Below are 55,541 nucleotides of genomic sequence, written 5' to 3' on the forward strand. Positions count from 1 at the left end.
CGCGCTCCAGATCCTGTCCGCCCGCCTCCCGGCAGATCGTCACCGACCGCAGACGGATTTTTTCATGCTCCGCGTTGCGGTCGAGATCGATCGTGAGGCCGTGCTGCTCGACGCTATCCATTTGAATGAGAGCGTTGCGAAAGACCGAAACGCGCTGCAACGTCGCCTTCCAGCTGGCGATCGGGCCGAAATTATCGATATACCAGCGCAGCGCCGTGTTGACCTGGTTGAACGCTCCAACGGCCATCATCAGCCCGCCGAAGGTGAGGTTGCCGGAAAAATAGACCGGTGCCGCAATCAAAATTGGCGCGACCACCGCCAGCCAGCCATAACCTGCGGAGACCCATGTCAGATGCGTCAAGGCCATGGCAAGCCCGCGAATGACGCCGAGCACGGCGTCGATATCGATGCCGATGCGGCGTCTCTCGTTTTTCTCACCTCCAGCGAGCGCGATCGCCGCGAGATTTTCGCTTGCCCTCATCAACGAAAAGCGCAGCTCCGCCTCCTTTGAGTAACGCTCGGCATTCAACCCCACCAGCCGATACCCGACGAGATTGCTGAGAAGCGAGGCCGACCCTGCATAAAGGATCGCCGCCCAGACCATATAGCCCGGTACCGCGTAGGTATCGCCACTGATCGTGATTGCAAAGCCCGCCGAAAGTGACCAGAGGACACCGATGAAGCTGACGAGCAGTATCGTTGCATTGACGAGGCCGATGGAAAGGGCTGTGCTGCTTTCCGCAAGATTGCGGACGTCGTCATGCAGGCGCTGATCCGGGTTGATGGAAATCGTGCCAAAGCTGGCGAGCCGGGCCGCGCGACCCGGCTTCAGCCACTGGTCCACCATATCCTTGGCGAGACCCTCGCGCATGTTGAGAGCCGTCATCTGGTTGAGCCAGGTCTGGATGACATTGAGCAGCAATAGTAGCCCGGCAATGATGGCGAAAACTTCGAGCTGATGAAGGAAGGCATCGAGATCGCGCCGCTCAAGTGCGTTATAAAAGGGCGCGTTCCATTCATTGAGCCTGATCTGCCCGTAGGCAGTGAGCAATATCACCGTCAGCAGAGCCACCGATAGCAGGATTAGCCGCGTGCGCACCGGCGACGTCCAGAAGGCACGGCCCATCATGCGCAGCTGTGCTGGAAAATCGAGATCGAAACCCGAAAGATTAGCCGCGCCTTTGCGCTGATCGTCGGTTACCGATGTTGCCATTCATTCCATTCCGAAACGTCAATCGGCAAAGAAAGCGGGTCGCGATTCTGCGCCTTGCGATGCCAAGCAATAACATGCCGTTCACCCTTGTCCACAATCGCGGCAAAATCTGAACGGCAGTGACTAAAAAGCCGGGGCAATTCTTTGTGCGGGGAAGTACCGCCATCCAAAGCGAACAATGCGATTGCCCCCGGAAATGATCCTTGCTTTCTCTTCCTGCATTGCACAAAATCCCGTTAATTTCAGAGGGGCGGACAACCGCATAAACCGGAAAACCGGGCAAGGCAGATTAATGGCGATCAAAGCGAGCATCTATCATCTGACGCATTATAAATACGATAACCCGGTCCGCCTTGGACCACAGATTATAAGACTGAAGCCCGCCTCGCATTCCCGAACCCGCGTCATCAGCCATTCGCTCAAGGTTTCGCCTACAAACCACTTCGTGAACCTTCAGCAAGACCCCTACGGCAATTACCTCGCCCGCTTCGTTTTTCCCGAGCCGGCGACGGAGTTCAAGATCGAGGTCGATCTTGTCGCCGATATGACGGTTTATAATCCGTTCGACTTTTTTGTAGAGGAAGAGGCGACCAAGTGGCCCTTCGATTATCCGCAGGAACTGCGGGACGATCTTTCCATTTACATGAAGCCGGAGCCAGCGGGCCCTTTGCTCTCCGCCTTCATGGCCACCGTCGACCGCACACCTGGGCAACCGACCGTAGATATGGTTGTCGGCCTCAATGCCCGGCTGCAGCAGGAAATTGGGTACGTGATCCGCATGGAACCCGGCGTCCAGACGCCCGAGGAGACGCTCGCCTCCGGCAAGGGTTCGTGTCGCGACACAAGCTGGCTGCTGGTGCAGGTTCTGCGGCACCTTGGGCTCGCGGCACGCTTCGTGTCGGGATATCTCATTCAGCTGACGCCTGATCTCAAGGCCCTCGATGGCCCCTCCGGGACCGAAGTCGATTTTACCGATCTGCACGCCTGGGCCGAAGTCTATATGCCCGGTGCCGGCTGGATCGGCCTCGACCCGACCTCCGGGCTGCTGACGGGAGAGAGCCATATTCCACTCGCGGCAACGCCACATTACCGCAATGCGGCACCGATCTCGGGTGGATATTTCGGCCACGCCAATACCGAATTCGCCTTCGACATGCAGGTTCGGCGGGTTGCGGAAACGCCGCGCATCACGAAACCGTTCTCCGATGAGAGCTGGGACGATCTTAATGCTCTCGGCCATAGGGTGGATGAGGTTCTCAACAGCCATGATGTCCGGTTGACAATGGGCGGCGAGCCGACGTTCGTATCCATCGATGATTTCGAGTCCGACGAATGGAATACCGGCGCGGTGGGGCCGACAAAACGTGAGAAAGCAGACATCCTGATCCGCCGTCTGCGGGAACGCTTCGCACCGGGCGGCTTTTTGCATTACGGACAGGGAAAATGGTATCCCGGCGAAAGCCTGCCGCGCTGGACTTTCTCGCTTTACTGGCGAAAAGACGGTCTCCCCATCTGGCAAAATCCTGATCTGATCGCCAATGAGGGCGCAGACACGGGCGTTGGTGCCGACGATGCGCAGAAACTACTAGGCGGCATCGCAACACAGCTCGGCATCGAAGGCGATCTGGTGTTGCCCGCCTATGAGGATCCAGCCGAATGGATCATCAAGGAAGGAAGCCTTCCCGACAATGTCGATCCGTCCAATTCCAAGTTGAAAGACCCGGAAGAACGAAACCGCCTCGCCCGCGTCTTCGAGCGCGGACTGACGACGCCAACGGGCTATATCCTTCCTGTTCAGGCGTGGAACGCGCGGGCTGGCGGCAAGCGCTGGATCAGCGAGAAGTGGAAGACCCGTCGCGGCAAGATATTCCTTGTTCCCGGCGACAGCCCCGTGGGTTATCGCCTCCCGCTCGGCACCCTGCCCTACGTGCCGCCATCTGCTTATCCCTACATCCATGAGGCCGATCCTTCTATTCCCCGCGGTCCGCTTCCCGATGCCTTCAAGCCATCCGGCCGCCCCATGCCGGAAGCGTCTTTCCAGGCAAACGAGGTTTCGGGGCAAGAGCGGATCGAACAGACGCTCGGCGAGATTGGCGGTGCGGTGCGGACGGCCCTTTCCGTCGAGCCGCGCGATGGCCGGCTCTGCGTCTTCATGCCGCCGGTCGAGCGCATCGAGGATTATCTGGAGCTGATAGCCGCCGCAGAAGCAGCCGCTGCCGAGCAAGGATTGCCCGTGCACATCGAAGGATATGCGCCGCCCCATGACGAGCGCATCAACGTCATCCGGGTCGCGCCCGATCCCGGTGTCATCGAGGTCAACATCCATCCCGCTTCGAGCTGGAAGGATTGCGTCGACATCACCACCGCAGTCTATGAGGAGGCGCGCCAGTCGCGTCTCGGTGCCGACAAGTTCATGATCGACGGTCGTCACACCGGCACAGGCGGCGGCAACCACGTGGTGGTTGGGGGCGCGAGCCCCAATGACAGCCCGTTCCTGCGCCGTCCCGATCTTCTCAAAAGCCTCGTGCTCCACTGGCAGCGGCATCCGTCACTCTCCTATCTTTTCTCAGGCCTGTTCATCGGCCCGACGAGTCAGGCGCCGCGCATCGACGAGGCCCGGCACGACAGCCTTTATGAGCTGGAAATAGCGTTGGCGCAGGTGCCCCCACCCGGTGAAGGGGTGCCACCGCTGCCATGGCTGGTCGATCGCCTGTTCCGCAACCTGCTGACGGATGTGACAGGCAATACCCACCGCGCTGAAATCTGCATCGACAAGCTGTTCTCGCCAGATGGGCCGACCGGTCGTCTCGGGCTGGTGGAATTTCGCGGCTTTGAAATGCCGCCCAATGCCCGCATGTCGCTTGCCCAGCAATTGCTGGTGCGTGCCCTTATTGCCCGTTTCTGGAAAAATCCGGCCGCCGGCAAATTCGTGCGCTGGGGCACGGCGCTCGCTGATCGCTTCATGCTGCCGCATTATATCTGGGCCGACTTTCTCGATGTGCTGGCTGACCTCCGTGAAAACGGATTCGACGTGAAACCTGAATGGTTCACGGCCCAGCAGGAATTCCGTTTCCCGTTCTTTGGTGAAGTGGAATACGAGGGCGCGAAACTCGAATTGCGCCAGGCGCTGGAGCCGTGGCATGTCATGGGCGAACAGGGCGCCATTGGCGGCACCGTGCGTTTCGTCGACAGCTCCGTCGAGCGGCTGCAGGTGCGGCTGGAAACCTCCAATCCCGCCCGTTACACCGTGGCCTGCAACGGCCGCGCCGTCCCGCTGACGCCCACGGAAAATCGTAGCGTTTCGGTGGCCGGCGTCCGCTTCAAGGCCTGGCAGCCCGCCTCCGGTCTGCACCCGGTTTTGCCGGTCAATTCACCCTTGACCTTTGACATTTATGATACATGGTCGGGCCGATCGATCGGCGGATGCATCTACCATGTTGCTCATCCGGGCGGGCGCAATTACGAGACCTTTCCCGTCAACGGCAACGAGGCGGAGGCACGCCGCCTCGCCCGTTTCGAACCATGGGGACATACGGCAGGGCAATATCCGTTGCAGGCGGAAACCGTGTCGCCAGAATTTCCGCTGACGCTTGATCTGCGCCGGCCTTACGGAGTGTAAATTGTCCAAAGCCCCGGCAACGGATCGCAAGTTGAAGACGGGCCCGCAACCGAGCGGGCTTGACTATTTCCCGCTGCCGGGTGTGGCCGATGAAATGCTCGATACCAACGGCAGGGTTAGGCCGGTATGGAGGACCCTGCTCGAGGCACTGTCGCGCATGTCGGAGCGGGAACTGCATGAGCGTTTTGCCCGCACCGACCGCTATCTGCGCGACGCCGGCGTATTCTATCGCGATTACGGCAAGGGCAGCGGTGAGAGAAACTGGCCGATTTCCCACATTCCGGTCCTGATTGACGACCGGGAGTGGGCTGTGCTTTCGGAAGGCTTAAAGCAGCGCGCCGATCTCCTGGAGGCGATGGTCGCTGACTTCTATGGCGAGAACCGGCTGGTCAAGGAAGGCTATGTGCCGCCGGCGCTGATTGCCTCCAATCCGGAATATCTGCGCCCCATGGTTGGCGTGAAACCAGCAAGCGGCCACTACCTGCATTTCTGCTCTTTCGAAATCGGCCGGGGGCCGGACGGAAATTGGTGGGTGCTGGCCGACCGGACGCAGGCGCCCTCAGGGGCCGGCTTCGCGCTGGAAAACCGAGTGGCGACAACCCGTGCCCTGTCCGATATCTACGCGGAAAGCCATGTGCATCGCCTCGCCTCGTTTTTTGGGGCCTTCCGTGATGCCCTGCAGTCGCACCGGAAACACCCTGACGACCGCATCGCGGTGTTGACCCCCGGCCCCGCCAACGAGACCTATTTCGAACATGCCTATATAGCCCGTTATCTCGGCTTCATGTTGCTGGAGGGCGAGGACCTGACGGTCGTCAACGGTCGCGTCATGGTCAGAACTGTGGCCGGACTGAAGCCCATTGGCGTGCTGTGGCGACGTCTCGATGCCTCCTATTCCGATCCTCTCGAGCTCAACCAGCACTCCCATATCGGCACGCCGGGCATGGTCCAAGCGCTGCGCAATGAAGCGCTGACGATCGTCAATGCGCTCGGCAGCGGCATCCTGGAAACGCGGGCGCTGCTTGCCTTCATGCCGCGCATCTGCCGCCACCTTCTCGGGGAGGAGCTAAAACTTCCATCCATCGCCACCTGGTGGTGCGGACAGGAAGCCGAGCGTCGCCATGTTGCCTCCAATATTGAAGGCATGGTCATTGGCCCCGCTTATTCGCGGCTGCCTTTTTTTGATGATAACGGCCAATCCGTACTCGGCTCCTCATTGCGTGAAACAGCCAAGGAATCGATCAGCGACTGGCTTGCTTCCGATGGCCACAGGCTGGTGGGCCAGGAAGTGGTGAAGCTTTCGACCACACCTGCCTATGTCGACAATAAGCTTGTCCCGCGTCCGATGAGCCTTCGCGTCTTCGCCGCCCGTACGCAGGAGGGCTGGCAGATCATGCCCGGTGGCTTTGCCCGCATCGGCAGCGGCGACGATGTCTCCGCCATCGCCATGCAGTCGGGTGGAAGTGCGGCTGACGTCTGGATCGTCAGCGACCAGCCGGTTGAGCGCACATCGCTGCTGCCAGCGGAAGAGAGTTTCACCCGCAATATGCCGGGAAGCCTGCCAAGCCGCGCCGCCGACAACCTCTTCTGGCTTGGCCGCTATATCGAACGCTCGGAAGGCGTGCTGCGTATCCTGCGCGCATGGCACGGGCGCTTCGCGGAATCCGCCGATCCGCGCCAGCCGCTGCTTGCCCATGTGACGCGTTATCTCGAAGCGCTCGACGTCGAGATGAATGATGCGGTGCCGGAAAGTCTGCTCAACAACATCAACAGCGCTCTTTACTCGGCCAGCAATATTCGCGACCGCTTTTCACCGGATGGCTGGCTGGCGCTGAACGATCTTGCCAAGACCGCGAGGCGTTTCCACGCCAAGGTGGCGCCCGGCGACGACGCCACCCATGCGATGACGATCCTGCTGCGCAAGCTCGCCGGTTTTGCGGGCCTTGTTCACGAAAACATGTATCGCTTCACGGGCTGGCGTTTCCTCTCGATTGGCCGTTATCTCGAGCGCGGGCTGCATATGACGCGGCTTCTCGGCCACATGGCCGGTCCCGACGCTCCGGATGGTTCTTACGACATGCTGCTTGAGATCGGCGACAGCGTGATGACCCATCGTCGTCGCTACAATGTCAACACGGCCGGTCTGACCGTCACCGATCTTCTGGCGCTTGATCCGCTCAATCCGCGCTCGATCCTGTTCCAGCTGAATGAAATCCGCACCGAGGTGGAGCAGCTTCCGAACGCTTTCGTCAATGGTCAGATGTCTCCCTTCTATCGGGAGGCAATGCGTTTGCATTCCGGACTGGCGGTCATGACACCTGAGACCATGAACGGCGCGATCTATCGTCAGCTTGAGACCGATATGGAACATCTCTCCGATGTTCTGGCCCGGACCTACCTGGGATAACCGATGCTTTACGACCTTTCCCTGCATATGGGTTATACCTACGACACGCCAGCCCACGGCGCACGCCACATCATTCGTATCCTGCCGCTCTCGATACCTGGTCGGCAAAGGCTGGTCGCCGGATCCATCGATGTTTTGCCGACGCCGGAAGAGCGTGTCGTCTTCGAGGACTTCTTTCATCAGTCTGCAACATCAGTGCATCTGCGTTCGCCGCATGAGAAGCTCGACATTCGAATGCAGGCCCGCGTGATGGTGGAGCCAATCGCACTAACCGCGGATTTTTCGCCGGAGCTTTCGCGCCTGCCACAGGAACTGGCGGATGTCTGGTCGCTGGATTTCCAGTCACCCCACCATCTCGTCGGTCCAAGCCCTAGAATTGGAACGGATGCGGCGATCTCCGCCTATGCGCGGGACATGGTGGAACCCGGAATGACCATTCGCGAAATCGCTCTTTCGCTCTGCAAGCATATCCACAAGGACTTCACGTATGATGGCGAGGCAACGACGGTGGACACAACACCATCGGAAGCCTTCAAGCTCAAGCGCGGCGTGTGCCAGGATTTTTCGCACATCATGATCTTGGCGCTGCGCAGCCTTGGTATTCCTGCCGGTTACGTCAGCGGTTTCCTGCGCACCATTCCGCCGCCTGGCAAAGAGCGGCTGGAAGGCGCGGATGCCATGCATGCCTGGGTGCGCATCTGGTGCGGTGAAGCAACCGGCTATCTGGAACTGGACCCAACGAATGATATTGCCGCGGGAAGCGACCATATCGTCGTCGGGTACGGCCGGGACTATTCCGATGTCGCTCCCGTCATCGGCGTCTTGAAGAGCTACGGTAACCAGCAGATAAAACAGGCGGTCGATGTCGTCCCCGTCCAATAATGATACGATCTGTATTATTGCGGACAACGCCTCAAGCAATTCTTGAAAATACTTCAAAATCTGCACCAATTTGAACGCTGCGTAAAATTGAAGCGGTCATGTTAGCGTATTTTACATCGTTTGCGGCTTTCCTGCGCTCAGTCGAATATTCTAATAGTGAGCACCCGATGACCGTCCTGCCGTCCAGAAGCCTCAAGCGCCGTTTCTTTGCAGATACGAGCGGAAATTTTGGCATGTTGACGGCTATATTGCTTCCGGTCCTGCTGGGCGTTGCAGGCGCCGGCTTGGAACTCGCAAATGTTATGCAGGCGAAAGCGAACCTGCAGAATACGGCAGATTCCGCCGCACTTGCCGCCGCAACGGAAGCGCGTCTGCGGGAGGGCAAACTGACCGATGAACAGATAAAGGAAATCGCCAAAGCCTTCATCGCGGGCCAGATGGACCAGAGCCTGACCGAGGAGCAGAAAAAGGAACTGGACGAGAATTCTCTCACCAATGTCGGGGCAACCGAAAACGCCCGCGGCAAGACCTTCATCATTGAAACCAAGATAAACCAGAAAATCCAGCTTAACCCGCTGCTCGGTTTGATCGGGGCGCACACGATCGACGTTTCCGTAACGGGCACGGCAAAGAGTACCGTCAACAAGGGCGCGCCGATCTCCATGTATCTGGCGCTCGATCGTTCCGGTTCCATGTCGTTCAAGACGGACACAGTCGACACCAAAAAAACGTCCTGCCAGAACTACACTGCTGACAACTGGATCAAATATCCCAATCTTACCAAGTCATCGCCGTGTTACGTCAACAAGGCCACCTCGCTGAAAACCGCAGTCGGGTTCCTTGTCGCAACGTTGAACAAGGCCGATCCGACCTACACGGCGAACGGCGGCTCGGAACTCGTCCGCACGGGCGCGTCTGTCTATACGCACGAGACCTATCCTGCCCAGCCCCTCAGCTGGGGGACGAACAGCGTCGTCACCTACGTCGACAAGCAGATCCCGGAATTCCCCACCGGCGGCACGGATGCCCGCAGCAGCCTGACCGCCGCCTACAACGCGCTTAAAACATCCAACCCCGCCGAAGCGAAGGCACACAAAGACAAGGGCAGTGAATCCTTCGAGCGCTATATCGTTCTCATGACCGATGGCGAGATGACGGGAAACAGTGCGTCGTGGAATTCCAGCATTGACCAGTCCGTGCGCACCACCTGCGAAACCGCGAAGAAGGACGGCATCAAAATTTTTACCGTCGCCTTCATGGCTCCCGATAAGGGCAAGGCGCTGCTGCAATATTGCGCCTCAAGTGCGGACAATTATTATGCGCCTGAAAACATGGAGCAGATCGTGACCGCGTTTGGCGAAATCGCCCGCAAGGCCGCCGGCAGCATCGCCACGCTGACAAATTGACGGGTCTCGCGATCTCCCCGGATGAGGTTTATGCCATGCATGGCTGTCAGAACCTGCACGGCAGGTGACAGCGGCAGCGGCCCATGGCATAGGAGGGCCGCTCCCATTCACAGGCCCTGTCATGATCCGCATCGAAAATATCAGCAAGTCGAACAGCCATCGCATTCTCTATATCGAAGCCTCCGCCGCGCTCAATCGCGGTGAGAAGATTGGCCTCGTCGGCCCGAACGGCGCCGGCAAGACCACGCTGTTCCGGATGATAACGGGGGAAGAGCAGCCCGACGAAGGCCAGGTCGTTGTCGAGAAGGGCATGACGGTTGGCTATTTCGATCAGGACGTCGGCGAAATGTCCGGCAGGTCTGCCGTTGCCGAGGTCATGGAGGGGGCAGGTCCCGTCAGCGCCGTGGCTGCCGAACTGCGGGAGCTGGAGGCCGCGATGTCCGATCCTGACAGGATGGACGAGATGGACGCGATCATCGAGCGCTATGGCGAGGTGCAGGCGCGGTACGAGGAACTTGACGGCTATGCGCTGGAAGGCCGCGCTCGGGAAGTTCTTGCCGGGCTGAGCTTCACCCAGGACATGATGGACGGTGATGTCTCCAAGCTATCAGGCGGATGGAAGATGCGCGTGGCGCTTGCTCGCATTCTGCTCATGCGCCCCGACGTGATGTTGCTCGACGAACCGTCGAACCATCTGGACCTTGAGAGCCTCATCTGGCTTGAGGACTTCCTGAAAAATTACGATGGCGCTTTGCTCATGACCTCGCATGACCGCGAATTCATGAACCGCATCGTTACCAAGATCATCGAAATCGATGCGGGTAACCTCACCACCTATTCCGGGGACTACGGTTTTTACGAGCAGCAGCGCGCCCAGAACGAAAAGCAGCAACAGGCGCAGTTCGAGCGCCAGCAGGCGATGCTTGCGAAGGAAATCAAGTTCATCGAGCGTTTCAAGGCCCGCGCCTCGCACGCCTCGCAGGTGCAAAGCCGCGTGAAGAAGCTTGAGAAGATCGACCGTGTAGAGCCGCCGAAACGGCGACAGACGGTGGCATTCGAATTCGCGCCCGCCCCGCGCTCAGGGGAGGATGTCGTCGCGCTGAAGAAAGTCAACAAGACCTATGGCAGCCGCACGATCTATGACGACCTCGACTTCATGGTTCGCCGCAAGGAGCGCTGGTGCATCATGGGTGTGAATGGCGCCGGGAAATCGACATTGCTGAAACTGGTGACGGGAACGGCAGAACCGGATTCCGGCAATGTTACCCTCGGCGCCAGCGTCAAGCTGGGTTATTTCGCGCAGCACGCCATGGATGTCCTTGACGGTGACAGCACCATCCTCGAATGGCTTGAGGAACGGTTTCCCAAAGCCGGTCAAGCACCGCTGCGCGCCCTTGCCGGCTGCTTCGGCTTTTCTGGCGATGATGTCGAGAAGCGCTGCCGCGTTCTGTCCGGCGGCGAAAAAGCGCGCCTTGTCATGGCCGCCATGCTGTTCGACCCACCGAATTTCCTCGTGCTGGACGAGCCAACCAACCATCTTGATCTCGACACCAAGGAAATGCTGATCAAGGCACTGTCCGACTATGAAGGCACAATGCTTTTCGTTTCGCACGATCGTCATTTCCTGGCCGCGCTTTCAAACCGCGTGCTGGAACTGACACCTGACGGCATCCATCAGTACGGCGGCGGCTACACCGAATATGTCGAGAGCACGGGACAGGAAGCACCAGGTCTGCGCAGCTGAGCTCAGGAACGTCAATCACGATTAGACGGAGTAGTCTCTAGGAGCGTAGACAAAAAGAACGTAGGCGCCCGGCGGCATGGCTTTTTGATGTCCGCCGCCAAGGGCCATGATTTCATCGCTGAGTGACTGGTGCTGAATCCCCATCCGGCGCCGCGTAGCTCGAGATCAGACCAAACTGCCGTTTAAATCGGGCAAATGGTCCGCAAGTTCCCTAACCCGCGCATATAAAGGCTTGGAACCACGACTGGCCACCGCGGTTCGCACTATTGCTGTGCTCGAGCCGTCGTCCTGCGAAGGTGCTGATGGTTAGAAACGATTCTTTGTGAACGGCGCAGGAAAGGAACAGTGATGGATGCTGGTTTGATCGTTGGTTATCTCGCCTCGTTTTGCTCGGTTTCCAGTTTCATACCGCAGGTCTGGAAGGTGGTGAGAACAGGCGACACGGCAGCTATTTCGGCGCGCATGTATTTCCTGACCGTGACGGGATTTGCGCTTTGGGCGACATTCGGTTTTCTGCGGAGCGAATGGCCGATCATTCTGACGAATTCCATCTGTTTCTGTCTCTCCGGCATCGTCCTGTTTAAAAAGCGACAGGCACAACGTCAGCACCGCTAAGATTTTTGCATTTGGCGATCTGGCGCGCGCTCGTGTGCCATGGCGGAACTTTCCTTTCGGGCTGAGGTTGGACAGGACGACATTTTCTCGAACCTTCAAGGGAGAACGACATGGGTACGGATCGCGAGGAATGGATTTCGAAACGCGCTTATGAACTATGGGAACAGGCGGGCCGCCCTGATGGGCAGGATGAAGAGCAGTGGCACGCCGCGAGCGCGGAATGGGAGGAGGAGTTCGGACCCACCGAAACCCCGCCACAGGATGACACGTCGTTGGAAAGCATTGATGCGGAGCGCACTGAAACGTCGCTCGCGCCTTGAGCGCGAATAATCTTCACGACAGGGAGGAACCGTTCGGCTGCGCGGAGGTTGTTTGCGTGGCGGAAAACGAGTTCGTCTTTCCTCCAGATGCCACGACCTCCTTTCCCCGTCGAACTTTTCAGAGGCAATAATGATCAGCAGAAATTCCCGTATCGTCGCCGGTGACTATCGTCAACTCGGCGCGACAGCGGACGATAAGGGTGTGAATTTCGCGCTGTTCAGCGCGCATGCGGAGCGGGTGGAACTCTGCTTATATTCGGAAGACGGATCTCAGGAGGTCGATCGCTTCGATCTTCCCGAATATACGAATGAGATCTGGCACGGCTATGTGCCGGGCCTGAAGGCAGGCGCACTTTATGGCTACCGTGTTCATGGTCCTTTCGACCCCGAAAAAGGTCACCGCTTCAATCCGAACAAATTACTTTTGGATCCCTATGCCAGAGAGCTCGTGGGCGATATTGCGTGGCAACAGGCCCAGTTCGCTTACGTTATCGGCAGCGAGGACAAGGATCTTTCGTTCGACGAGACCGATAGCGCGCAATTCGTCCCAAAAGCCCGAATCGTCGGATCTACAGACAAATCTCCTCGTGCAACCCGCCCCGAAATTCCTTGGTCCAAGACAATATTTTACGAAACCCATGTCAAAGGCTTCACGCAGTTGCACTCGTCCGTTCCGCAAGAGCTTCGCGGGACTTTCGAGGGCCTCGGTCATAAAAATATCGTCGATTATGTCAAAAGCCTTGGCATCACCTCCATCGAGCTGTTGCCCGTCCACTGGTTCCCCGACGACGCCCACCTATTGGACAAGGGGCTGAAGAACTTCTGGGGATATAACACTCTGGCTTTCTTCGCGCCGGCCAACCGATATTTTGGACCCCGCGGCATAGATGGTTTCCGCGACATGGTCCGTGCATTTCACGATGCCGGTATCGAAGTCATTCTCGATGTCGTCTACAACCATACGGCCGAAGGCAATGAGATGGGGCCGACGCTCTCCTTTCGGGGCATCGACAACTTTTCCTATTATCGCACGATGCCGGATCAGGCCCGGTATTACATCAATGATACCGGCACCGGAAACACCGTGAATACATCCCACCCCAGGGTTTTGCAGATGATCACGGACTCTCTGCGCTATTGGGCGCAGGAGATGGAAATAGATGGCTTTCGGTTTGATCTTGGAACAATTCTCGGGCGCGAGCCTGAAGGTTTTGACCAGCGCAGCGGTTTCTTCGATGCGGTTGGCCAGGATCCTGTTCTGTCGCGTCTGAAGCTGGTCGGTGAGCCCTGGGACATTGGCCCCGGCGGATACCAGGTAGGCGGGTTTCCTCCCGGCTGGGCTGAATGGAATGACAAATACCGCGACACCGTGCGCGACTACTGGCGGGATAAAGACGGGACCACGCCAGATTTTGCCGCGCGAATTCTTGGTTCCGGTGACGTATACGACAAGCGCGGCCGCCGCCCCTGGTCGGGCGTCAACTTCCTGACGGCCCACGATGGCTTCACCCTCAACGATCTTGTCTCGTACAACGACAAACACAATGAGGCCAACGGGGAAGACAACAAGGACGGTCATGGCGACAACCGCAGTTTCAATTTTGGCGTCGAGGGCCCTACGGACGATGAGACAATCATCGCTCTTCGCGATCGCCAGAAGCGCAACTTCCTGGCGACGTTGTTCCTGTCCCACGGAACGCCCATGCTGCTGGCAGGCGACGAATTCGGCCGTAGCCAGATGGGCAACAATAACGGTTATTGTCAGGATAGCGAACTCAGTTGGGTCCACTGGGACAATCTGCCTGAAAGCGCCGACCAACTCCGTAATTTCGTCCGCAAACTGATCGCATTGCGCCATTCCCATTCAATCCTGAGGCGCGACGACTGGCGTGATGGCATGGTCATGACCTGGTACAATCCCGCCGCGACCGAACAGACGGAGGAACAGTGGGCTGATCCCGGCGCGACCACGATCGGTCTACGGGTTTCCCGTGATCATGACGAGGAAGAGGGCTGGGACGACATTCTCATCCTCTTCAATCCACATGACGGACACGTGCCGTTCGCCCTGCCCGAGGTTGAGGGCGGCTGGTTTGAAGTACTGACCACCGCCGATCCTCTCCTGGAAGAGCGGGAGGTGGGGGATTCTCCATATGATCTGGTCGAACGCAGTCTGGTCCTGCTTCGCTCCGGGAAGCACCGCTAACGTAGATGGCCGGCGCCGTCGAGCCCTGCTCCAGTCGATATGAAAAGCAGATAGCCCCAGAGGTCGCCGACACCTGGGGCTGATACCCTTCGAGTTTACGCAAACCAAAGAGCCTCGCCTATCGCTGGCGCTATTTGTGGCAAATGCTATTGTCCCAGCTGTGAAACCAGCGCCTGCATGGTCACGCGCAGTCCGTCAGGATCGTAATTGATCTCGACGCCTCCGGTTCCCAGGAGGCCCATACGGATCAGCTTCGATCCAAACCCTTTGCCCGACGGCAGTACGACCGGGGGACCATCCTGTTCGTCCCACTCGACAACGAGCGTGCTGTCCCCACCGACGGGCTCGACCCTCCACGTCACGATGACCTTTCCAGCGTCGCTCGACCAGGCGCCATATTTCAGGGCGTTGGTGCCGAGCTCGTGCATGAGAAGCCCAAGGCTGAGCGCCGTCCGCGGACCGATCTCAAGGTCCGAACCTGAAAGACGGTAACGATCCGGAAGGGAAAGTTGCCGAAGCACGGAATCGATCACGGTCATCATGCGCGCTGATGACCAGTCGTGATTGAGAAGGACTTCATGCGCTTTCGAAAGAGCATGAAGCCGGCTGACAAAGGCTTCCACGGGCGCCCTGTCGGTGACGGGCCGAAGGGTCTGGGTCGCGATTGCCTGAACCATCGCCATCGTGTTTTTCAGCCGATGGCTTATCTCGTGGTTGAGAACCTGTTGCTCATGCTCCGCACGGATCCGCGATATTGCTTCGCGGGTCCGATCGGCAATCGTCCGCACAAAATCCCGTTCTTCTGGAGAAAATTCGTGCGGCTTTTCGTAGTGCACAAACATGACGCCGACAAAAGCGCCCCGTTCAAGGATTGGGACGTTAACAAGGACGGAAATGCCCAGCGAGTTCAAAAGCTCCGCTGACCCCGATGTCCTCGGATCGGCAGCGACGTCAGCTATGATCACTAGCTCGCCACGCTTCAAGTCTTCGATATAGGAACCGTATTCACGAAAATGATGGCGGCCGGCAACGGTGAACATCCCGGCCGCGCGCCAGTCAGGCAGCATCTCCACAGTCTCGGCGATGGGATCGACGATGCCATAACCCGCCCGCGTTGCCCCTTGCAGATTTCGAGCCATAATTTCCGCGGCGGCGAAAGCGACGTCGGCGACCGAGTCGAGTTCGCGGATCTTTTCCCCCAGTTCGAGAAAAGCGAGCTGCCTGTCCTCCGAGAGCTTTTGTGCTGTCGCGTTTCTCGCAACCTTGATGAAGCCGGAAAGATGGGAGGAGTAATGATTGGGCATCGGGCGTATGGTGCCATCGAGAAAGACCCGCGTACCATCGGCGGTGAGATGCCATCGGCGATCAAGTGCAACACCCTCGCGACCCGCCGTGTCGATCTCAAGCTGCGGAATATTCGCCGCCCGATCTTCCTGCGTAAAAATATCTTCGAACGGTCTGCCAAGCATCTGCGCTTCCGACCAACCGAAAGTCTCCTCGGCACCGCCAAACCAGCTGGTGATGCGGTGGTTCTCATCGAGCGTCAGGATGATGTAATCCTTGGCCCCTTCAACGATCAGTCGCAGTTTCGTCTCGCTGTTGCGTAACGCCTCCACCGCCTGCATGCGATCAGTAACGTCGACGAAGATGATGACGAATTTATCGTTGCCGGTCGCCTGCACGTAGCCGTCGAACCAGCGATCCAGGGAGCGGATCTTGCGTGTGAAACGCTTGCTTTGCCTGGTCTCCATCGCTTCGGCGACATCGGAAATCCATTCTTCCTCAAAGTCTGGGAAGACATCGCGCATCGTTTGGCCGGGGACATTATCTCCGGGTAAGCCGAGAAGAACACTCCAGGCCGGATTGATTGTTTCAAACCGCCAGTCGATGATCGATCCTTCGAGATCGCGGATCACGGAGCCGACGACGATGCCCTCTTCCAGCTGTCGAAACAGTGTTTCCCATCGACGCTCAGAGAGGAAGGTGGCAATCTGATTGGAAGCGACACGCCCGATCCGGCTCAGCAGTTCCAGCTCACTCTCAGTCCAGCTTCGCGGCTCTCCGTCGATTGCCGCGAGCGCGCCGATGACCAGACCATCCGGCATGGTGACCGGAACGCCCATATATGAAATCACGCCGAGATCGGCGATGGCCAAATTGTCCCTGACGAGGTGGTGGAGTGTCGCGTCGCCGATGATGAGGGGTATCTTGTCGCGCACCACGTGCTGGCAAAAAGAATGCGTCAGCGGCGTCTCTGCCGCTTCGGCCCATTTTTCCGGAAGGCCGAGATGGGCGATGAAGACTTGCCGATGCTCATCGAGAATGGAAATCAGTGCTACCGGACATTTCAGCCCGGATTTAACAACCTCGATAATCTCCTGGAATTCGGATTGGCCCTGAACATCAAGCAAACCAGAATTGCGAACGGCTTCGATGCGTTCAGATGGCGAGTTCAAGGGCAAATCCTATTTACGACGGCGTCTTACACCGACAATGCAGCGAGCAAGTTCGGCGACAACACAAGACTTGGCGGTGCGGTAACCGACTGGTGCTCGCCGTTCACGATGGTGTCGATGAATTCAAGTGCATTTTGCAACCCGTTCATCGTGTAAGGTTTTTCGATCGCGCCAAGCGCCCCCGCGAAATCCTCAGGGATGCGCTTCAGGTTTCCGGAAACGAAAACATAGGGAATTGAACGGGACGCAAGATGCCGACCGACGTCGATACCAGTTGGACCGTCAAGCAATTGAATATCCACAAAGGCGAATTGTGGCGAGGTTTTTTCGATCAATGAAAGAGCTTGCTTGCTGTCAGCGGCGACGCCCACGATCTCGTGCCCGGCCTCTTCCACTTCACTCTCAAGCTCCATAGCCAGTAAAGCCTCATCTTCAACAATCAAGATCTTCACGAGATATCCTTTCAGTCTTTTACAGAAAGCGTGACCTGGACGTCCGTCCGGCGATTATCGACGGTCCTCACCATCGTTGCACGCAACTGTTTTAGTGATGCTTCCAGCATCTTTTTGCTGAAGGCGGCTTGTTCGCTATCGACGTCAACCGGAACAACGATATCAACGACCCGAATGAGGAAGTGGCCGTTGAGCCGTTTCACTTCCAGATGCAGTTCGCCACCGCCATCTTTCAGTCCACGGCCAATCGCGTCTCCAATCAGCTCGTTGATGATCAACGCCAAAGGCGATGCCTTGGTTGCTGGAACCACGACCTCGTGGAGGTCCGTCGTGAGAGTGATGTCGCTCCGTTTCAAGGCACCGATCTTGTCCAGCATCAGGGTATTGGCGAAATCCGCCACATCGAAATGGCCCACATCCTCATCGTTCAGGAGTTTGCGCTGAACGGTGCTCAGCGCTTCGACGCGGTTCAGCACGGACATCAGTGTCCGCTCGACGACCTCATTGTCTGTCATTCGTGCCTGGAGCTTGACGATGGAGGCGATCGTCAAAAGATTGTTTTTGACGCGGTGATCGACTTCATGGACGAGCGCCGTTTTTGCGCGCAGTGCCTCGGTCAGATCGGCCGTCCTCAGCGCCACCTCTTCCTCGGCAATATGCCGGGCGCGGGCGAGCTCGGCCTCCTTGCTTTTGATGTTGGTGAAATCGAGCTGCGATGCGAAAAAGTAGATGACCGCTCCGGACACGTCGCGCACAGGGCTGACGAAAAGCGCGTTCCAGAACTCCGAGCCATCTTTGCGGTAGTTCAGGATGTCGATGGCGAGATCCCGTTCCGAAGCGATCGCGTCGCGCAGCTTGTTGACCGCCTCCGGATTTGTCTTCGGTCCCTGAAGAAGGCGGCAGTTGCGCCCAATCAGCTCCTCCATCCCATAGCCGGTCAGGTTGCAGAAGGCGCGGTTGCAGAAAATGATTGGATTGTCGGGCTGCCGAGGGTCGGTGATGAGCATCGGCATGCGGGTGGCTTTAAAAGCCGCCGCAAAAGGATCTTCTGAAGCGTGGCCTGAAACAAGACGCTCTCCGGCGTCTCTAGCGTCCTGCCGGGAGTGTGGGTCGTCTTTCATTCAGCGTCCTGAGGATTATACGCCGGGGAAATGTGTCATCTTCAATTTTGTTCCGAGCGTTTGAGAAAAAATCTCAGTAGCCGGTCATTTCCAGATAGCCACTCCCCGAGGCGGTCCCTGTGAAACTGATAGGCCCCTCCCAATAGGGCGTCGAGGTCGCCATCCAGGCCTGTTCATTAAGAGCGGTCATGTTGATGTCGAGACCGCGGCTCGGTATCTTCAGGTTCCATTCCACAGGGATGACCCTGCCGTTGACAGTTGCGGTTCGCAAGGGTGAAAGCTGCACATCTGCGGGATCCACGGCTGCGGTCGTGCCGTCCGCCGACACCCAATTGGCAGAAACATATCCTTGCCTGTCGTCCCGCAGGCGAAACGCCATAACCTTTTCACCCGTCGCAAGATGGAGGGAGAACCAGTCCCACCCCGTCTGATTTGACGCCAGCGGCTGGGACGACCACTCCCGATCGAGCCAAGCCCTGCCATTCACCTCGCGTGATCGGCCATCAAGGATGACCGTCCCGCGCACCTCGTAAAATGGCTGTGAATAATAATAGCTTGCCTGGCCTGCCGCCGATTTGACGGAAAAGCCCTTTTCACCCTGCAAAACCAGAGGTCCTTTCGCGGTAAGCCTTAACTGATACTGGAAACCGTCGCCTTTGGCATTCAGATCAATCTTGTCGAGAGGATCGGCAAGTTCACTCGTCACCGCTTCCATCTGCCAGTTGTCGATCCAGGCGTCGAACGGCTCAGCTTCGACGCCTGCCTGTCCAACACCGCCGCGCGCCAATCTTTCAGCCACGTAATGACGGTTAGCGGTCGTTACTGCCGCATGGCCGAGCCATATTTGCGGATCGGCCCATCCGCCACGCTTACCAGGTTGAAGCGCCGACCGGAAAAGCGTCCATTGCGCACCGAGTTCTTCACCATCGGATGTGCGCAGATTAGCTGTGACGTACCACCACTCGATCCTGAAATCGGGATGCGCCCCATGGTCCTGCGGGAACACCAGCGGCACGCCTCTCCTCGGAACGCTAAAACCTTCCGCGTTCGACCCGAGACCGGCAAAACCCTGCCCGACTGCCGCGGCGGGCATCAGAACAAGAGAAGCGCAAAGAAAAGCGATGATGGGATTAGCGTTCATTGGCAAAGACCCTCAGAAGGTCGGCAGGAGCCGTTCTCGCCAGCCGCCGGATCGGAATGAGAACCGAGATGACGGCGGCGAGCAGCGCGACAACGGCCAGTCTAAGCCATTCCAGGGGGAAGAGCATCATGGGCAACCGCCAGCCGAATGCTTCGACGTTGATGATCACCAGGAGAACCCACGCCAATACTAGCCCGACGGGAATTGCCGCGAGGAAAGTGATGAACCACAAGGCAAGCGTCCGGAGAAGTTCTAGCCACGCCAGATCGCGACGACGAAGCCCGAGCGCCCAGACAGGAGCCAGCTGTGGCAACCGGAGCGACGAAAGCGTCAAAAGGCTCGAAAACATCGCAAAGCCCGCAACGGCAAGCGTCAGGACGTTGAGCGCACCCGTCACTGCAAAGGTCTGCTCGAAAATGGCCGTCGACTGCCGCTTGAGAGAAGCCTGGTCAACGATATTGCTTTCAGGCAGCCCGAATTCGTCCATCAGCCGCTGCCGGAAGGCGGACGTCTCCTCCGGGGCGATGCGGAGCCCGTAGCGCAGCTTCTCGACGTCGGGATAGTGTTCAACAAGGGCTTTGATACCGATGATGACTTGGCCGGTCGGATTGCCGTAATCCGAAAACACACCGACGACGGTGGCGCTCCAGCCGCCCGGCAGGGCGATTTTCTGTCCGAGCGATGCCTTGCCGGACCGCCAGAACTGCTCGTTGACAAGCGCTCCCTGCCCACTCGCAACCTCGTCCCAGGTCGCTTTGGTACCTTGGATCAACGGCCAATGGTCCCTATAGGTGGCGTCATCGGCGACACCAAAAATCTGCACCTTTTCTCCCGAAATTTCGCCCTGCGTACTCCAGATCGGCAGAACCGCTTTTGTATGATCAGGGAACCATTGACGCAATCGGTCCGCCTCACTCTCATCCCTTGCCGTTACATAAACTTCCGCCGCGAGCCGCTGGTCCAGCCAACCGACAAACGTTTCGCGAAAGCTCGAAACCATGGTTCCCACGCCGATATTGGCCGACAATGCCAACAGCAATGCCATCAACGCGAGCGACAGTCCCGGCAATTGCTGCCGTGTGTCGGCAAAGAACCATTTTGCCAACACATGTCGGGATGTCTGCTCACATGTTTTCAGGGCAACAGCCAGTGACGGTGGGAGGATAAGAGCTGCGCCCAGCAGGAATGCCGCCAGCGCGGAAAAGCCGGCAACGAGACCCTTGCCCCACCAGATCAGCAGGATAGAAAGCGCAAGAAGAACTACGCCTGCTATGGCCTGAAGCACAAGCCCCTTGAAGGAGGCCATTGCCCAAGCCCTGCTTTGCGCCGCTGACAGGATCGGCATCTTCCAGACACGCCAGAGATGTTGAAGGGAAGAAAGCCAGGTGCCGACCAGCGCCATGCCAAGGCCTGCCAGCCACCATTCCGGCCTGATGGAAAGCGAACCCACAACGCTCGCCCCGTAAAGGCCGCCGAGCGTCGCTGCCACGCCAGGCAGAAGTGCCGAGGCAATCACGTAACCCAGCACAACGCCGAAAGCGCCCGAAACGAGCGCAAAGAGCGTCACTTCGATAAAGAGCATGGCCGTGAGGGATGTCAGCGAGACGCCGAGCGATCTCATCGTCCTGAAGGTGCCACGCCGCTGCTCAAACGACAGGCCGGTTGCGGAATAAACGATGAAAAGACCAACAACGAAAGCAAGAAACCCAAATGCGGCAAGGTTGAGATGAAAGCTGTCGGTGAGCCGCGCGACATCCGGCCGCCCACCTGCTTCTCTAATCCTCAGCTCGGGCGCGACGGCCGCAATCGCCTGCAATTTCTGCCCTTCTCCCGCGGAAACGACAATTCGGCTAAGGCGGCCATTGCGTTCAAGGAGACGGTCCGCGGTGGCGATGTCGACAAAGGCGGCACCGTCAGGGATATTTTCTGCCGTTCTCACCGCAAGGCCTGAAGTTTCTTTCAGGCTACCGGCTGTTGCCGGCGACACGATCATGACACCGGGCGGCGTCATGAATTCGATCAGTCCAGATCGATCATTGGCGGGCAGAAGCGTACGGTCCGACGGCATCGTCAACGGATCAATTCCGATAAGCCTGATACGCGTCATCCCAAACCGGTGTTGACCCTCAATGACTGGAGAGACATCGAAACCCGCACGCCGAAGTTTTGCGTAAGTCTGCGACGCTATCATGCCCCCGTCCTTTGCCACCAACTGATCCAGCTGGTTTTGAGACAAAACGGAGGCAGCCCGGTCATAACTCGCCCGCGCCTCGGCATTGATGGCCTGCACGGCGGACCAGAGAGCTGTCGCGAGCGCCACGCCCATCACGAGCGTCATCAGCTGAACAGGTCGATAGCGCCAATGCGAAAGCAGCGCGTTGAAGGCGGATAGGTTCATTGCGAAACCTTCCCGCCGCTTAAGGTGATTCGCCGATCAAGCTTCGCGGCAAGCCGGCTGGAATGGGTGACGAGCAGAAGTGCTATATTGGCCGACTTTGTCAGCCGAAGCATGATGTCGATGACGATATCCGCGGTCGCCTCGTCCAGATTGCCGGTTGGCTCGTCGGCGAGGATCAGTGCCGGCCGTGCCGCAAGGGTTCGTGCGATTGCAACCCGTTGCTGTTGCCCGCCCGATAGCTGCTCTGGGTAGCGCCTCAGCAGCGTTGCAATTCCGAGCGCTTCGACCAGCGTCTTTTCCCACGTCGGATCATGGCGGCCCGCAAGCTTTGCATGGAAAGAAACATTGGAGCCAACATCAAGGCTCGGTATCAGATTGAACTGCTGAAAAATCAGACCGACATCATGTCGGCGAAATTGCGCCCGGCCCCTGTCGTCAAGATCGGTGATCTTGCGGCCGCTTACCATGATGGTGCCGCTGTCGGGAAGATCAAGGCCGCCAGCAAGATGGAGAAGCGTGCTTTTGCCGCTGCCGGATTCTCCTGTCAGGGCAAGGCTTTCACCGGCATCGAGCGATAGCCCGACACCATTGAGCACCGGAATTACACCTTCAGCCGTTTCATAGGTCTTTTTGACGTCGGAGATGAAGAGGATCATGCGGCTTCGGTTTCCCAACTCGTGTTCTGCTCGGTGACATGCGTACGGTCATCAACCAAGCTTACCCGGCGATGTTCCCGAAACGCGATGTGGTAGAGTGTTGGATTTTGCCAAGCGACCCCAATTCAGCCCTGCATGTCTGCACATTTGGAATCAATAGCCGAGTCGGTTAAGCCTGTGTGCGGATCTGCTTCCGATTGTGCTGCGGATCATCCGAGGTTGGAAGTGACAGACGAATTTTCTGCTCAGCTTGATGGCTTGCATCATAGCACTTTTGATTATTTCTGGTCCGGCAGCCATCGCGAAAGCGGACTTCCGAGGGATCGAATGAGTTCGGACGGAGAGCCGATTCATGAGGTTACCTCCATATCCGGTGTCGGCTTCGGATTTCTGGCGCTGATCGTCGGTGTACACCGTTCGTGGATCACGCGGCAGGAGGGGATTGACCGGGCAAATCGAATGCTTCGCTCTCTTCTTGCGATGAAACGATTTCACGGCGCCTTTCCGCATTTTGTGCAGACATCAGGAGGCAAGACCATTCCGTTTGCAAAGTTCGACGATGGCGGAGACCTCGTTGAAACAGCGCTTCTGGTCCAGGCGCTGATCTGCACACGCGAATTCTTCGGCGAGCCGACGCCAAGCGCAATCGGTCTGCGCCAGTCCGTAGCCGCCATCGTTGACACGGTGGAATGGCACTGGTTCACACAGGGCAAGCCCGGCCCGCTCTTCTGGCATTGGAGCCCCCGGTTCGGCTGGGCGAAGAACCTGCCGATCGTGGGGTGGAACGAGGCTCTGGTCTGTTATGTTCTTGCCGCGGGATCGGCGAAACATTCGATCGATCCCGCATCTTACCATATCGGCTGGGCGCGCAACGGCGACATCAAGAATGGTGCATCCTATCTGGGTGTCCGGCTGCCGCTCGGGCAGCCATTCGGAGGTCCGCTTTTCCTGTCGCATTACTCCTTCTGCACGATCGATCCGCGCGGATTGCGGGATGCCTATTGCCAGGATTATGTCGAGCAGGCGCATGCTCATAGTGTCATCAACTATCGCTATTGCAGCAATCGCTATGCGCCTGCTGACGGATGGGGGCTTTCCGCTTGCGATGGTCCCAAAGGATATATCGTCAATTCGCCGACGGAAGATCACGGCATCATTGCAACGACGGCTGCTCTCTCAAGCATGCCGTTTCTCCCGGCACGATCAAAACAGGCAGCGATGTCCTTTCTGCAATGGCGGGAAGGCAGGCTAATGGGTCGCTTCGGCCTGATGGATTCCTTTGAGCCATCGACTGGATGGGTTTCCAAAACCCATCTCGCGATCAATCAGGGCCCGGTCGTGGCGATGATGGAAAACTATCGCAGCGGCCTGATATGGGATTTGTTCATGAACGCGGCTGAGGTGAGGAGCGGCCTGACAAGGCTCAGTTTCCAGACGGAGAGGTATTTAAACGGAGCCGACATGCAGGAAACGCAGCAATCACCATAAGTCACCTCGCCTCACCTGACCCTATCAGCTGCTGACCGTGCCGGCTCGCTTGAGCTCGGCGCAACGCCGCGCATATCTCCTAATCGGAAGTAAGAAGCCAGCCCGCCGGCGCTCGAACCGCGCGCCCTGTTATAATTTCGTTGACGGGCGTCGAGGGTTGCCTCAGGCGAGGCGTGGATCCTTATCCCGGCGCGAACCAGTCGAGGCGATAAAGTTCGTCTCCGGCGCCAATAAATCATGTTTTTGCGCGAAGGCGGCAAACAGCCCTCTGGCAGTTTCCGCTTCGATCTCGCCGCGCAGTGCTGCTCCGCACGCCTTGAGCGCGACCGAATGTGCGCTGTCTCTAAGCGCTGTCGGCCATTCTACGAGGTGTCGGTAAGCATCGATGACGCTGCGCACCTGGGCGGGATAGCCGAGACCAACAAGAATTGAAACAGGTTCTCTGAACATATCGGGTTTCATTGCTTCCTCCTTCCAAACCCGTGATGTCGAAGGCGCCGCGGCCACGGCGCCCTCATTGAAAGCTATAAAGCTCACGCGGCTTTTTTTGCTTCGATCTGCGCAGGAGACGATGTCGAGCCAAGCGCGGGCGCGGTCTCGATGGTTATCCTCCGCGGCTTCATTTCCTCGGGAACCTCACGGACGAGATTGACGGACAAAAGACCGTTTTTCAAATCTGCTCCGCTGACCCTGACATGATCGGCAAGCTCGAAACGATGCTCGAATGACCGGCCGGCAATGCCGCGATGCAGATAGGCCTCTGCGGCCGTCTCCTGCTTTTTGCCGGTGACTGTCAGCAGATTGGATTGAAAGGTAATGTCGAGATCGTCCTGCGCAAAGCCGGCAACCGCGATTGCAATCCGGTAGCTGTCATCGCCCGTCTTGACGATGTCGTAGGGCGGCCAGTCGCTGACCGAGCGAGCGCGCTGCGCGTTTTCGAGAAGATTGAACACCCGGTCGAAACCGACGCTGGACCGGAAAAGGGGGGAATAGTCAAAAGATGTTGCCATAGCCATATCCTCCTTGAAGCAACATGGGTACGGAGCGCCGAAAGATGGCGCTTCCAGCAGTGCCAGCCCTGTCGTGAGCGGCCGGCGCGTATCGATTTGGTTTTGGACGCCGCGAATTCAAGAGCCGCCTTTAAAAAATTTCGAGGGCGGCGGTCGATTAGAGCGTGAAGGTTCAGCAGGTGGCGTTTCTCATCCCAGAACACGCCCAAATGCGTCGTGCAGCGGAAGCCCCCCCTGGCGTTTTCCACGTCTCATACAACGGGACATCTCTCGGAACCGGCAATCACGAAGATCGTTCAGCATCTTATTCAAGGGAGTGCGCATGTTCGAAGATTTCAAGCTTGAAATGATCAGGTTGCCGGAGACAATGCTTCGTGTGCGACATGGCGGAAGTGGCCCACCTATTCTTCTGCTGCACGGACATCCCAGGACTCACACCACCTGGCACAAGGTCGCTCCTATTCTTGCGAAGAATTACACGGTAATTTGCCCAGATCTGAGGGGGTTTGGAAAGTCCGGCAAGCCGGCTGACCCCTATGATTATGAAGCGTCGTCCAAACGGGCCAAGGCCCGTGACTGTGTCGCACTCATGGAGCACCTGGGCTTCGACCGATTCTTCCTGGCAGGTCATGACAGAGGCAGCTACACCGCGTTCCGCACGGCCATGGATCACCAGGAAAGGGTGAAAAAGCTTGCCATCCTGGATGGAATTCCGATCCTGGAAGCATTGGAACGATGTGACTTTCGTTTTGCCTCACGATGGTGGCACTGGTTCTTTTTCGCGCAACATGGCAAACCCGAGCAGGCCATCCTCGCTGATCCCCTGACATGGTACGGTGGCAACGAAGCGTCCATGGGGCGCGAGAACTTTGCGGATTTCTTTTCGGCGATCCGTGATCCGTTGACGGTTCAGGGTATGCTTGGCGACTATCGGGCCGGTGTCCGGGTCGACCACCTCCACGACCGCGATGATCGGAACACCGGAAAAAAGCTGACTTGCCCGCTCCACGTGTTGTGGTCGATGCAGGACGACCTCGAAGAACTATATGGAGATATTCGGGCAATATGGCAGCCTTGGTCAACACATCCGGTCTCAGGGCAAGGAATAGACAGCGGCCACCACATGGCGGAGGAGGCACCTTCGGAACTGGCGCAGGCCCTCACTTCATTCTTCGAGGCATGAAGCTAGGGTCAAATGCTGCTAATACTGTCAACGGAGGGCCTTACCTCCCTCGCCATAGGAGAAAGAGGTCGACGTTGACACCGACTGTCCGTCGAACGGCTTTCTATCTCGGTCACCTCAAGTCATTTTGACTGGGCGCTCTTCACGAGATTTCTACCGCCATGTTTAGCCTGGTACAGCGCGGCATCCGCCCTCAGAAGGAGTTCCTGGAGCCTCTCGTTCTGTCGAGCTTCAGCGACACCGAAACTGCAGGTGATGCGCCCTTTTGCCAGCGGCTCGACAACACATTCGGCGACGGCGTTACGGAGCCGTTCAGCCACGATCAGTGCCGACGCCATGTCAGCCCTGGGCAACACGATGCAAAATTCTTCGCCGCCGATCCTTGCCGCATAATCATAGGGGCGCAAGTGATCCTTGACGGCCTCGGCAACCGCCATCAGCGCCTTGTCACCGGTCTCGTGTCCATATTCATCATTGATCCGCTTGAAGTGGTCCAGGTCGAAGAGGATGATGGAAACCGCGTCATCCGATCGGCTGGCCTGGGCCTGAATAACCGGCATGCGTTCCATCAGCGCCCTGCGGTTTCCGAGGCCCGTGAGAAAGTCCGTGCTTGCTTGATGCTTGAGCTTCCTTGTCAAGTCCTCGACCTCCAGCAGCATGGACCGCGCAATATCGGTAACGGTGCCGATTTCATCAGAGGCGGACGCTGGCAAGGTCAGGATCGTTTTGTCGTCGGGATAGCGCTTCAAAGCCGATGCAAGCCGGTTAAGTGGACTGATAAGTCGCCAGATCGCGTAAAGACACAGAACCGTTCCGACCAATGTCGCGCTGAGGACAAGACCGAAAATCGACAGGGCGCTTGGTTGGAAGCCGAGCGACAAAAAGGTAACGAGCGCAATGAGCGGCACGTGGACGCTGACGAAGCAGACAAGAAAAATCTTCGCAACGATGGACGATTTGATTTTATTCAAGCGATCCCCGAACATCAATTTGGCTATCTATCAGTTGACTCTTATTTAGGTAAATTGCGCGCACCGGCCCATTCTGCTTTTGGATGGGCAATATTTTGGAGGTGGAGATGTCGGTATACGTCATCATGAAGCGGCTGCACCTCCTTTTGCGGCATCGCTGATCGCGTTCCGCGTGCCAGGCCGCTATCATGAAAGAAAAAACTCCCTGACTGGAACGTGGGACAAAGACCGCTGGCACGGCCTGAGCAAGTCTTGGGAACCAAATCAGTCAATAGATGCAGGGTGCTATGGACGGGGCGCCTCATAGGCCACGACCGTTAAGGACATGTATCCGGCAATCCACTCAGTCCCTGTGTCATATGCTTGAACTGCGGCTTTTCGCCGTTGCCTGGAAAGTCCAGGACATAAAGACTGTCGAAATCATCGCCTGACCATTTGGGGATATCATCAGGGTCTCCGCCTTCAGCCTCCATCAACGCCCTTGCGACTTTGACCAGTTTCTTGTGCTCCCATGCGACCAAGGTCACACGGTCTGGGTGTTCGGTAGGATCCAAAGCGGTCACCAATTCTTTGACGTCGTTGTAGCCTATCGACGTTTCCACTGGCAGGCCGTTTGCAATCGCTGTTGGCTCGATTGTCGCCAGCGGTCGGACATAGGCATAGCTCTTACCATCATCTTCTTTTTGCCGGGATGGATCGGGCGCAATGATGCGGTCAGGCTTGCCGAACAATCGGGTGAGAACTGCCGGCAGAGCCAAGGACCTGTTCAAGCCACGGCAACTCAGCTGGCCCAATCCATTTGACGGCTTTTCTCCGTGCCGAATAAAGACGATAACGTGATCGTTCTTGCGGACCTGTTCCGCCGCACCGATGGCACCAGCGCCAGAGATGAAGACGCTTGCCAAAAGCAGCATCAGTAGGTTTCGCGTAGTCATGGAGCCTTCAACGCCCGCATGTAGTTTTAGTATTTTTGAGTCGCGTGTCATGAGCCAGATACGAGTGCCAGGGCCGACTTAAGATAGCGCGCAGCAAGATCGTCACCGTTTCGGTTTGCAATCTCATAGGCTGCACGACAATGCGCTTCAAGCGCACTGGAGCCAAATGTAACGTCCGGCATGACGGCATCCATGACAGCCCCGGTGAACACCGACGGCTCGCCGTTGCTGTCCCTCAGACATCGCCCATAGGCGACAAGGCATTTTCGCCCGCCATTTTTGAGCTGCACGGCGTAAGATGATGCGGATGTATTACCGGAAATTATTGCTTCATGCGTATTACGGGCAATCATCGCCCTATCCTCCTCAACGATCCTTGAGAGGATGGTCTCGACTGGCATGCCCTTAACTAAATCCTCAAGTGGTATCTCGTAGAGCGACGCGAATACCGCATCGGCAAAAAGAAGATTGTCGGCAAGAACCCAGCTGAAGAACCCGATGGAATCGCTCAAACCGCCGACATATTTGATGTCATCGTTGAAGTCGCGCATCTCTTTTCCATTGCTGTCAGTTGAACCTATGACGACACTAAATGCATAACTTGCCCGCCTTAAGTTTGTTGCATAGTATGGGAAAGCTCAGAATTGAGGGCAAAGCGCAGCTTGGCATATCTGATTGCTACTTGTCCCAAGTTGATCAAATGAGGTCAGGACAGGGTTGAACAGTTCCGGATCGGTACCATGTACTCAAATTCTTCCAAGGCCAGATTGTTATCCAATCTCTCAAACGAGGTTCGGCTGGAGATTTTGTCGATCATCTGCGACAATGAGAGCTCAGTTGGCAGTCTGGCCGAGCGACTGAATATGAGCCAGTCGGCTATCTCACAGCACCTTGCCAAGCTTCGCCGCGACGGACTAGTCGCGACGCGCAAGGACGGCCAGACGGTTTATTACATCTGCCGAAATCCCGGCGTTCAACGCGTCCTTGATATGCTGAGCGAGATCTTCAGCCCCAGTTTTGAAAAAAAGAACGGCTATCCCCTGGCGCATCCTCGCAAGAGCCGCATCTAGGCACCGCAGGCACCGGTCATTTCAGGACTTGGCCCACTCGATAGAATGGACAGTTCTGATTGATTCAGCGAGGTGGTCCGCCAGGCGCATGGTGGTTGGTTGCGTTCACCACTCGACCGCCGTTATCGTGTTGTCCCGCCTCGACCAGAAGAACGCCGATACCCTGTTTCTCCAGGCGAAATGCAGTGGCTAGTCCCACCGGCCCAGCACCAACGATGCAAACCTGAAACGGTAATGATGTCACGTCCTGCGCACGCGTGATCATGGAGCCTGACTTCCCAGTATCATCCCTACACTAAAGGGACAGGGGGCACGAGTTGCAACGACCAGATTTTACCAGTCACTTCAGGCGAGCGGCCACAAGCCGTTCAACATCCGGGCAACATCGAGATCACATGTCACGCTTTGCGGACAGTCCTATCGTGGCATCCGGGCAAATCCCTTTGCAAGAATTGGCCCAGTGGGTTTGCCGGTTGGCGAGCCACCCGCCTGCTCGAGCGTGATTTCGTAAAGCTGGTCGGTTCGGGGGGCAGGAAGTGGAGGCCCTTCCAGCTGCGCGGAACGCACGCCCTCGAGCAAACCGAGCGAAACGGGACCAACCTCCTTCGAGGGCAACGTCCATAGCTGGATCGTCTTGTCCTGCGGCACCGCAAAATCGGCCAGCATCCGCACCGTTGCCCTCTCGTTTCCGAAATCCTCAACGACAGCCTGCACCTGACCTCTTTCGTCAAGGAGAACCGCGATCACGAGGGGATCGGAAGGCCGCGCTAGGCTGAAGGCAAGACCGATGGCGAGCAGCAGGCTTGCGGCGATAGCTGAAAGAGCGACGCTACGCCAGCTATTGTTATCATTTGCGGACCTGGGCGACGCGTCCTGTGCAGGAGCGCTTTGCTGAACCAGGCGGGCTTCGATTTTTTCCCATAAGCCTTCGGTATTTGCAGCAGGTTCAACCGCGGTATCAAGGGGAAGAAATCGCTCCCGGCTTCTGGACACCTCCGCGCGCAGGGCAGCATCATGCACCAGTTCAGCCTCGATTGCTCCGACGTCCTTTTCATCCAGCAGGCCAAGAACGTAATCATCGGCAAGATCGGCACTGTCTTTGCGGTCAATGGTCATGCCATACACTCCCGCAGGGCGATGAGGCCACGCCTTATCCAGGACTTTGTCGTTCCGAGCGGAATGGATAGCCTGCCGGCGATCTCACCGTGAGAGTATCCCCCGACATAGGCCATCAAGATTCCCTGACGCTTCGTCTCGTCGAGCTGACCGAGACATTCATAGAGCCGTGAGTTCCGATCCAGTTGCTGCCATGCGGCGATCACCTGTGTTGCGGCTTCACTATCCCGAAGCATGTCGACGTCCTCAACGGTCAGTTCGCGGCGCGTATCGCGGACAAGATTGAGGGCGCGGTTGCGGACGATCGCGTAAATCCATCCCCGCGCAGATCCCTGATCGGCGCGATATTGATGCGCATGGGTCCAAATTCGCACAAAGCTTTCCTGAACAACCTCTTCGGCCAGCTCGCGCCGCCTGACGATACGCTGGGCTACCGCGACGAGCCGCCCGGCCTCGCGATCGAATATCAACCGCAACGCATTTTTATCGCCTTTCGCGCAGGCAGCGAGCGCCCTGTCGAGATCGTTCGGCACGGAGCCCATCTGCATCCTATTCCTTTCCACGTGGTCGGGTGAACGGCGACCGCTGCATCATACCCATCAGACAAGTTAATGGATGCATCTTAAAATAATTTTTCCCGCCTGCATCCAACCGCGCGGGCTGCCGTGTCCTGAAACCGGAGGCGTTCGAACGACGCCTTCAGAATGGTTCAACAACGGGAGAAGCACATGCATACTATGCGCCTCGGTCTCATCGCATCCATGGCCCTCGCGGCATCGGCAGGTTTTGCCGTAGCGGCGCCGGTCCTTGGTCTCACAGGAGACAAGACCCTCGTCATGTTCGATACGCAAAAACCTTCGGTTACGAAGTCCATGGAGGTGACCGGCGTCGAAAAGCTCGTCGGCATCGACTTCCGCCCGGGCAACAAGTCCGTCGTTGGTGTGACATCGGATCATCGTATCGTCACCATCGACCTCGAGACCGGCGCTGCCACCGAGGTCGCGAAGATGGACAAGACGCTCACCCTTTCCGATGCACCTGTTGTCGTCGACTTCAATCCCGCTGCAGACCGTCTTCGTTTCATGACGGGCACCACGAACCAACGCGTTCACCCTGACACCGGGGCAGTCACGGTGGATGGTTCACTCGCTTATGAGGATGGCGACATGCATAAGGGTGAAACGCCGAATATCGTTGCTGCGGCTTACACGAACTCGATCGGCAAGCCCGAGAAAACCGCGATGTACAATATCGACGCCACAATCGGGGCGCTGATCCAGCAGACAAAGCCAAATGATGGAACGTTGAAGTCGATCGGCAAGCTCGGCCTGAAGGAAACACCCGCAAGCTATGCATTCGATATCCACGGAGAGGAAGGCGGCAAGAACACTGCCTTTCTGGCTGCGGGTAATACGCTTTACACCGTCAATCTGGACACGGGTGCTGCGACTGAAATTGGTGCGATTGCCGGTGCTGACGGCCGGATTCGCGACATCGCCATCCTGCCTGCAACCTGAGACACTGTTGCGGCAACAACGCGAGATGACAAAGGGCTGGCTCCGAAACCGGAGCCAGCCCTGTTTATCAAGGGTTTACCGTCACATCTTGGGAAGCAGGACCTTGTCGATAACGTGAATGACGCCGTTCGACTGTTTCACGTCGGCGATTGTGACATGCGCTACACCGCCAGTCTCGTCGGTGAGGGTGATCTTACCTTTGCTCTCCTTGGCTTTCAGAATACACCCGCCCACTGTCTTCACGTCGTGGGTGCCGTTGTCGTCCTTGATCATCTTTGCAATAGCCTTTGACATGGCGTCAGCCGCAACGACGTGACAGGTGAGAACCTTGGTCAGCTGTGCCTTGTTCTCAGGCTTCAAGAGATTGTCGACGGTGCCCTTGGGCAGGGCCGCAAAAGCTTCGTTGGTTGGTGCAAAAACCGTGAAGGGACCCTTGCCCTGCAACGTTTCCACCAGGCCGGCGGCCTTGACGGCTGCGACAAGCGTCGTGTGGTCTTTTGAATTCGCGGCGTTTTCAACGATGTTTTTGTTTTCATACATCGCGGCGCCACCGACTTTCGGATTAGCGGCAAAAGCGCCAGTCGAGATGGCAGAAACGATTGTGGCAAGCGCGAGCTTCTGTATTGCAGACCGGATCATCGTAACGTCCTCTTGTTCAATTGCCCCGACGCGGATTGCGCGCCTCCTCGGGCTAACACTCCTTCATTGGAGCGAGACAAAAGACGAAAGGACTGACAGAAAAGTTTCAGGACATGATAACTAGCCGTTAAAATCGTTTTGCGAGATCGAAAACTACCATTCGATTCTTGAGCCGTCATAGGCAAAGAACTGACCGGTCTGCTCTGGCGTGAGGGCGTCTATCGTCTGGAGGAGGCGCGCGGCAGACTCTTCCGGCTCGAACCGATCCTTTCCCTTTGAAAACGGCTGCGACAAATCAGTCGCGACCGTTCCGGGATGAAGCGCCACGACAATAGACCGTGGATTGGTGCGCCCGATCTCGATTGCTGCCGTTCTTATGATTTGGTTCTGGGCCGCCTTAGATGCCCTGTAAGAGATCCACCCGCCCAATCGGTTGTCTCCGATCGAGCCGACGCGTGCGGACAGCGAGGCAAAAACGCATTTTTCTTCGCGCTTCAAAAGCGGCGCGAAATGTTTCAACAGCAGGGCTGGTCCGATAGCATTCACGGCAAACTGTTTGGCCATCTGCAAAGGGTCGATTGCCTTGATCGACTTTTCAGGGCCAACGCCGTCAATCGTCAAGGCGCCGGTCGCGTTGAAAATCAGATCGAAGGACCCGCGCTGGTCGCCGAGACGGCTCGCGGCCGCGGCGACGCTCGTCTCATCGGTAATGTCCAGATCGTCCTTGCTGCGGGAGAGCGGCAGGGCAACCGCGCAGCAAGCATCGGCTTCAAGGAGGGACATCAAGGCCCCTCCGACGCCGCCGGATGCGCCTATCACGATCGCCCTGTAGCCGTCCGCTAGGGAATGCAGCATCGATATACCCCTTCAGCGTTGAGCGGGAAACTCAAGCTTGCTGACGTCATAGCCCAGCTCGCGCGTTTTCGCGATCATTCCCTGGAGTTTCGCTTTGGAGGGTATGCCACGCGCATAAATCCACACGTCGTCAGTGGAGGGGTTGGCGCTGATGAACCAGGATTTGTCCGGGGATTTGTACAGAACCCAATAGTTAAACGTGATGAGAAGCGGATAACGCACCCGCATCCTGGCATTTGCGGAGCCAAAGTCCTCGATCTTGCCGACACCCTTGATGGTTTTCAGCCGGCCCTGCGGAGTGCCTACCCGGCAGCCGTCCTCCACCATGACCTCGTTTGCAGCGCTACCCTGCCGGTAGGTCGAGTAGCCGGCGACGCAGCCGTCCGTCAGCAGCATGGGCATGCGGCCGATCTCAAGCCACGTACCGCGGTAGTGATCAATCCCCACCGGAACCGGCTTCGGGCTGGCGGCGACGGCGGATTGGGCCGATAGCGCAACAGCAAGCGTTAACGCTCCGGCCAGCTTTTTGATACCCGTCTGCATGAACTCCTCCTTTTGATGGCGTCCATAGGCCCAGGTATCCGCCCGCCGTCGCGGTATACCCCGACAGCGATCAAGGACGAACGCTGGCGCCATAGAACGCATCGGCGTCAAAAGCGTTGCACATGCGGACCCAATCAGGTCAGCGACAAACCCTATTTCGCTGACGGTCCCGCGATGACGGATTTCGCCCTGATGCGCGCCGCCTTTCTGTAAGCCCTGGGGGTAAGCCCCATCTCCAGTCGAAAGTAACGATTGAAGTTCGACAGGTTGTTGAAGCCCGCCTCGAAACAGATATCGGTAATGGATGTCTCCGTCTCGGCAAGCAGGGTTCGCGCCCGCCAGACGCGAACCGATCGGCTGTAGTCGGAGAAGTTCATGCCGGTCAGGCGTCGGAAGGCGCGGGAGAATGCCGAGGGCTCGAAGCCAACCAGCTCGGCCACTTCCTGCATCTGGGCGGCCGGGTTCGATTGGAGGATCTGGATCGCCTGATCGATCCTGCGATGCCTGCGGTCAGACACCTGGTTATAGACGGATATGAAATGTTCGCTTGCGAGCAAGCGTTTGTCGGCGGCTGCCTCGATATCTTCGAGGATTTCCAGAAAAAGCCCAAGCCCGCCGCGGTGTCCTACCGCGTGCAATTTTAGGATTTTGGCACCGATCGAGAGAGCGTCTTCGCCCAGAACCTCGATGCCACGCTGTGCCAGAGGTTTGAGCCGGTGAAGGACATCAAACTCCGGACAGACCGCGCGGATACCGATCAGCGCATCCGCATCAAACTGCAGAACCATGTCTCGACCGGGCAACGGGGGCGCGCCCGGCGTAATCCAGTTATGGGGAAGGTTCGTCCCCGTGAGCACCAGATGCCGCGGGCGGAACGGCCCGATGTAATCCCCTACATAGGCAAAGCCTGTAGCATCAGGAATGAAGTGGATTTCCCATTCTGGGTGGTAGTTCCAGATGCAGATCGGATTGGGGTAGTCGTCCCTGCGGATCAGATAGGACGCCCCTCCTGGCAGAACGATCTGTTCGCGTGTGGCGGAGAAGGTCTCGGAGACCGATTGCGGAAAGTCCGATGCAATACGCATTCATCTGCTCATGTTATGGCGCACAAATGTCAAGATAATACCAGTTCTGTGATTGACGCCAACTAGTTTACGCGTCTCGCTTGCGCAAATCTGGCCCGGTCGATGGCACGGGAGTTGCCACCAAGGGAGGACATCATGACACTGAACGCACTCCGCGCCGGCTGCGCGGTTATCGCCATCTTTGCCGCATCCAACGCGTTTGCCGCCGCACAATGCACCAGCGACGTGCGTGTGCTGGCGCAGCCACGCGACGGACTGACACTTCTCGAAAAATACGTCGATGAGTTTGAAGAACTCTCGGGCGCTGGTTTCGAGATCAGCTATCTCAACGAGAACGATCGCCGCGCAAAGTCACAGGCTGACGCCTCGACGGTCGGGAGCTTTAACGTCTATTACGTCGACGAGGCCAATCTTGCCCTTTTTGCGTCGTCGAAGTGGATCGTTCCGCTCGAAGGCTTTTACCCGGCAGAATACGATTACAAAGATTTCGACGCCGGCATGCGCGCTGCTGCGACCTATGATGGCAAGGAGTGGTTTGCACCGGTACAGGGCGGCGGCGACCTGATGGTCTATCGCACCGATCTGTTGGAGAAGGCAGGCATCAGCCCGCCGGAGACTTGGGACGACTATTTCGCCGCGGTGAAGAAGCTGCATGATCCGGCAAATGGTGTTTACGGCACCGCCCTGCGCGGACAGCGCGGTTCAGGCGCCAATGTCTGGCGCTGGATGCCCTTCTTCAAGGCAAATGGCGGCGAGTGGTTCAAGGATGGCAAACCGGCCTTCAATTCCGATGCAGCCGTAAAGGCGACCGAAACCTACCTCGAACTGTTCAAATACTCCGCACCGGGCACCCAAACGGGCTCCTGGGATGAGTCCACCGGCGCTTTCCGCTCCGGCAAGGTGGCGATCATCATCGAATCTGCGCCACTCGGTGGCATGTCGGTCGATAAGGCGCAGAGCCAGGTTGCAGACAAGGTCGCCTTCTCGGTTCCACCGTCGCCGCTGCCGGGCGCTGGTTACGCCCATGGTTTTGCAATCGCTTCCAAGGCCAACAAGACGGATGAGGATAAGGCCTGCGCCGGCCTCTTCGTTGCCTGGGCGACATCCAAGGAACAGGAGGCACGCCGCCTCGCCGCCGGTCAGCCGGGGGAGTTGACGCGTACAAGCACCTATCAGAGCCCGGAATACGCCAAGACCTTCGGCCAGAATCTTGCCGATGCGATGGCGGCGACCGGCGAAAAGACCACCGTTACCTTCTGGCAGGATGCACGCTGGCAGGAACTGGGCAACCAGTGGGGTATCATGCTGGAAGAGCTGATCACCGGCAGCCGTACCGATATCAAGGCGACGCTCAACGAACTTGAAGCTTTCGCCGCCAAACTCTGACGCCTCCCAAGCCGTCTGAGGGGCGCGTCTGGTGACGCGCCCCCTTTTTCCCACCCGAGGATCTGCCATGCGCCGCGGCCGCTCGCTGCCTTACGTCTTTCTTGGACCCACTCTGGGTATCCTGATCGTTCTGGCGCTCGTGCCGACGGTCTACGCCATCAATATCTCCCTGCAAAACCGCACGCTGTCTGCGCCCGACGCGGACTATGTCTGGTTTGCCAATTATCTGGCGCTGTTTTCAGATTCCCGTTTCCTGAATGCGCTATGGGTGTCCTTCAAGTGGGAGATCATCAGCGTTTCATTGACCATGGTTACCGGGCTTGCACTCGGGATTGCGATGTTCGAGGCCGCAAGCCCGCGCATGCGCAACGTGCTCTGCGTGCTCTTCATCATCCCGGTTCTTTTGCCACGCGTCTGCGCCGCTTTCGTCTGGAAGTTCGCCTTCCATCCGCTCTACGGCGCCTTGACATGGCCGGTCAGGGAACTCACCGGCATCACGCCCGATATCCTGTCGACGCCGCTTGGCGCACTCCTTGCCGTTGCCTTCGTAGACGTCTGGCAGTGGGGCCTTTTCTTCGCCGTGATCATCCTGAAGCTTCTGGAATCCCTGCCGCCACAGCCGCTGGAAGCCGCACGCATCGATAAGGCGACCCGCTTCGAAATTCACCGCTTTGTCACGCTGCCGATGCTAAAGGCACCCTTGATCAGCCTGCTGCTTGTCAAGGCGATCGAAAGCCTGCGCTCTTTCGACCTCGTCTATGTCATGACCCGCGGTGGTCCCGGCATCTCGACCGAGACGCTGGACATGTACGCCTATTCCCAGGGATTTATCGAAGCCGGCAAGATTTCGTACGCCTCCTCCATGGCCGTCATCATGATGGTCCTGACCATCGTCACCTTTACCTTCACCTGGAAGAGGCTGAATCGATGAAGATTTCCACCTTCCTGCTCAGGCTCTTGCTTGTCCTTGCCGCCGCGCTCGTCGTGCTGCCGCTGCTATGGACGCTGCTTAACGCTTTCAAGACCAATGCCGACCTGCTGGTATCGACTCCGAAGCTCGTCTTCCAGCCTGTTCTCGAGAATATGAGTTACGTGGTGAACCGCCGATCGGTCGCACGCGCGCTCACAAATTCCTTGATCATCTGCTCGAGCGCGGTCGTCCTGGGGGCTGTCCTCGGTGTGCCCGCCGCCTATGTGATCGCCCGGTTCAAGAACAGGATCACGGCGGAAGCGCAGTTCTTCGTGCTGTCGCTCCGCTTCCTGCCGCCCGTTGCCATCGCCATTCCCATGCTGGTCATCTGGCTCGGCCTCGATCTCTACGACACGCGACTGTCCCTGATCGTGACCTATCTCATCGTGACGGCGTCGATCACCATCTGGCTTTCCGTCCCGGCTTTCGAGCGCGTCAGCCACCACGTCGAAGAAGCTGCCAGGGTGGACGGACTTGGCCCTTATGCGACCTTCTTCCGCATCGCCCTGCCAATTGCCCGTTTCCAGGTCTTTGGTGCCATCGCCTTCTCCTTTGTCCTCGTCTGGAACGAGTTCCTTCTCGCCATGATGTTGACGACCTCGAAGGCAAAGACCCTGCCGATCATCGCGTCCGAAATGTCGCAGCTTGGCATGAACGTTCCCTGGGGCATTCTCAACGCCGCCGTGGTGCTTCTATCGCTGCCGCCGCTGATCCTGCTCGGCGTGCTTGCCGGTGGCCTCAATGCTGCATTCTCCAAAAAAACTGATCAAGGTTGACTGACCCATGAAAGCACTTGTCCTCGAACGTGTCGGCGAACTTTCCCTGCGCGACATCGAAATTTCCCATGAAATGGGGCCGGATGACGTTCGCATTCGTCTCCATACTGTCGGCGTCTGCGGCAGCGACGTGCATTATTACACTCATGGACGCATCGGTGACTTCGTCGTCAACGAGCCCATGGTTCTCGGTCACGAGGCGGCCGGCACCGTCATCGAGACCGGTGCCAGTGTCACCCATCTGAAGCCGGGCGACCGGGTTTGCATGGAGCCGGGTATCCCCGATCCGAAATCGCGCGCCTCCCGCCTCGGCCTCTACAACGTCGATCCTGCCGTCACTTTCTGGGCGACGCCTCCCGTCCACGGCGTTCTGTGCCCCGAGACAGTTCATCCCGCAAGCTTCACCTATAAACTGCCGGATAATGTCTCCTTTGCCGAAGGCGCTATGGTCGAACCATTCGCGGTTGGGATGCAGGCGGCCGCCCGGGCGAAGATAACGCCCGGCGATACGGCAGTTGTGACCGGCTGCGGCACGATCGGCATCATGGTGGCCCTGGCCGCTCTCGCCGGCGGCTGCTCGCGGGTCCTGATTTCGGATATTTCCGCCACGAAGCTGAAGCTTGCCGAAAGCTATGGCGGCATCACGGGGGTCAATCTGAAAGAGGTCGATCTCGTTCAGACCGTCAAGGAAGCAACCGAAGGTTGGGGAGCGGACATCGTTTTCGAATGCTCGGGCGCGCCGGCTGCGGTCCGCGATCTCTTCAAGGTCGTGCGTCCGGGCGGAACGGTGGTCATCGTCGGCCTGCCGCCGGAACCGGTCGCCGTTGACCTTGCAGCGGCCTGCTTCCGTGAATGCCGTATCGAGACCGTTTTCCGCTATGCGAATGTGTTTGATCGTGCGCTGGCGCTGATTGCCGCGGGCAAGGTTGATCTGAAGCCGCTGGTTTCCGGCACCTACGCTTTCGATCAGTCGATCGCAGCTTTCGAGCGGGCGGCCGAAGGCAGGCCTGAAGACGTGAAGTTGCAGATCATCCTGGATGGGGAGACGCATTGATGGCCACCGTCGAGTGCCGGGGAATCCGGAAAGTCTATGGCTCGCTTGAGGTGATGCGCGATTTCGACCTGAAGATCGACGATCACGAATTCGTCGTCTTTCTCGGTCCGTCCGGCTGCGGGAAATCCACGATGCTGCGGATGATCGCCGGGCTTGAGGAAATTTCCGGCGGTGATCTTCTCATTGGCGGCGCGCGGATGAACGACCGCGACCCGGGCGACCGGGGCATCGCCATGGTGTTTCAGAACTATGCGCTCTACCCTCACATGAGTGTGCGGGACAATATTACCTTTGGTCTTGAGAGGGCCGGCATCGCCAAGGCCGCAATCGATCAGCGTCTGACGCCTGTGGTTGATGCGCTTGGCCTTGGCGTCTATCTCTCGCGTAAGCCCACCGAACTATCTGGCGGCCAGCAGCAGCGTGTGGCGATTGCCCGCGCCATGATCAAGACGCCAGAGGTCTTCCTGTTCGATGAACCGCTTTCGAACCTCGACGCCAAGCTGCGCGGTAGTCTGCGTGTTGAGATCGCACGGCTCCACAAGGACCTGAGAACGACGAGCATCTACGTCACTCATGATCAGCTCGAAGCCATGACGCTTGCCGACCGTATCGTGCTCATGAAAGATGGTCGGATCGAGCAGATGGGCACGCCCGAAGAGATTTACCAGACACCCCGAACCATATTTGCCGCAGGCTTCATCGGCACGCCGAACATGAATTTCCTGCAATTGCAGATGACGGCTGAGGGCGTCGGCGACGATCTCGTCACGTTTGCAGCCCCGGCGGGTCTGCGCTCTGGTGAGGTCACCGTCGGGATCAGGCCGGGATCATTCCGCCTGAACCACGATGCCAAGGCGTTTCGCGGAACCGTTGAGCGCAATGAGTTCCACGGTGAGACACGTTTGATCTGCCTCAAAAACGACCGGCACGAGATCAACATTTCCGTTCCGGCGGAGGTCAGACCAGCCGTAGGCGAGGTGCTCGGGGTCGACGTGGCCGCGTCGGATATTCACGTCTTTGATCCCGCCACAGGTTTACGGTTGAACTGACGACTGTTAGGCCAGTTTTGCAGCCTCTCGGCCCCCGTGACAAACCCCGAGAACGCTTTCACGCGGCGTCTGCTCTGCAGTGCTTTAAGCCCGAGGGTACCGGAACCGGGAGGTCATTTGATGGTTCGTCCTTCAAAAGGAGACCATGATGCGTGACCTGAACAAGAACACGGTGGGCAAGCCTGACGACCCGAAAGCCACACGCGGATCGACGTGGCGGCCGAGAGCCCGGGATGAGGACATCATCACGAACGGGGACGAGGGTGCCCCGCCGGTCCCTATCGGCCAACCCGGCGACAGGGAGAAAGAAGCCGGTAACGCGGCGCCGGGGTCTGACGAAAAAATTTAGGATGTCAGAGCCGCGACGGAAGAGTTCGCACTCCCCACATATTGGGGTGGACTCTGCGCCGATCAATGTTATCCTTTAGATATTGCCACCAACCGAATTCGTAGGCGGTGGCAACTGAGGGTTACTATGTGCTCCCGCCTGCTGATCGGGAGAGCCATTGTGTCCTCTTACAATAATCTCGACAATTGTCTTTTACGGCGCACATTGATGCGCTGGGCCGTACGTTTTACCTCGCACGAAGGGCTGCGGGTGAAACTGGTAGAAGATACCATCAATCACACATTGCGACGCTTCCCGGTGCAAGATGACGAGCTTGCCATCGATGTTGAGTTGTTCGCTACGATGCGGCGGGTTTTCCTGCGCGAATTCAGTATCCCTTCCACCCGCACCGACAATCTTCCCGCTCGGCCTGAAGCAGGCGTGATGAAAAACGGTCAGTGAAGCGTTGACGACGTTCCCGGGGGGCCGAACAGCGCGTCGGCAATTTTTCGAAGCTGTTTTCTGTCATCGCTGAGGACGTAACCTGCGCGGTTTGCGGACATGGGAGAAGAAAAGACGAAAGGTAGCCCCATCGCCTCGAAAAGCGTCGTTAGTTGCAGCATCGTTTCAACGTCGACGTTGATATCGATGATGACGGCGTCGGCGTCTCCCGCTTCCAGTGTCCGCAGTACCGCCCGCAACGAGGGGACGGGACCGAGGACAGTCGCTCCGGCGGCCGCAATCTGCTCACGGCACGCCGCCGTCAGCACCTTACGCTGCTCAACCACCATCAGCCTCTTGCCTCTGAAGACACGTAGCACGGTAATGTCCTTTTTATGCCGGCAGCCGCTCCATGGCGGCAAGCAGGAGACAATCACTTCCTTTGTCCCATGCGTTTATGTCCTGCATCGTTACGCCAGCTAAACCGGCTATCCTTGCACCGCAACACAACCGAGCAGCAACAGACAGGTTCCAGTCTGATTTATCGGCGAAGCTTTTTTTGGGCTCCGGCAATGGAACCAAGACCGCGAGAGCAGGTTGAATGAAAATCCATGAAAACGGGATAGTTTGCAATGCCGCGGTATTATTTCCACATCAGAGATGCTGAAGGTCTCTCTGTGGATACAGAAGGTGCAATGCTTTCGAACGACGAAAGGGCCTGCATCGAGGCATTGCAGGCCGCCAGGGAAATGCTTGCCGAGAAAATTCTGAAAAACGAAATTGTCGATGGCGCTGAGTTCGAGGTCGTGAGGGGCGATGGCGTTCTGGTCGCGAAAATCCCGCTAAAATCTGTTGTCCGGTTCGAGTAAGGAGATTTCTGATGGAACGTCGGCGTTCATTGCCGACCATGACATCCTGCCTTCTCCCGACGCCCCTTGAATGGAAAGGCTCCGCTGCGCGCAGTCGTCCGCTGGGTCACGGATAGAAAATAAGGGCCTTCAAAAACTCCCCCGGACGATCCCTTGTGTCATTGAGTGCCTTATCGAGATCTCGTAGCGGGTAGCTGTGGGTGTATAACCTCGATGGGTCGAGTGCGCCGGAAACCACGGCTGCCGCCGCCTTTTTCATGCCACTGATATAGATTTGTGGATCCCGTTCATGGGCATTGATGACGTCCAATCCCCGCCAGTTCCACGATTGCATGTTGACCTGCCTTGGGCCGTCCTGATGATAGCCTGCAATGATCAGGCGGCCGCGCTCGGCAGCGAGTTCTCCTGCGAGATCAAGCGGCCATTGTTGGCCGACGGCTTCAATGACCCGGTCGCAGAACCTGCCGCCGGTCAATTCCTTGACGCGTTCGATGATTCTCCAGTGGTCGTCCATCTCGATGAGATCCGCTGCACCCATCGTGCGTGCCAGGGCCAGCGAAAAAGAACGTCGTGATATGGCGATGACCCGCGCACCTTCTCGGGCAGCAAGTTGGGTCAGCAGTGCTCCAAGGAACCCGACGCCCACCACTGCAACGGTCTGGCCGGCCTCGATCTGACACCGTTCGAAGATATTCATGGCGCAGCCCAGCGGCTCACCCGGAAAGGGCTGGCCATCAAGTTCCGACGGCAGGCGAACCACCATATCGGCCTCGGCAATATCATGCGTGGCATAGGCGTGATAGCTTAAGGCCGCGACCCTCTCGCCGACTTTTAAATGGGAAACGTCAGTGCCGATCCTGTCGATAACGCCCCACCCTTCATGCCCCAGACCGCCCGGCTCGGTCGGAAACTGCATCCACTCAGGGCCAGCCCAAGGCGTCAGATTGGAAGCGCAGACGCCGCACCCTTCCAGCCTGATCCGGACCTGACCCGGGCCCGGCTCACGAAGCGGATATCGTCCAACCTGCAAGATGCCGGGGCCGCTGACGACCGCGGCTTCCATGGTGCCGCTGCGGTTTTCCATAAGGTTCATCGAAGCGCTCCTCGTTCAGATGATGCTGGTCCCGCCACCCTTAATGCTGCAACGGATCTCGGGGCGCCGAACAACCAGGGGCACCATCGGTTCCGGAAGAAGTCATTGATCAAGATGACAACATTGAAGTCATTCAAGAAGGAACTTTTGCAAAGGTGTGCGGTTGGGGAGCCCAATTCGCACCCCTCTCACCGAGCAAAGGACATTCCCCATGGCGACAATCCTGGTAACAGGTGGCGGTGGTTTTATTGGCCGCCACGTTGCGGCAGAACTTGCAGAGCACGGTTATGGCGTCCGCGTCCTCGATGCCTTCATCGATCAGGTCCATGGCGATGGCGGACCTGCTCTTGCCAACCTGACCGATATCATCAAAGCCGACATACGCGACAAGGAGGCGGTGCTGTCAGCGCTCGAGGATGTTGATGGGGTCATCCATCTGGCAGCGGAGGTTGGGGTCGGCCAATCCATGTATGAGATCGCCCGCTACGTCGGCAGCAACGATCTGGGGACGGCGGTTCTACTCGAAGCGCTAATTGAGCGTCCGGTCCGAAGAATCGTCGTTGCCTCCTCCATGAGCGTTTATGGCGAGGGGCTCTATCGGGATCGCAAGAATACCATCCTCGGACGTGTTCGCCGAAACACCCATCAGGTCAAACAACGGCACTGGAATCCAACGGACGCCGATGGCGCCGACCTGATGCCTGTTGCAACCGATGAGGAAAAACCCGTCGACCTTGCGTCGATCTACGCCTTGACCAAATACGCACAGGAACAACAGGTCCTGATATTTGGCCGCGCCTACGGGGTCGAAGCGGTCGCGCTGCGACTATTCAACGTGTTTGGGGCGGGCCAAGCGCTTTCCAATCCCTATACCGGCGTCCTTGCGAACTTTGCTGCCAGGCTCTCAAATGGTCAACGCCCGATCATCTTCGAAGACGGCGAGCAACGGCGAGATTTCGTCCACGTAGAGGACGTGGCCCGCGCTTTTCGTCTCGCTCTCGAAAAGCCTGCCGCGCCCGGTCACGTTTTCAATATCGGCAGCGGCCAAGCATACACAATCGCGCAGGTCGCCGCCCTTCTTGCGCAGGCCATGGATTGCCCGGATCTGGAGCCGGAAATCACCTCGCAAGCCCGCGCCGGCGATATCCGCAACTGCTTCGCCGACATCTTCAAGGCACAGGAGCTTCTAGGTTTCACGCCCCGCCACCGGCTGGAAAACTCACTCGGCCCCTTCGCCGCCTGGGTGCGGAATACCGGAGGATTGGACCGGGGAGCCCAGATGCAGCAGGAACTCATGGCAAGGGGCCTGGTGTTATGACGGAACCCTTGAGCATCCTGCCGGCGCAGCAACGCAAGTTCGGATTTGTGGAGTGGTTTCGCCCGGGCGAATATGACAGGGCGAAGGCAGCTCTTCCAGACATCTGCGCAAGTGGCGCAAGCTATCTACGGACGCATCTGTCCTGGGCGGAATATCTGGCGCCCGGTGGCGAAGAATGGTTCGACTGGCTCATTCCCCACCTCGCCAGCCAGATCGAAATCCTGCCCTGCATTCATTATACCCCGCCATCCATGTCGCGCACGGGCCGCTCTTCCGGCGCACCGCACGACCTGAAGTCCTATGCGGATTTCGTCGACCACATCCTGACCCGCTACGGCAAGCACTTCAGCCACATTGAATTGTGGAACGAACCGAACAACCTGCTCGACTGGGACTGGCGCGAAGACAGCGATTTCATGCTGTTCTGCGAGATGGTTGGGGGCGCCGCCTATTGGGCCCGTCAACGTGGCTTCAAGCCGGTTCTTGGCGGCCCCTGCCCCTTCGATCCGCTCTGGCTAAACCTGATGGGAGAGCGTGGCGTCCTCGCAGTCGTAGACGCCGTCGGCTTCCACGGGTTTCCCGGCACCTGGGACAGCGAACAAGGTGCCTGGGGCGGCTGGGACATGCATCTTGGGGAAATGCGCAAGGTTCTTGATCGCTTCAACCCGCAGGCTGAAATCTGGATCACTGAAACCGGCTATTCGACGTGGCGAAAGGATGAGATCGAACAGGCAAGGCGGTTCATGGTCGCGCTTAATGTCGATGCGGACCGAATGTACTGGTACGCCTGGCAGGACGTGCCTCCTGACGTCGCGGTGCAGGAAGGCCTCTGGTTCGATCCACGACACTATCATCTCGGTGCAGTCACCCATGACAATCAACCGAAGCTTCTCGCGCGCCTGCTGACGGAGGGCGGCGTAAACAGACTTCAAGAGGTGACGCGGCTTGCGACCCCGCGCGTGGCAACCCACGCCGCCCCGATCGTCATCACCGGCGGCAGTGGCTTCATCGGGTCCAATCTCGCCGACAGTTTTCTCAGGGATGGCGAGGATGTTGTTATCGTCGATAATCTGCAGCGCCCTGGGGTGGATCAGAACCTCGAATGGCTGATGAGAAGGCACCGTGACAGGGTGCATCCAGTTCTCGCCGATGTCCGCGACTTCAACGGCATCGAAGCCGCATTCGCCGATGCGAAAGCGGTGTTTCATCTGGCAGCTCAGACAGCGGTCACCACCAGCCTCGTCCATCCTCAGGATGACTTCGAGACGAATGCCCGTGGCACACTCAACGTCCTTGAAGCGGTGCGGCGGGCGGGTCATCGGGCAGCTGTTGTCTTTGCCAGTACCAATAAGGTGTATGGCGCCCTCGACGATCTCGCTATGATCGAAGCCGGCGACCGCTATCTGCCAGCGGACGAAAACGTCCGTGCTTTCGGGATAGGTGAGGACAGACCGCTTTCGTTCTGCACTCCCTATGGCTGTTCGAAGGGCGTGGCCGATCAGTACGTCCTCGACTACGCCCACTCCTTCGACATTCCGACGAGTGTTCTGCGCATGAGCTGTATCTACGGCCCTCGCCAATTCGGAACCGAAGATCAGGGATGGGTAGCTCATTTCCTTCTTCAATTGCTGGCCGGCGAGCCCGTTTCCATCTACGGCGATGGCCGACAGGTGCGGGATGTCCTGCACGTCAATGATGCAGTTACCGCCTACCGCACTGCCTTCCAAAACATCGAAGCAATCAAGGGGCAGGCGTTCAACCTGGGCGGCGGACCCGGCAATACCGTGAGCGTGATCGAAGTCATTCGGGAGATCGAGACGGTCACCGGGCGCCGGGCCGAGATCAGCTTTGGTGAGTGGCGGGCAGGCGACCAGCTCTTTTTTGTCGCAGATACCCGCAAGCTTGAAACAGCGCTCGGATGGCAGGCGCGGACGCCGTGGCGGCAAGGGCTGCGTGATCTCGCGGCATGGCTTATCGAAAGCCGCCTTGACGCCGTGGACGCTTCTCCTGAACAGGGTAGGAGGCGCGCATGAGGCCGCCTCCGAAAACGCCTACCATCAAAACGATACTGATGACGGTCGATGCTGTCGGTGGTGTCTGGCGTTACGCGTTGGATCTTGCCACGGGACTGGAGGACGCCGATATCGAGGTGATCCTGACCGGGTTTGGACCACCGCCCACCTCTCGGCAGATTCTGGAGATCCCCCGCAATTGCAGGCTCGCCTGGCTTGATGCACCGCTCGACTGGATGGCGGACGACGTCGCGCAGCTTGTGCGTATACCGGCAATGATCGAAGAGCTGGCTCTCCGTCAGGAGGTTGACCTGTTGCACCTCAACCTGCCATCGCAAGCCGCAGGCCTTCGACTCGAAAAGCCGGTGATTGCTGTGTCCCACTCCTGCATTCCAAGCTGGTTCTCCGCTGTGAGGGGGACGCCACCCCCCTCCGGCTGGGAATGGCATGAGGAGCTCGGAAAACGCGGCTTTGAACGTGCCGATCTTGTTCTAGCCCCGAGCCGGAGCCACGCCGATCAGCTGGAAGCCATCTACGGGGCATTGCCCAACCTGCAGGTCGTATACAATTCCTGTGGCGACGTCCCCGATGTCGCGGAAAAGCAGGACTTCATCGTTGCAGCCGGGCGCTGGTGGGATGAGGGAAAAGGTGGCGATGTCCTTGATCGCGCCGCGCGCGACGCGGTTTGGCCCGTGATCATGGCAGGGTCGACAAGAGGGCCGAACGGTCAGGGCATCGAAATCGCAAATGTTCATGTCGCTGGCGAATGTGCTCATCGGGATGTGCTTGAGCTGATGCACACAGCTTCAATTTTTGTGTCGCCTTCTCTTTACGAACCATTCGGTCTTGCAGCGCTGGAGGCGGCCAAGAGCGGCTGCGCCCTAGTGCTGGCTGATATCCCGACCTACCGCGAATTATGGGACGGAGCCGCCGTGTTCGCTTGCCCCCGTGACCCCTCGTCTTTTTCGGCGGCGTTCAACAGGCTCGCTGCGGAAGCCAGCCTTCGCAACCACCTGGCACAAGAAGCGCGAACACGCTCACAACGCTTCAGCCGTGAGGCGCAGGTTAACGCCATGCTGGCGCAGTATCGCGCCATGGCAAAGCGGCCGTCCTCTCTCACCGCTGCGGAGTGAAACATGAAGTTCGTCTTTTACACCCATTCGCTTATATCGGACTGGAACCACGGCAACGCCCATTTTTTAAGGGGCGTGATGCGCGACCTCACACGTCGCGGACACGTGGCCATCGCGTTGGAGCCTGCGCAATCATGGAGTCGCCAAAATCTGATTGCCGATCAGGGAAGCGTTGCCGTTTCCGCCTTCCATGACGCTTTTCCCGACCTGCGCTCCGTAGTCTACGACGATGGCTTCGACCATGAGGCCGCTCTCGATGACGCTGACGTCGTTATCATGCACGAATGGACAGACCCGGCCCTTGTGGCCCGGATCGGGCGGCTGCGCCAGGCGGGCGCAGCATTTACGCTGCTGTTCCACGACACCCATCACCGCGCCGTTTCCGCCGATACCGATATCGCAGGCCTTGATCTAAGCGCCTACGATGGCGTCCTCGTCTTCGGTGGCACATTGCGCGAGCGTTACCTCAAAGCCGGGTGGGGGCGCAACGTTTTCACCTGGCATGAAGCCGCCGACGACAGCATTTTCAAGCCGCTGCAATCGGTGTCGAAAACCGGTGACCTTATCTGGATCGGCAACTGGGGAGATGACGAGAGATCGGCCGAGATCGCTGAGTACCTCGTGCAGCCTGCGGCGGACCTGCGTCTGAAGACGACGATACACGGCGTGCGATATCCGCGCCCGGCGCTCGCAGCATTGGCAGAGGTGGGCATATCCTACAAGGGTTGGATTGCCAACGCCGCGGCGCCTGAAGCCTTCGCGCAAAACCGGGTGACGGTTCACATTCCTCGAAGGCCCTATGTCGAAAATCTGCCGGGTATCCCCACCATCCGCGTGTTTGAAGCGCTGGCCTGCGGCATTCCTCTTGTGTCCGCACCATGGAACGATTGCGAAGGTCTCTTCCGCACTGGCGACGACTATCTATCCGTCAGTTCAGGCGACGAAATGAAAGAACAGCTCCGAACCGTTCTCGTCGATCGCGATCTCGCCAATCATCTCATTCAATCCGGCCTCGAAACAATCAGGAGCCGCCACACCTGCCGTCACCGTGTCGATGAACTGTTCGAAATCCTGCGCACCTGCGGCTCGTCCAGAGTAACTGATGCCCTGACGGCAAGGGAGGCAGCCCAATGAAAATCGCCTTTTATGGATCAAGCCTTGTCTCCGCCTACTGGAATGGTGCCGCCACCTATTATCGCGGTCTGCTCAAGGCTTTGGCAGCAAGAGGCTACGACATCACCTTCTACGAACCCAATGTGTTCGATCGGCAAAAAAACCGGGACATCGAACCGCCGGACTGGTGCAGGGTGGTTGTTTACGAAGGGACCATCCCGGCGTTGAAACAGGCGGCGAGTCTTTCTGCCGACGCGGACATTGTCTGCAAGGCGAGCGGCGTCGGATTCGAGGACGATCTCCTTTTGACGGAGGTGCTGACGCACGCCCGGGAGGATGCCCTCAAGATTTTCTGGGATGTCGACGCCCCAGCGACGCTCCAAGACATAAGGATGTCCCCGGATCACCCATTACGCCGGGCCCTTGGTGAGATAGATCTTGTCTTGACCTATGGCGGTGGTGAACCGGTGATCCAGGCGTATCGTGCCGTTGGCGCGAAGGATTGCATCCCGGTCTATAACGCGCTCGATCCCGAGACGCATCATCCTGTCCCATCTGAACCCCGATTTGCTGCCTCCCTCGGCTTCCTTGGCAACCGACTGCCGGATCGCGAGGAACGAGTAGAAGCGTTTTTTCTTGATCCCGCTTCCCGGTTGCAAAACGAGACCTTTCTGCTTGGAGGCTCCGGTTGGGAGGGGAAGGCGATGTCTCCCAACACTCGTTATATCGGGCACGTTTCTACCCGGGACCACAATGCCTTTAACGCCACGCCGAAAGCCGTGCTCAACATATCGCGGGCGAGCATGGCACAAACCGGATTTTCGCCAGCAACCCGGGTTTTCGAGGCAGCGGGGGCCGCGGCTTGCATCATCACCGATTATTGGGACGGTATCGATCTCTTCTTTACCCCCGGCGAGGAAATCCTGGTTGCGCGTGACGGTCCGGATGTCGCGGACATCTTAACGGCGCTTACACCTGAGAAAGCCGCTGCAGTCGGCCAACGTGCATTGGCGAAAGTGCTGGACAAACACACGTATCAGGATCGCGCCGCTGCGGTGGACGAACTGTTCCGACGTCGTTTCACCGACAGCAGGGAGGCGGCAGAATGACGAAACCGCTCGATATTGTTTTCTTCGGCCTCAGCCTCTCATCCTCCTGGGGCAACGGTCACGCGACAACGTTCCGCGCGCTTATCCGCGGCCTCAACAAGGCTGGTCACCGCGTTCTTTTCCTGGAGCGCGATACGCCCTGGTACGCCTCGCGACGCGATCTCCCTGCACCGGATTTCTGCGACCTTGTCCACTATGATGATCCGCTCGCCATTACGCAAAAATATGCATCCCGTTTGCGAGAGGCTGATGCCGTTATTATAGGTTCCTATGTGCCCGACGGCGTAGCGGTTGTTGACGCTGTCAATGCGCTGGGGCCCAAGCGGTTCTGTTTCTACGATATCGATACACCGGTAACCATGGCGAAACTGGATCGCCACGAGGAAGACTATCTGGCCGCCCGGCAGATTTGCCTTTTTGACATCTATTTCTCCTTCACAGGCGGTGAAACGCTGAAACGGCTCGAGCGACATTATGGTGCGCGCAAGGCTGCGGCGCTTTATTGCTCTGTCGATGCAGAGCGTTATCAAAGTTCCGCTCAACCTATCAGATGGGACCTCGGCTATCTCGGCACTTACAGCCCCGATCGCCAGCCAAAGCTTGAAGAACTGCTGATCGAACCGGCCAGGCAATTGCCGCATATGCACTTCGTTGTCGCCGGCCCGCAATATCCTGAGACCATCATCTGGCCCGACAACGTGGAACGGATCGATCATCTTCCACCGGAGGATCACCCGGAGTTCTATAGCCGCCAGCGCTTTACCCTGAATGTGACGCGCGCCGATATGGTCGCTGCCGGCTGGTCACCAAGCGTTCGTCTCTTTGAGGCGGCGGCCTGTGGCACTCCCATCATCAGCGATTATTGGCGTGGCCTGTCGGAACTACTGCCGGAAGACGAGGCTGTCATCATCGCGCAGGGAACAGCCGGTGTCGTCAAGGCGCTCACTGGCATCGATGAAACGAAACGGACGGCAATTTCAACCGCTGCCAAGAGCCGAATTGTCAACGACCATACTGGTGAAACAAGAGCCGCAGAGCTTGAAGCATACCTCGATGGAATATCGCCTCGACGGTCAGGGACTGCGCGACGCGCCAATCTTACCCAAACCAGGGAGAATGATTATGCCGACACCAAATCCACCTACTAGAACGATTGTCGTCGCAGGCGGCGGGGGCTTTGTCGGGTCGCACCTCTGCGACGCTTTGCTGGCGCGGGGCGATAGGGTTCTATGCATCGACAGTTTCCTCACAGGCTCGCACGCAAACGTGCGTCCTCTTTTGAACCATCCACATTTTCGGCTGATCGAGCAGGATATATGCGACCTTCAGGAGATCGATGAGCCGGTGCACCAGATTTACAATCTGGCCTGCGCGGCATCGCCACCACAGTACCAGGCAGATCCGGTACACACGATGATGACCTGTGTCTCAGGCACGGCGAACCTCCTTGCGCTCGCTCAACGCAACCGGGCATCTTTCCTGCAGGCTTCAACGAGCGAGGTCTATGGCGATCCCGACGAACATCCTCAGCGGGAGGATTATCGCGGCAATGTCAGCTGTACCGGCCCTCGTGCCTGTTACGACGAGGGCAAGCGGGCGGCCGAGGCGCTGTGTTTCGATCTTTTCCGGGCCGGTAAAGTGGATGCTCGTGTTGCCAGAATTTTCAATACTTACGGCCCGCGCATGCGCCCCGACGACGGCCGCATCGTGTCGAACCTGCTGGTGCAGGCCATCGCAGGACAACCGTTGACGATTTACGGCACAGGCGAGCAAACCCGATCTTTCTGTTACGTCAGCGACCTGATTGCCGGCCTTATCGCCCTGATGGATGTCCAGCCCAATCCGGGGCTTCCTGTTAACCTGGGCAACCCGGGCGAGTTCTCAATCAGGCAGCTCGCAGATCTGGTTCTTGAAACTGTTCCGACGCGCTCGGTCCTTGTCCATAAACCCTTGCCGACCGACGATCCGCGCCGACGGAAACCGGACATATCGCGGGCAGCAGAATTGCTTCGCTGGGCGCCGACGGTACCGCTCGCTGAAGGTCTGCGCCACACTGCGGAGTGGTTTCTCCTCGCCGCATCGAAGCAGCATCCGGCACCTGGAGCCATTGTGGCCGGAAGCGGCGCCATCGCCGCCAGTGCGGTGCTGGGAGCTTAAGCCATGGGGGGCGTTAAAAAGCGCATCATCGAGCTTGGCCCGTGGTTCCAGAACATGGAGATCGCCGGTGTAAAAACCGCACCGGATCATTTTCTCGGGGATTATCCGGCGTTTAAATGGGAAGGGTTCGCTCATGTCATTCCAGACGATCTCGAGGGTCGGAGCGTTCTCGACATCGGCTGCAATGCCGGCTTCTACAGTCTGGAAATGAAGCGTCGACATGCGGGGCGTGTGGTCGGGATTGATTCCGACCCGCACTATCTCGATCAGGCCCGCTTCGTGGCCGAACAGTCGAGGCTCGACATCGAATTCCGGCAAATGTCGGTCTATGACGTTGGCTCGCTGAACGAGCGATTTGATCTCGTCATCTTCATGGGTGTCTTTTATCATCTGCGCCATCCCCTGCTCGCTCTGGATCTGATTTTTGAGCATGTCGCTGATGACATGATGCTGTTCCAGTCCCTCCAACGCGGCGACGAAAGAACGCTGGCGGTAAAAGAAGATTATCCCTTCTCGGAGTGGGCCGTTTTCGACGAACCGTCCTCTCCCAAACTCTTCTTCGTTGAGGAGCGGTACGCGGCCGATCCGACGAACTGGTTCATCCCGAATAAAGCGGCTGTGGAGGCGATGCTGCGGAGCGCTGGGTTTATCATCCAGGAAAATCCAGAACGCGAGGTGTATCTCTGCCGGCGTGGCAAACGCCACTATGCGGCAGAGCCGCCGCCGCAAGCGACGTGAAGGGGCTGACGTCGCCCAGAGAAAGGCCGTTTTTGATGAGCCGCCGAACGGCTCCTTAAGACATCCGGGGAGGGATCAACGCCCAATTATCCAGGCGATGACGCCGCCCGCGACAATCAGCAGGATAATAAGACCCAATAAACGCGCCAGGCCTTCGTTAGTGTTCCTGTCGGCACCGACAATGGCCCAATAAAGCGACTTTTCGTCAGTTCGTTCACTCATCTCATGCTCCTCTTCAGCTCTGGTATCACGAGACCCGACCCGGATGCGTTCCCAGGAGGAAGGACAAAGCGATGACGATTGCGAGGGCAAAAATGACCAGCACATAACCGATCATTCTTTTCCAAGTCCTGTTCCGCCCGCGAAAGGCCCCATCATCGATACCGACAGGCGAAAATTTCGAATCCAGCTTTTCGCTGACGGTGCGGTTCAGGTCCTCCTCCGGCCTGATACGTTCTCGTGGCTCCGGCATCGCAACCTCCTGCTTTTTTTGTGGCGACGACGCCTACTGGCGAGCCGCTCCCGATGAAAGATGTTCATCATCCTCCGGCCCGGCAAAAAGAGGCAATTGCTCCTTATCGGAACCGGACTGAAATTGGTGTGGAATGCCGGCCTCCAGACAGGCGGCAATCAAATCTTCGCGCGCAACGGCCGCGGGCCCGTTCCTGAGCAATGCCAAACGACAGCTCCTGAGCGCCCGGCCATAGTGGATGCCCGTCTTGTTCGGCCAGTGTTGTTCAAGCAACTGCACGGCGTCATCGACACCGGAGAGCGTGAAGCGGCGGGTTCCCACAAGGAGACCGATTGGATAGGCGCCTAGTTGCGGAACGGTTGCCATTTAATTCTCCATCAACGCAAGTGGCTAAATGCAGTGAACGCCGCCCGGGCCGGAATTTCTTCCCGCGCCGGCGATTTCGCTAAGTCGTTCGTGCAAGCCGAGAGGAAATTATGCGGCCCTTCGACTTTCTGGTTCGCGAACGCAAGCTTGGTGAGCTTTTTGTCCGTTGCGCCATCCTCATCCAGATTGGCCGTCGAGGGTCTTTTGAGTAGCCATTGGGGATCTCCGTGTTTGAACATGGCCCCGAACCTTGGCAGTCCTGTTTTGTTCCTGTCAAATACAAAGCGGAATTGAAATATACCCGCTGCTGAAACTCGCCGAGCACTAGCTTCGTATATACCAAACGAAGTCTGCGCAGCCTCGCAGATATTTGATGAAGCCCGCTGGGCCTTTATGGCTTGCCGCGCGTATACGCCTTCATGAAACGAGGCGTCGCTGGCGAGCACGCAGGGAGTATTGCATGCGAAGCACAGGACGCTTCACCATCCTCGTCATTGGCGAGGTCGATGATCTCACATTCGAGATCAAGGGGGCATGGGCAGCGGCCCACATCGATCTGCTTGGGCCTTACACCGCGGATGCAATAATCGACGGTCACGATCTGTCATATACGGCTGCGATAATCGACGTTCGTTACGACGCCGAAATCATGCTGCGCCTGACACAGGAGCTGGAAGAAAGAGGCACGCCCTTTCTCTTCTATGTGTCACAAACGCTTGCTCGGCAGGAGGCTGGCCCCTACGTCCTTTCCGCCCATCCGCGGGATATCAGGAATATTGTCTCTGGTTTGACCGCGCAACAAGGCGGCACCTTCCACTAGAGCTCTTTCGGCTACCTAGATGACCCAAAATGCTCTTCTCTTCGTTTTTATGCATTTCGCACGAAAAACCGGCGCCAGAGGTTTGCCGGGACGTACCCGGGATCTGACCGATCTGCTGGCGCGCATGCCGGTCGCTTTAAAGAAATTGCTCCTGCTTCCAACGCTTATAGGGTGCAAGCGCCTGACCGGGAAAACGGTTTTCGATTTCACTAGCTGTCAACTCCACCTGGGCGGCGACCCCATCCAGACCTTCTTCTTCGCTCCTGATTTCAAGCTCTCGCATTTTCTGAAACAGTTCGTCGTCGGTCGCAACGCGAAAGAATTCGGCAAGGTCGGTCTCGTCTGTCATTGTAAGTCCCGGAGTTATTGCGGTTAAGGCAGAAAGCTGAACAAGCACCGCCTCTCATCATCGACAAACGGCGATAGAAATCGTTTGTTCCTTCAGCATTCGATCTCCGGGAACAGCTGCTTTTGCATGGGCATCACAGCCTCGCCTCAACGCCTTTGGCGACCGATGCGAAGAAGACGGAAATACCCGGTCGGGCGAATTTTTCTGTTTTCGATCATCTGAAAAGATGGGTTCTTTTGCAGCCATCTTTCGATCTCTTCGATGTGAAAGGCAGAACTCAAACCGATTTGTTGCGCAAGCGGCGACACCAATTGCTCGACCCGACGCACCGCGCCCGCACTATCTGTGATCTTGCTGACGATCACGATTTCCCCCTTTGGTCGGAGCACACGCGCGCATTCGGAAAGCAGACGGTCTGTATCCGGTATCAGCGGCATGACAAAGGGAAGCGAGATCACGTCGAAAGAATTGTCGTCGAAGGATAGATCGCAGGCATCCATGACATGAAGGGCCTTGACGTGCGGCATCGATCCAAGCGCGACTTTCTGTTTCGCTCTCAAAAGCATGTCCTGCGACAGATCGATGCCGGTTACGGTTGTTGTCGGCGGATAGAGTGGAAGCACGAGGCCAGTTCCCACGCCGATTTCGAGAACGTCGCCTGCGACGTTGCCCGCACATCGCGCCAGCTCAACCTGCGCGGGCCTTAGGAAATAGCCATAGACCCAATCATAAATCGGCGCCCAGAAGCGGTAAGCCTTTCGCTGCTGTTCGCGTTTTGCATCGATTGCGTCTGTTGCCTGCAAGTCTTTGCCTCAGCGTGAAACGAATTTGTTAAAGCGGCTTTCGCCTTTGGACGTCTTGTCCTGATGAAGGAACGCCAGTTTTCTTTCTTCGAAAATTTCAAAAAACTCGTCCCAGGAAATCTCTGTCAGGTCCTCTT

The 55,541-nt window shown here is 57.9% G+C and carries 57 protein-coding genes (1 of these 57 running past the window's edge); 29 read left to right on the forward strand and 28 right to left on the reverse strand.

The features are described 5' to 3' along the window. Positions 1-1,213, reverse strand: a 1,213-nt coding sequence (locus ACUTJJ_RS07245) for an ABC transporter ATP-binding protein/permease (protein ID WP_445541771.1), incomplete at its 3' end; no start/stop codon positions are given. A gap of 292 nt (positions 1,214-1,505) precedes the next feature. On the opposite strand from ACUTJJ_RS07245, the gene ACUTJJ_RS07250 reads away from it, so the two are divergent. From ACUTJJ_RS07250 to glgX, 8 genes are all read left to right on the forward strand, one after another. Beyond that, positions 1,506-4,832 carry a transglutaminase family protein gene (locus tag ACUTJJ_RS07250; RefSeq protein WP_209090906.1) on the forward strand — a complete coding sequence of 1,109 codons (3,327 nt, stop codon included), beginning with the start codon at positions 1,506-1,508 and terminating at the stop codon, positions 4,830-4,832. 1 nt (position 4,833) lies between these two features. Then, a complete protein-coding gene (locus tag ACUTJJ_RS07255) occupies positions 4,834-7,239 on the forward strand; it encodes a circularly permuted type 2 ATP-grasp protein (RefSeq protein ID WP_063950233.1) in 2,406 nt (801 codons plus the stop codon). 3 nt (positions 7,240-7,242) lie between these two features. Further along, positions 7,243-8,121, forward strand: coding sequence for a transglutaminase family protein (locus ACUTJJ_RS07260; protein ID WP_209090904.1), 879 nt, complete (start codon positions 7,243-7,245; stop codon positions 8,119-8,121). 167 nt (positions 8,122-8,288) lie between these two features. Then, a complete protein-coding gene (locus ACUTJJ_RS07265; RefSeq protein WP_209090902.1) occupies positions 8,289-9,527 on the forward strand; it encodes a vWA domain-containing protein in 1,239 nt (412 codons plus the stop codon). A gap of 121 nt (positions 9,528-9,648) precedes the next feature. After that, a complete protein-coding gene (locus ACUTJJ_RS07270) occupies positions 9,649-11,271 on the forward strand; it encodes an ABC-F family ATP-binding cassette domain-containing protein (protein ID WP_445541772.1) in 1,623 nt (540 codons plus the stop codon). A gap of 348 nt (positions 11,272-11,619) precedes the next feature. Next, the gene (locus ACUTJJ_RS07275) at positions 11,620-11,886 is read left to right on the forward strand and encodes a SemiSWEET family sugar transporter (protein ID WP_063950229.1); all 267 of its coding nucleotides are present in this window, start codon (positions 11,620-11,622) and stop codon (positions 11,884-11,886) included. A 110-nt stretch (positions 11,887-11,996) separates the two neighbouring features. Beyond that, entirely contained in the window at positions 11,997-12,206 is a 210-nt protein-coding gene (locus ACUTJJ_RS07280) for a DUF2934 domain-containing protein (RefSeq protein ID WP_445541773.1), read from the forward strand. Between the two features lie 130 nt (positions 12,207-12,336). Next, positions 12,337-14,412, forward strand: coding sequence for a glycogen debranching protein GlgX (gene glgX, locus ACUTJJ_RS07285; protein ID WP_209090896.1), 2,076 nt, complete (start codon positions 12,337-12,339; stop codon positions 14,410-14,412). A 146-nt stretch (positions 14,413-14,558) separates the two neighbouring features. Here the strand turns inward: glgX and ACUTJJ_RS07290 are convergent, their stop codons facing one another. From ACUTJJ_RS07290 to ACUTJJ_RS07315, 6 genes are all read right to left on the reverse strand, one after another. Further along, positions 14,559-16,868: a GAF domain-containing protein gene (locus ACUTJJ_RS07290; RefSeq protein WP_209090895.1), complete on the reverse strand. Its 2,310-nt coding sequence runs from the start codon at positions 16,866-16,868 to the stop codon at positions 14,559-14,561. 26 nt (positions 16,869-16,894) lie between these two features. After that, a complete protein-coding gene (locus ACUTJJ_RS07295) occupies positions 16,895-17,320 on the reverse strand; it encodes a response regulator (protein ID WP_063950225.1) in 426 nt (141 codons plus the stop codon). Positions 17,321-17,331: 11 nt separating this feature from the next. Next, positions 17,332-18,441: a PAS domain-containing protein gene (locus ACUTJJ_RS07300; protein ID WP_063950224.1), complete on the reverse strand. Its 1,110-nt coding sequence runs from the start codon at positions 18,439-18,441 to the stop codon at positions 17,332-17,334. A gap of 73 nt (positions 18,442-18,514) precedes the next feature. Next, positions 18,515-19,582: a lipocalin-like domain-containing protein gene (locus tag ACUTJJ_RS07305; protein WP_445541774.1), complete on the reverse strand. Its 1,068-nt coding sequence runs from the start codon at positions 19,580-19,582 to the stop codon at positions 18,515-18,517. Beyond that, positions 19,572-21,980: an ABC transporter permease gene (locus ACUTJJ_RS07310; protein WP_209090891.1), complete on the reverse strand. Its 2,409-nt coding sequence runs from the start codon at positions 21,978-21,980 to the stop codon at positions 19,572-19,574. Before ACUTJJ_RS07310 ends, ACUTJJ_RS07305 begins: the two co-directional genes overlap by 11 nt. After that, the gene (locus tag ACUTJJ_RS07315; RefSeq protein WP_209090890.1) at positions 21,977-22,636 is read right to left on the reverse strand and encodes an ABC transporter ATP-binding protein; all 660 of its coding nucleotides are present in this window, start codon (positions 22,634-22,636) and stop codon (positions 21,977-21,979) included. The genes ACUTJJ_RS07310 and ACUTJJ_RS07315 overlap by 4 nt, the downstream gene beginning before the upstream one ends. A 327-nt stretch (positions 22,637-22,963) precedes the next feature. On the opposite strand from ACUTJJ_RS07315, the gene ACUTJJ_RS07320 reads away from it, so the two are divergent. Further along, a complete protein-coding gene (locus tag ACUTJJ_RS07320; protein WP_445541775.1) occupies positions 22,964-24,124 on the forward strand; it encodes a glucoamylase family protein in 1,161 nt (386 codons plus the stop codon). 162 nt (positions 24,125-24,286) lie between these two features. On the opposite strand, the gene ACUTJJ_RS07325 is transcribed toward ACUTJJ_RS07320, so the two are convergent. Further along, positions 24,287-24,586: a DUF982 domain-containing protein gene (locus tag ACUTJJ_RS07325; RefSeq protein ID WP_144576840.1), complete on the reverse strand. Its 300-nt coding sequence runs from the start codon at positions 24,584-24,586 to the stop codon at positions 24,287-24,289. Positions 24,587-24,657: 71 nt separating this feature from the next. Further along, the gene (locus ACUTJJ_RS07330) at positions 24,658-25,134 is read right to left on the reverse strand and encodes an Hsp20 family protein (protein WP_144576843.1); all 477 of its coding nucleotides are present in this window, start codon (positions 25,132-25,134) and stop codon (positions 24,658-24,660) included. Positions 25,135-25,456: 322 nt separating this feature from the next. On the opposite strand from ACUTJJ_RS07330, the gene ACUTJJ_RS07335 reads away from it, so the two are divergent. Beyond that, on the forward strand, positions 25,457-26,317 hold the full coding sequence (locus tag ACUTJJ_RS07335; RefSeq protein WP_209090888.1) for an alpha/beta fold hydrolase: 861 nt from the start codon (positions 25,457-25,459) through the stop codon (positions 26,315-26,317). Positions 26,318-26,439: 122 nt separating this feature from the next. Here ACUTJJ_RS07335 and ACUTJJ_RS07340 read toward each other — a convergent pair whose 3' ends face one another. The 3 genes from ACUTJJ_RS07340 to ACUTJJ_RS07350 all read right to left on the reverse strand — a co-directional run bounded on the left by ACUTJJ_RS07340 (position 26,440) and on the right by ACUTJJ_RS07350 (position 28,774). Next, entirely contained in the window at positions 26,440-27,288 is an 849-nt protein-coding gene (locus ACUTJJ_RS07340) for a GGDEF domain-containing protein (RefSeq protein ID WP_209090887.1), read from the reverse strand. Between the two features lie 317 nt (positions 27,289-27,605). After that, entirely contained in the window at positions 27,606-28,202 is a 597-nt protein-coding gene (locus tag ACUTJJ_RS07345) for a hypothetical protein (protein WP_445541776.1), read from the reverse strand. Positions 28,203-28,270: 68 nt separating this feature from the next. Further along, positions 28,271-28,774 (reverse strand): PAS domain-containing protein, encoded by a 504-nt coding sequence (locus tag ACUTJJ_RS07350; protein ID WP_144576849.1) that lies wholly within the window; start codon positions 28,772-28,774, stop codon positions 28,271-28,273. Between the two features lie 189 nt (positions 28,775-28,963). On the opposite strand from ACUTJJ_RS07350, the gene ACUTJJ_RS07355 reads away from it, so the two are divergent. Beyond that, a complete protein-coding gene (locus ACUTJJ_RS07355; protein WP_209090886.1) occupies positions 28,964-29,293 on the forward strand; it encodes an ArsR/SmtB family transcription factor in 330 nt (109 codons plus the stop codon). Positions 29,294-29,357: 64 nt separating this feature from the next. On the opposite strand, the gene ACUTJJ_RS07360 is transcribed toward ACUTJJ_RS07355, so the two are convergent. The 3 genes from ACUTJJ_RS07360 to ACUTJJ_RS07370 form a co-directional block, all read right to left on the reverse strand. Continuing rightward, the gene (locus tag ACUTJJ_RS07360; RefSeq protein WP_209090885.1) at positions 29,358-29,558 is read right to left on the reverse strand and encodes an FAD-dependent oxidoreductase; all 201 of its coding nucleotides are present in this window, start codon (positions 29,556-29,558) and stop codon (positions 29,358-29,360) included. Between the two features lie 152 nt (positions 29,559-29,710). Beyond that, complete coding sequence (locus tag ACUTJJ_RS07365; RefSeq protein WP_209090883.1) at positions 29,711-30,409, reverse strand: anti-sigma factor; 699 nt, start codon at positions 30,407-30,409, stop codon at positions 29,711-29,713. Beyond that, on the reverse strand, positions 30,406-30,951 hold the full coding sequence (locus tag ACUTJJ_RS07370) for a sigma-70 family RNA polymerase sigma factor (protein ID WP_209091924.1): 546 nt from the start codon (positions 30,949-30,951) through the stop codon (positions 30,406-30,408). Before ACUTJJ_RS07370 ends, ACUTJJ_RS07365 begins: the two co-directional genes overlap by 4 nt. A gap of 186 nt (positions 30,952-31,137) precedes the next feature. Here ACUTJJ_RS07370 and ACUTJJ_RS07375 point away from each other — a divergent pair, with 186 nt between their 5' ends. After that, positions 31,138-31,926 carry a DUF4394 domain-containing protein gene (locus tag ACUTJJ_RS07375; RefSeq protein WP_445541777.1) on the forward strand — a complete coding sequence of 263 codons (789 nt, stop codon included), beginning with the start codon at positions 31,138-31,140 and terminating at the stop codon, positions 31,924-31,926. An 81-nt stretch (positions 31,927-32,007) separates the two neighbouring features. On the opposite strand, the gene ACUTJJ_RS07380 is transcribed toward ACUTJJ_RS07375, so the two are convergent. From ACUTJJ_RS07380 to ACUTJJ_RS07395, 4 genes are all read right to left on the reverse strand, one after another. Continuing rightward, the gene (locus ACUTJJ_RS07380; protein WP_209090881.1) at positions 32,008-32,565 is read right to left on the reverse strand and encodes a fasciclin domain-containing protein; all 558 of its coding nucleotides are present in this window, start codon (positions 32,563-32,565) and stop codon (positions 32,008-32,010) included. Positions 32,566-32,718: 153 nt separating this feature from the next. Continuing rightward, complete coding sequence (locus tag ACUTJJ_RS07385) at positions 32,719-33,420, reverse strand: SDR family oxidoreductase (protein WP_209090879.1); 702 nt, start codon at positions 33,418-33,420, stop codon at positions 32,719-32,721. Positions 33,421-33,432: 12 nt separating this feature from the next. Beyond that, complete coding sequence (locus ACUTJJ_RS07390; RefSeq protein ID WP_209090878.1) at positions 33,433-33,963, reverse strand: lipocalin family protein; 531 nt, start codon at positions 33,961-33,963, stop codon at positions 33,433-33,435. A 152-nt stretch (positions 33,964-34,115) separates the two neighbouring features. Continuing rightward, the gene (locus ACUTJJ_RS07395; RefSeq protein WP_209090876.1) at positions 34,116-35,048 is read right to left on the reverse strand and encodes an AraC family transcriptional regulator; all 933 of its coding nucleotides are present in this window, start codon (positions 35,046-35,048) and stop codon (positions 34,116-34,118) included. Positions 35,049-35,183: 135 nt separating this feature from the next. Between ACUTJJ_RS07395 and ACUTJJ_RS07400 the strand changes: the two genes are divergently transcribed. From ACUTJJ_RS07400 to ACUTJJ_RS07430, 7 genes are all read left to right on the forward strand, one after another. Further along, complete coding sequence (locus tag ACUTJJ_RS07400; RefSeq protein ID WP_209090874.1) at positions 35,184-36,434, forward strand: ABC transporter substrate-binding protein; 1,251 nt, start codon at positions 35,184-35,186, stop codon at positions 36,432-36,434. Between the two features lie 67 nt (positions 36,435-36,501). Continuing rightward, positions 36,502-37,365, forward strand: a complete 864-nt coding sequence (locus tag ACUTJJ_RS07405) for a carbohydrate ABC transporter permease (RefSeq protein ID WP_063950206.1) — start codon at positions 36,502-36,504, stop codon at positions 37,363-37,365. After that, complete coding sequence (locus ACUTJJ_RS07410) at positions 37,362-38,180, forward strand: carbohydrate ABC transporter permease (RefSeq protein WP_209090872.1); 819 nt, start codon at positions 37,362-37,364, stop codon at positions 38,178-38,180. Before ACUTJJ_RS07405 ends, ACUTJJ_RS07410 begins: the two co-directional genes overlap by 4 nt. 7 nt (positions 38,181-38,187) lie before the next feature. Further along, positions 38,188-39,234: an NAD(P)-dependent alcohol dehydrogenase gene (locus tag ACUTJJ_RS07415; RefSeq protein ID WP_445541778.1), complete on the forward strand. Its 1,047-nt coding sequence runs from the start codon at positions 38,188-38,190 to the stop codon at positions 39,232-39,234. Next, positions 39,234-40,283 (forward strand): ABC transporter ATP-binding protein, encoded by a 1,050-nt coding sequence (locus tag ACUTJJ_RS07420; protein WP_063950203.1) that lies wholly within the window; start codon positions 39,234-39,236, stop codon positions 40,281-40,283. Before ACUTJJ_RS07415 ends, ACUTJJ_RS07420 begins: the two co-directional genes overlap by 1 nt. A 148-nt stretch (positions 40,284-40,431) precedes the next feature. Then, positions 40,432-40,632, forward strand: coding sequence for a hypothetical protein (locus tag ACUTJJ_RS07425; RefSeq protein ID WP_063950202.1), 201 nt, complete (start codon positions 40,432-40,434; stop codon positions 40,630-40,632). Positions 40,633-40,839: 207 nt separating this feature from the next. Continuing rightward, a complete protein-coding gene (locus ACUTJJ_RS07430; protein WP_209090866.1) occupies positions 40,840-41,073 on the forward strand; it encodes a hypothetical protein in 234 nt (77 codons plus the stop codon). Here ACUTJJ_RS07430 and ACUTJJ_RS07435 read toward each other — a convergent pair. After that, a complete protein-coding gene (locus tag ACUTJJ_RS07435) occupies positions 41,067-41,432 on the reverse strand; it encodes a hypothetical protein (protein ID WP_445541779.1) in 366 nt (121 codons plus the stop codon). The genes ACUTJJ_RS07430 and ACUTJJ_RS07435 overlap by 7 nt on opposite strands. Positions 41,433-41,684: 252 nt before the next feature. On the opposite strand from ACUTJJ_RS07435, the gene ACUTJJ_RS07440 reads away from it, so the two are divergent. Continuing rightward, on the forward strand, positions 41,685-41,921 hold the full coding sequence (locus ACUTJJ_RS07440) for a DUF6894 family protein (protein WP_063950200.1): 237 nt from the start codon (positions 41,685-41,687) through the stop codon (positions 41,919-41,921). 106 nt (positions 41,922-42,027) lie between these two features. Here ACUTJJ_RS07440 and ACUTJJ_RS07445 read toward each other — a convergent pair whose 3' ends face one another. Then, positions 42,028-43,014: an MDR/zinc-dependent alcohol dehydrogenase-like family protein gene (locus tag ACUTJJ_RS07445; protein WP_209090861.1), complete on the reverse strand. Its 987-nt coding sequence runs from the start codon at positions 43,012-43,014 to the stop codon at positions 42,028-42,030. A 211-nt stretch (positions 43,015-43,225) separates the two neighbouring features. On the opposite strand from ACUTJJ_RS07445, the gene ACUTJJ_RS07450 reads away from it, so the two are divergent. Genes ACUTJJ_RS07450 through ACUTJJ_RS07485 form a run of 8 tightly spaced genes read left to right on the forward strand, consistent with a single transcriptional unit; the run spans position 43,226 to position 52,594 of the window. Continuing rightward, complete coding sequence (locus ACUTJJ_RS07450) at positions 43,226-44,332, forward strand: NAD-dependent epimerase/dehydratase family protein (protein ID WP_209090860.1); 1,107 nt, start codon at positions 43,226-43,228, stop codon at positions 44,330-44,332. Further along, entirely contained in the window at positions 44,329-46,365 is a 2,037-nt protein-coding gene (locus ACUTJJ_RS07455; RefSeq protein WP_445541780.1) for an NAD-dependent epimerase/dehydratase family protein, read from the forward strand. Before ACUTJJ_RS07450 ends, ACUTJJ_RS07455 begins: the two co-directional genes overlap by 4 nt. After that, positions 46,362-47,477 (forward strand): glycosyltransferase family 4 protein, encoded by a 1,116-nt coding sequence (locus ACUTJJ_RS07460; protein WP_063950196.1) that lies wholly within the window; start codon positions 46,362-46,364, stop codon positions 47,475-47,477. The genes ACUTJJ_RS07455 and ACUTJJ_RS07460 overlap by 4 nt, the downstream gene beginning before the upstream one ends. Before the next feature lie 3 nt (positions 47,478-47,480). After that, complete coding sequence (locus ACUTJJ_RS07465; protein WP_445541781.1) at positions 47,481-48,611, forward strand: CgeB family protein; 1,131 nt, start codon at positions 47,481-47,483, stop codon at positions 48,609-48,611. After that, a complete protein-coding gene (locus tag ACUTJJ_RS07470; protein ID WP_445541782.1) occupies positions 48,608-49,699 on the forward strand; it encodes a CgeB family protein in 1,092 nt (363 codons plus the stop codon). The genes ACUTJJ_RS07465 and ACUTJJ_RS07470 overlap by 4 nt, the downstream gene beginning before the upstream one ends. Further along, on the forward strand, positions 49,696-50,847 hold the full coding sequence (locus ACUTJJ_RS07475) for a CgeB family protein (protein WP_445541783.1): 1,152 nt from the start codon (positions 49,696-49,698) through the stop codon (positions 50,845-50,847). Before ACUTJJ_RS07470 ends, ACUTJJ_RS07475 begins: the two co-directional genes overlap by 4 nt. After that, a complete protein-coding gene (locus tag ACUTJJ_RS07480; protein WP_209090855.1) occupies positions 50,822-51,856 on the forward strand; it encodes a UDP-glucuronic acid decarboxylase family protein in 1,035 nt (344 codons plus the stop codon). The genes ACUTJJ_RS07475 and ACUTJJ_RS07480 overlap by 26 nt, the downstream gene beginning before the upstream one ends. 3 nt (positions 51,857-51,859) lie before the next feature. Continuing rightward, positions 51,860-52,594, forward strand: a complete 735-nt coding sequence (locus ACUTJJ_RS07485) for a TIGR04290 family methyltransferase (protein ID WP_445541784.1) — start codon at positions 51,860-51,862, stop codon at positions 52,592-52,594. A gap of 75 nt (positions 52,595-52,669) precedes the next feature. Here ACUTJJ_RS07485 and ACUTJJ_RS07490 read toward each other — a convergent pair whose 3' ends face one another. From ACUTJJ_RS07490 to ACUTJJ_RS07505, 4 genes are read right to left on the reverse strand one after another with little or no spacing between them, the layout of a single operon-like run. After that, complete coding sequence (locus ACUTJJ_RS07490; RefSeq protein ID WP_155737548.1) at positions 52,670-52,816, reverse strand: hypothetical protein; 147 nt, start codon at positions 52,814-52,816, stop codon at positions 52,670-52,672. 25 nt (positions 52,817-52,841) lie between these two features. Then, entirely contained in the window at positions 52,842-53,066 is a 225-nt protein-coding gene (locus ACUTJJ_RS07495; protein WP_209090851.1) for a hypothetical protein, read from the reverse strand. 33 nt (positions 53,067-53,099) lie between these two features. Beyond that, positions 53,100-53,432, reverse strand: coding sequence for a DUF982 domain-containing protein (locus ACUTJJ_RS07500; RefSeq protein ID WP_445541785.1), 333 nt, complete (start codon positions 53,430-53,432; stop codon positions 53,100-53,102). A gap of 11 nt (positions 53,433-53,443) precedes the next feature. After that, on the reverse strand, positions 53,444-53,671 hold the full coding sequence (locus ACUTJJ_RS07505) for a hypothetical protein (protein WP_445541786.1): 228 nt from the start codon (positions 53,669-53,671) through the stop codon (positions 53,444-53,446). 221 nt (positions 53,672-53,892) lie between these two features. Here ACUTJJ_RS07505 and ACUTJJ_RS07510 point away from each other — a divergent pair, with 221 nt between their 5' ends. Beyond that, positions 53,893-54,252 (forward strand): hypothetical protein, encoded by a 360-nt coding sequence (locus ACUTJJ_RS07510; RefSeq protein WP_445541787.1) that lies wholly within the window; start codon positions 53,893-53,895, stop codon positions 54,250-54,252. Between the two features lie 136 nt (positions 54,253-54,388). Here the strand turns inward: ACUTJJ_RS07510 and ACUTJJ_RS07515 are convergent, their stop codons facing one another. The 3 genes from ACUTJJ_RS07515 to ACUTJJ_RS07525 all read right to left on the reverse strand — a co-directional run. Continuing rightward, positions 54,389-54,601 carry a hypothetical protein gene (locus tag ACUTJJ_RS07515; protein ID WP_077224946.1) on the reverse strand — a complete coding sequence of 71 codons (213 nt, stop codon included), beginning with the start codon at positions 54,599-54,601 and terminating at the stop codon, positions 54,389-54,391. Between the two features lie 146 nt (positions 54,602-54,747). After that, the gene (locus ACUTJJ_RS07520) at positions 54,748-55,404 is read right to left on the reverse strand and encodes a class I SAM-dependent methyltransferase (RefSeq protein ID WP_445541788.1); all 657 of its coding nucleotides are present in this window, start codon (positions 55,402-55,404) and stop codon (positions 54,748-54,750) included. Positions 55,405-55,413: 9 nt separating this feature from the next. After that, a protein-coding gene (locus ACUTJJ_RS07525) for a hypothetical protein (RefSeq protein WP_445541789.1) crosses the window boundary here: on the reverse strand, positions 55,414-55,541 show its end. It continues 130 nt past the right edge of the window; the window shows 128 of its 258 coding nt (coding positions 131-258); its start codon lies off the right edge, out of view; the stop codon is at positions 55,414-55,416.

The organism is Agrobacterium sp. DKPNP3 (assembly GCF_052686535.1).

Bases quoted from the DNA above. Each gene is read 5' to 3' on its own strand.
- ACUTJJ_RS07250 (WP_209090906.1), top strand. From the start codon at position 1,506: ATGGCGATCAAAGCGAGCATCTATCATCTGACGCATTATAAATACGAT.
- ACUTJJ_RS07260 (WP_209090904.1), top strand. From the start codon at position 7,243: ATGCTTTACGACCTTTCCCTGCATATGGGTTATACCTACGACACGCCA.
- ACUTJJ_RS07265 (WP_209090902.1), top strand. From the start codon at position 8,289: ATGACCGTCCTGCCGTCCAGAAGCCTCAAGCGCCGTTTCTTTGCAGAT.
- ACUTJJ_RS07270 (WP_445541772.1), top strand. From the start codon at position 9,649: ATGATCCGCATCGAAAATATCAGCAAGTCGAACAGCCATCGCATTCTC.
- ACUTJJ_RS07275 (WP_063950229.1), top strand. From the start codon at position 11,620: ATGGATGCTGGTTTGATCGTTGGTTATCTCGCCTCGTTTTGCTCGGTT.
- ACUTJJ_RS07280 (WP_445541773.1), top strand. From the start codon at position 11,997: ATGGGTACGGATCGCGAGGAATGGATTTCGAAACGCGCTTATGAACTA.
- glgX (WP_209090896.1), top strand. From the start codon at position 12,337: ATGATCAGCAGAAATTCCCGTATCGTCGCCGGTGACTATCGTCAACTC.
- ACUTJJ_RS07300 (WP_063950224.1), bottom strand. From the start codon at position 18,441: ATGAAAGACGACCCACACTCCCGGCAGGACGCTAGAGACGCCGGAGAG.
- ACUTJJ_RS07305 (WP_445541774.1), bottom strand. From the start codon at position 19,582: ATGAACGCTAATCCCATCATCGCTTTTCTTTGCGCTTCTCTTGTTCTG.
- ACUTJJ_RS07310 (WP_209090891.1), bottom strand. From the start codon at position 21,980: ATGAACCTATCCGCCTTCAACGCGCTGCTTTCGCATTGGCGCTATCGA.
- ACUTJJ_RS07315 (WP_209090890.1), bottom strand. From the start codon at position 22,636: ATGATCCTCTTCATCTCCGACGTCAAAAAGACCTATGAAACGGCTGAA.
- ACUTJJ_RS07320 (WP_445541775.1), top strand. From the start codon at position 22,964: ATGAGTTCGGACGGAGAGCCGATTCATGAGGTTACCTCCATATCCGGT.
- ACUTJJ_RS07325 (WP_144576840.1), bottom strand. From the start codon at position 24,586: ATGAAACCCGATATGTTCAGAGAACCTGTTTCAATTCTTGTTGGTCTC.
- ACUTJJ_RS07330 (WP_144576843.1), bottom strand. From the start codon at position 25,134: ATGGCAACATCTTTTGACTATTCCCCCCTTTTCCGGTCCAGCGTCGGT.
- ACUTJJ_RS07335 (WP_209090888.1), top strand. From the start codon at position 25,457: ATGTTCGAAGATTTCAAGCTTGAAATGATCAGGTTGCCGGAGACAATG.
- ACUTJJ_RS07345 (WP_445541776.1), bottom strand. From the start codon at position 28,202: ATGCTGCTTTTGGCAAGCGTCTTCATCTCTGGCGCTGGTGCCATCGGT.
- ACUTJJ_RS07350 (WP_144576849.1), bottom strand. From the start codon at position 28,774: ATGCGCGACTTCAACGATGACATCAAATATGTCGGCGGTTTGAGCGAT.
- ACUTJJ_RS07355 (WP_209090886.1), top strand. From the start codon at position 28,964: ATGTACTCAAATTCTTCCAAGGCCAGATTGTTATCCAATCTCTCAAAC.
- ACUTJJ_RS07360 (WP_209090885.1), bottom strand. From the start codon at position 29,558: ATGATCACGCGTGCGCAGGACGTGACATCATTACCGTTTCAGGTTTGC.
- ACUTJJ_RS07365 (WP_209090883.1), bottom strand. From the start codon at position 30,409: ATGACCATTGACCGCAAAGACAGTGCCGATCTTGCCGATGATTACGTT.
- ACUTJJ_RS07370 (WP_209091924.1), bottom strand. From the start codon at position 30,951: ATGGGCTCCGTGCCGAACGATCTCGACAGGGCGCTCGCTGCCTGCGCG.
- ACUTJJ_RS07375 (WP_445541777.1), top strand. From the start codon at position 31,138: ATGCATACTATGCGCCTCGGTCTCATCGCATCCATGGCCCTCGCGGCA.
- ACUTJJ_RS07380 (WP_209090881.1), bottom strand. From the start codon at position 32,565: ATGATCCGGTCTGCAATACAGAAGCTCGCGCTTGCCACAATCGTTTCT.
- ACUTJJ_RS07385 (WP_209090879.1), bottom strand. From the start codon at position 33,420: ATGCTGCATTCCCTAGCGGACGGCTACAGGGCGATCGTGATAGGCGCA.
- ACUTJJ_RS07390 (WP_209090878.1), bottom strand. From the start codon at position 33,963: ATGCAGACGGGTATCAAAAAGCTGGCCGGAGCGTTAACGCTTGCTGTT.
- ACUTJJ_RS07395 (WP_209090876.1), bottom strand. From the start codon at position 35,048: ATGCGTATTGCATCGGACTTTCCGCAATCGGTCTCCGAGACCTTCTCC.
- ACUTJJ_RS07400 (WP_209090874.1), top strand. From the start codon at position 35,184: ATGACACTGAACGCACTCCGCGCCGGCTGCGCGGTTATCGCCATCTTT.
- ACUTJJ_RS07405 (WP_063950206.1), top strand. From the start codon at position 36,502: ATGCGCCGCGGCCGCTCGCTGCCTTACGTCTTTCTTGGACCCACTCTG.
- ACUTJJ_RS07410 (WP_209090872.1), top strand. From the start codon at position 37,362: ATGAAGATTTCCACCTTCCTGCTCAGGCTCTTGCTTGTCCTTGCCGCC.
- ACUTJJ_RS07415 (WP_445541778.1), top strand. From the start codon at position 38,188: ATGAAAGCACTTGTCCTCGAACGTGTCGGCGAACTTTCCCTGCGCGAC.
- ACUTJJ_RS07420 (WP_063950203.1), top strand. From the start codon at position 39,234: ATGGCCACCGTCGAGTGCCGGGGAATCCGGAAAGTCTATGGCTCGCTT.
- ACUTJJ_RS07425 (WP_063950202.1), top strand. From the start codon at position 40,432: ATGCGTGACCTGAACAAGAACACGGTGGGCAAGCCTGACGACCCGAAA.
- ACUTJJ_RS07430 (WP_209090866.1), top strand. From the start codon at position 40,840: ATGCGCTGGGCCGTACGTTTTACCTCGCACGAAGGGCTGCGGGTGAAA.
- ACUTJJ_RS07440 (WP_063950200.1), top strand. From the start codon at position 41,685: ATGCCGCGGTATTATTTCCACATCAGAGATGCTGAAGGTCTCTCTGTG.
- ACUTJJ_RS07445 (WP_209090861.1), bottom strand. From the start codon at position 43,014: ATGAACCTTATGGAAAACCGCAGCGGCACCATGGAAGCCGCGGTCGTC.
- ACUTJJ_RS07450 (WP_209090860.1), top strand. From the start codon at position 43,226: ATGGCGACAATCCTGGTAACAGGTGGCGGTGGTTTTATTGGCCGCCAC.
- ACUTJJ_RS07455 (WP_445541780.1), top strand. From the start codon at position 44,329: ATGACGGAACCCTTGAGCATCCTGCCGGCGCAGCAACGCAAGTTCGGA.
- ACUTJJ_RS07460 (WP_063950196.1), top strand. From the start codon at position 46,362: ATGAGGCCGCCTCCGAAAACGCCTACCATCAAAACGATACTGATGACG.
- ACUTJJ_RS07465 (WP_445541781.1), top strand. From the start codon at position 47,481: ATGAAGTTCGTCTTTTACACCCATTCGCTTATATCGGACTGGAACCAC.
- ACUTJJ_RS07470 (WP_445541782.1), top strand. From the start codon at position 48,608: ATGAAAATCGCCTTTTATGGATCAAGCCTTGTCTCCGCCTACTGGAAT.
- ACUTJJ_RS07475 (WP_445541783.1), top strand. From the start codon at position 49,696: ATGACGAAACCGCTCGATATTGTTTTCTTCGGCCTCAGCCTCTCATCC.
- ACUTJJ_RS07480 (WP_209090855.1), top strand. From the start codon at position 50,822: ATGCCGACACCAAATCCACCTACTAGAACGATTGTCGTCGCAGGCGGC.
- ACUTJJ_RS07485 (WP_445541784.1), top strand. From the start codon at position 51,860: ATGGGGGGCGTTAAAAAGCGCATCATCGAGCTTGGCCCGTGGTTCCAG.
- ACUTJJ_RS07490 (WP_155737548.1), bottom strand. From the start codon at position 52,816: ATGAGTGAACGAACTGACGAAAAGTCGCTTTATTGGGCCATTGTCGGT.
- ACUTJJ_RS07495 (WP_209090851.1), bottom strand. From the start codon at position 53,066: ATGCCGGAGCCACGAGAACGTATCAGGCCGGAGGAGGACCTGAACCGC.
- ACUTJJ_RS07500 (WP_445541785.1), bottom strand. From the start codon at position 53,432: ATGGCAACCGTTCCGCAACTAGGCGCCTATCCAATCGGTCTCCTTGTG.
- ACUTJJ_RS07505 (WP_445541786.1), bottom strand. From the start codon at position 53,671: ATGTTCAAACACGGAGATCCCCAATGGCTACTCAAAAGACCCTCGACG.
- ACUTJJ_RS07510 (WP_445541787.1), top strand. From the start codon at position 53,893: ATGCGAAGCACAGGACGCTTCACCATCCTCGTCATTGGCGAGGTCGAT.
- ACUTJJ_RS07515 (WP_077224946.1), bottom strand. From the start codon at position 54,601: ATGACAGACGAGACCGACCTTGCCGAATTCTTTCGCGTTGCGACCGAC.